A 57,671-nucleotide genomic window follows, 5' to 3' on the forward strand; every position below is an offset into this window, starting at 1 on the left:
GCGACGGAGGTCGCGACGGGGTTCGTGCGGTCGAGGGTCGTGAATCTTCCGTTATGGAGGATCAGATCCGGTTGGGTGTCGGTCGTGCTCATCAATATGTCCTCGATGCAATCAGAAACCGAGCCAGTGACGGACCGGTGCGACGGCCGCCACGCCGATCAGCATGCCGGCCAGACCGATCAGCGCGATCAGCGGCGGTGCGGGCGAGCGCACCTTGATCACGCTGTACACGACGCCGATCAACACGCCGGCGCCCAATGAAGCCAGATACGATTCCATACGCCCTTCCCGACTGAATTAGAATGTGCCGCATTGCCGCCCGGGCGCCGTGCGTCGGCAGCCCGAATCGTTTCCGCCCGTTCGCTTCACTTCGCCGCCACGCTCTCCAGCCATGCAACATCTTCCCGATCTCGAAGCCTGGGCCATCTTCGCGCGCGTCGCCGAGACCGGTTCGTTCGCCAAGGCGGCCGACCTGCTCGGCATCTCGCAACCGACCGTGTCGAAAGCGATCGCACGCCTCGAAAAGCGCCTCGGCGCGATGCTGCTGTACCGCACGTCGCGCAAGCTGTCGCTCACGCCGACCGGCGAACTGCTGCGCGATCGCGCGATCCGCCTGCTCGCCGACGCCGAGATGATCGAGGACGAGGCCTCCGCGCACGCGCTCGAACCGCACGGCCTCGTGCGCGTGAACGCGCCGATGTCGTTCGGGCTGCACCATCTGGCGCCGGTGCTGCCCGCGTTTCTCGAACGCTACCCGCGCGTCGACATCGATCTCGTGCTGTCCGACCAGTTCGTCGACATCGTGTCGGGCGGCTTCGACGTCGCGATCCGGATCGCCGAGCTGAACGATTCCTCGCTGCGGGCGCGTCGTCTGTGCGCGGTGCGCCGGCCGCTCGTCGCATCGCCTGCGTATCTCGATCGGCATGGCCGGCCGACCCATCCGAGCGAACTCGACCGGCACGTGTGCCTGACCTACACGAACATCCCGACGCCCGACTACTGGCGCTTTCGCCACACCGCGTCGAACGACGAAATCGGCATCCCCGTGCGCGGCCGCATCCGCACCAACAACGCCGACGTCATCGGCCCCGCGCTTCTTGCCGGCCACGGTCTCGCGCTGCAGCCGACGTTCCTGGTGTGGGACGCACTGCAAAGCGGCGAGCTCGAGGAAGTCATGCCCGACTGGAAAATCGCCGACATCAACGTCAATCTCGTCACGCCGCCCGGCATGCTGCGTGCCGCGCGCGTAACGGCGCTGCTCGAGTTCCTCGTCGAACATCTGTCGCACGCGCCGTGGGCACTGCCGCCCGTCTGAACGGGCGGCCCGTGCCCGTTACTTCGCCGGGACGGCCGGAATCGACTCGTGCGGCGTCGCGGTGCGCTGCGCGGCCTTGTGAACCATCGTGTACGCGTAGTCGACGCCCATGCCGTACGCGCCCGAATGCTCCTTCGCGACCGCCATCACGGCGTCGTAGGTGTCGCGGCGCGCCCAGTCGCGCTGCCACTCGAGCGCGACCTGCTGCCAGGTGACGGGCACGACGCCGGCCTGGATCATCCGCTGCATCGCAAAGTCGTGCGCGTCCTTCGACGTGCCGCCCGACGCGTCGGCCACCATGTAGATTTCGTAATCGCCTTCGAGCATCGCGCTGAGCGCGAACGTCGTATTGCAGACTTCCGTCCACAGGCCCGACACGATGACCTTCCTGCGGCCGTTCGCGGCCAGCGCATCGCGGACCTTCTGGTCGTCCCACGAGTTCATCGACGTGCGTTCGAGCGTCTTCTGGTTCGGGAACACGTCGAGCAGCTCGGGATAGGTGTAGCCCGAGAAGCTGTCGCTTTCGACGGTGGTGATCGTGGTGGGGATGTTGAATGCCTTCGCGGCCTTGGCCAGCCCGACGACGTTGTTCTTCAACGTCTGGCGATCGATCGACTGCACGCCGAACGCCATCTGCGGCTGCTGGTCGATGAAGATCAACTGGCTGTTCTGGGGGGTGAGGACTTCAAGCTTCGGGTTGCTCATGGCGCGAATCATCCTTTGGACAGGAAACGTTTGAGGCTTGCCTCGACCGGAAACCGGGAGGAGCCGACTGTGCGTTACCCCGGAACGGCGTCTTCCGGTTGCAGCCATTTAATCGGAAAAGTCGCGGCTCGAACATCCAAGAAATGGAATCGATCGAATTCCGAAAGAGAGGGCTCTCGAAGGGCCATCCGCCCTTTTGTTCCACACGTAAACCCGATACGCTTCCAGCACGTTGAAGGCACGCCCTTCGCCCCCCGATCAGCCTATCACGAGAGGTTTTCACCATGAAGCCGTATTTTCTGTCGCTGTTCGCAGGCATCCTCGCCGGCGTCATCTACGGCGCGCTCGGCGTGAATTCGCCGGCACCGCCGATCATCGCGCTCCTCGGCCTGCTCGGCATGCTGGCCGGCGAACAGATCCTGCCGCTCGCGCGCCGGATGCTGTCCGGCTACCGGCTGAATACCGCGTGGCGCGACGCGCAATGCAGCCAGCACATGTTCGGCACGCTGCCGGGCGGCGCCGCGAACGACCGCAAGCCGTCGTGATGCACGGCTCATGAACAACGTCGAACTGTTTCATTACCTGCTGCTGTTGATCTGCGGCGCGGGCGCGCTCACGTGGCTCGCGGAGCGGATCTCGATTCCACCGGCCGTCGTGCTGCTGCTCGGCGGCTGCGTGGTGGCCGTCGCCGGCAAGCGCGTGCCCGACATGGACCCGGCGCTGCTGCTTGCGGCCGTGCTGCCGCCGCTGCTGATGTCGAGCGGGTTCTATACGGCATGGAAGGAATTCCGGCACGAGCTCGGGTCGATCGCGTCGCTCGCGCTCGGCGCGGTGGCGTTCACGACGATTGCGGTCGCGCTTGCCGTGCATGCGGTCAATCCGGCGCTGCCGTGGGCCGCGTGCTTCACGCTCGGCGCGATCGTGTCGCCGCCCGACGCGGTCGCCGCGAAGGCGATCCTGCAGCGCCATCCGCTGCCCGCCCGGCTCGTCGCGGTGCTCGAAGGCGAAAGCCTCGTCAACGATGCGTCGGGCCTGCTGCTGTATCAGATGGCCGTGTCGGCCGCGCTCGCCGTCACGATCACGACCGCGAGCGCCACCGGCCTGTTCTTCTCGCTCACGCTGATCGGCATCGCAGTCGGTCTCGCATGCGGTCATGCGATGTGCTGGGTGCTGCAGCGCCTGCGCGAGCCGATGCTCGGCATCGTCGTGACCTTCGCGATGGCGTGGGGCAGCTACGGGATCGCGGAAGCCGTGCACGGCTCGGGCGTGCTGTCGGTCGTGACGTGCGGCCTCGTGCTCGGCGTGCGCCAGCATCGCGTGTTCGACGCCGACATGCGGATCAAGGCGAAGGCGACCTGGGAAGCGATCGTGTTCGTGCTCGACGCGCTCGTGTTCATCCTGATCGGCCTCGCGCTGCACGCGATCCTCGCGCGCGTGAACCACGAAGGCGCAGTGCTGATGGCCGGCCTGCGCGTCGCGCTGCCGGCGACGGCCGCCGCGATCGCCGCGCGCGTCGTGTGGGTGTTCGTCGCGATGTGGCTGCCGGGCCGCCTGCGCGCGCCGCGCGCGTCGTGTGGGTGTTCGTCGCGATGTGGCTGCCGGGCCGCCTGCGCGCGCCGCGCGCGGGCCACGCGCCGTGGTCGTGGCGCGAGGCCGTCGTGCTCGGCTGGTCCGGCATGCGCGGCGTCGTGAGCCTCGCGGCCGCGATCGCGCTGCCGAACGACTTCCCCGGCCGCGACCTGATCCTGTTCAGCACGTTCCTGCTGATCATCGCGACGCTGGTCGTGCAAGGCGGCACGCTCGCGCCGCTGATCCGCGTGCTGAAGCTGCGCCCGGCCGCGCGCCACACGATGTCCGAGCATGCGGTGCGCGCCTACACATTCGGTGCGGCGCTCGCCGAACTCGATGCTCGCGAACAGCGCGGCTCGGGCCTCGAACGCGCATCGCTCGACCGGCTGCTGACCGAATACCGCAGCCGCGTCGCGTTCAACGAACGCGCGCACCGCGACGGCGCCGAACCGGCCGACGTGCGCGCGCGGATGCTGCGCGTCGAGCTGGAACTGGTCGGCGTGTCGCGCGACGCGCTGCTCGGCCTGCATCGCGACGGCCGGGTCGACGACGCGGTGTTGCACCGCATAGAATCCGAGCTGGATTTCGAGGAACTGCGGCTGCAGCGCCTGCTCGAACCGTAACGCCTCGCGTGCCCGGCCATGCCCGGCCGGCCCGTCTCCCCTTTCCCCACATGGAATTGCAATGAGCGAACTGTCCGTCGAAGCGAGCATCGGCTCCGTCGATTACCTGGTCCATTTCACCGACGGCGTGCATCAGTGGCGCGCCGACGAACCGGCGTCGCTCGGCGGCGGCGACACCGCACCGACGCCCGTCGCGCTGCTGCTATCGAGCCTCGGCGCCTGCACCGCGATCACGCTGAAGATGTACGCGCAACGCAAGGGCTGGCCGCTCGCCGAAGTCCACGTGAAGCTCGCGCACGAATCGGGCAGCGCGGGCAGCACGATCATGCGCCGCATCACGCTCGACGGCGACCTGACCGACGAGCAGCGCGAGCGCCTGCTGCAGATCGCGAACGCGTGTCCGGTGCACAAGATCCTCACGCACCCGATCGCGATCGATACGACCATCGCCTGACTCACCGACACCGAGAAACCCGCCATGTCCGCATCGATCAAGACCTTGCTCACGCCGCGCGAGAGCGACATCGGCAACCTCGTCGTGCGCCGCGTGCTGCCCGCGCGCGCCGCGCGCCTCGTCGGGCCGTTCATCTTCTTCGACGAAATGGGGCCGGCCGTGCTGCCGGCTGGCAGCGGGATCGACGTGTTGCCGCATCCGCACATCGGCCTCGCGACGGTCACCTACCTGTTCGACGGCACGCTGATGCATCACGACAGCCTCGGCTTCCGGCAGAAGATCGTGCCCGGCGACGTGAACTGGATGACGGCCGGGCGCGGCATCGTCCATTCGGAGCGCTCGCCCGACGAGGACCGCCCGCATGAACAGCCCGTGCACGGGATCCAGACCTGGGTCGCGCTGCCGGTCGAGCACGAGGACACCGCGCCCGCGTTCGCGCATCACGCGGCCGACACGCTGCCGTCGTTCACGCGCGACGGTGCGAGCGTGCGCGTGATCGCGGGCACCGCATTCGGGCTCACGTCGCCGGTCGCCGTGTTCTCGCCGACGCTCTACGCGTATGCGGAATTCGCCGCGGGCGCGCAACTCGCGCTCGATGCGGAACACGACGAGCGCGGCGTGTATCTCGTCGACGGCGACCTCACGATCGACGGCACGCCGCTCGCACCGACGACGATGGCCGTGCTCGAACCCGGCGCGAACGTTGCGCTCGCCAGCGGGAACGGCGCGCGCGTGATGCTGCTCGGCGGTGCGCACCTGCCGGGCGAGCGGTTCATCGAATGGAATTTCGTGTCGAGCGAGCGCGCGAAGATCGAGGCGGCCCGCGACGCGTGGGCCGCGCAGACCTTCGGCAAGGTGCCGGGCGAGGAAAACGAGTGGACGCGCCAGCCGGCGCGCCGCGCGCAGTAAGCCGGCAGCAATCGGCATCATCGATGCAACGCGGCCGGCATTTCACGCCGGCCGCGTTGCGTTTACCGCTTCAATCCCATCAGCTTCGCGAGCACCGGCCAGCGGTCCAGCGATTCGACGAACGCGCGCCGCGCCTGCTCGTCGACGTAGCGTGCCGGATCCAGCGCGGGCAAGTGCCGCGCGAGGCCGAGCACGTCGTTCGGTTGCGACAGGCGATCGTCGTCGCCTTCGCCGATGTTTACTGTTCGTCGATCCATACGCCGTCCGGAGTCTTGACCGCATAGCCGGCGCTCGTCTGCACCGTCACCGTGCCTTCGTTCTCGCCGACCATCCGCGTGCGCGGCAGGTCGGCCGCATATTGTGCAAGCGTCACGCCCGGCTTGAACGGGCTGTTCGACACGAGGTTCGACAGCAGCTGCGCGAGCGCGAGAAAGCTCGTCGGCTGGTCGATCACCGTCGTCGTGCCGTGATTGCCGGTGAAGCCGACGAGCCGCACGCCGACCGGCCCGTGGACGATGCGCGGCGTCGGAATCTCGCGCAGGCCCGCGACCTGGTTCTTGTCGCCGCGCAGCGCGGCGCCGTGCTCGGGCACGAACACGATCACCGCGCGCCGGCCCGACTGCGCGATCAGGTCGGCGAGCCGGTCGAAGTCGTTCATCAGCCTGGTCGCGCGCTGCGGATACGAATCGATGCTGGTCAGCCCACTCCCCACCACGCGGTTGCCGTCGTGCAGGCTGATCGTGTTGTAGTACAGCGCGACCGGGCCCGGCACCGACGCGCGCTGCGCGTACCAGCTCGCGAGCGTGCCGTAATCGTCCTTGATCGCCGAGCCGTCGAACGCATGCATCGCGACCGGAGCGGCGGCATTCGAGATCATCGGCGCGTCGGGCACGCCGATATTGTCGTGAATGACCTGGAGGAAATTGTCGAAGTGGCCGTCGTGGTTCAGCAGCGACTGCACCGTGTAGCCGGCGGACGCGAGTTGCGAGAACAGGTGGCACTGCTGCGGCGCCGGCTTGTACAGGTCCGCATGCGCTTCCTGCCCGCAGCTCGCGCGCAGCACGCGGATCGCGGCCGGCCCGCTGTAGCTCGCGGCCGTGCTGAAGTTGTTGAACAGGTAGTCGAAGTGATTCAGCATCGGGTGGTTGCGCACCTTCGCGGCATCGAGGTCGTCCCACGACAGCGAGCAGACGTGCAGCACGATCACGTCGAACTGCGCGGCCGGGTCGTTGCCGAGATGACCGAACGCGACCTGGCGCTGCGATTCCTGCGCGCGGAACGTCGCGAGCGCCGCGTTGTGATCCTCGGGCTGGCCGGCGCGCGCGCCCGTCGCGTCGACCTGCTGCGGCAGCGGCGCGACGACGCGCGCCATCAGCCCGTTGCCGGCCTGCCACAGCGGCATCACGATCAGCACGGCGAGCACGAAGGTCGCGACACGCACCCAGCGATTGACGACGAAATAGACGATCAGCACGCCCGCGACCGTCAGCACCAGCACGGGCGGCAACAGGCGCGGCAGCAACTCCATCCAGTAATCGAGGCGGAACGTGCCGACCTCGCGCGCCGCTTCGGCGAGGCGCGCGAGCGGCGGCGCATGCATTTCGCGCGCGAGCAGCGGCACCGCGATCGCGATCGCGACGAGCTGCCGCACGATGCGCCACGCGCGGCGCCGGATCGGCGCGCTCACCGCGAGCGCCAGCGCGAACGCGAGGTTCGCGAGCCACAGCGGCTGCAGGTGGCCGGTCGCGAACAGCGCGAACTTCAGGATGAAATACAGATTCCAGAACGTCATTTGAACCACTCCGTGATGGCCGCCGCGTCAGTCGCGCGCCCGATCGAGCTTCGGCGCCAGCATCGACTGCACGCCGCGCGCCGCGCCCTTCCACATTCGTACGTAACCGTCCAGGCCCACGCGCAGCACTTCCTTCAGCCCGCGCAGCGGCGTGTCCGCGCGCGCGCTGGCGTGCCAGTCGAGCCACGCGTCCGCGCGGCCGAACGTGCACTGCACGAGCTGGCGCTCCTGCTCGAGCGTCAGCGCCTCGAAGCTCACGCCGACGTGCGTCGGCGTCACGCGGCTCACGCGCACCGGGAACGGGAACGGCCGGTCGCCACGCGTCACGCACACCGTCAGCGTGTCGCCGACCGCGAGCGGCAGGCCCGGCACCGCTTCGAGGCCGAGGCCGCCGGTCGAGTAGTCGCTGGTGAAGCAAGCCGCCGTCGACCCGTCGGCGAGCAGCAGCGTCGCCGGCACGCGCATCGCGATCCGGTGCGTGACGCGCACCTGTTTGGTCTCGCGCGCGACGGCCAGCGCGGCGCCGAGCATCGCGAGGTTGTAGACGGTCCAGCCGAGCGTGATCAGGATCGTCGACGCCTCGTCGCCCTGATCGGCCGCGAGCCGCCACACGCCGGCCGCGATCGCGAGCACGTTCAGCGCGAACAGCACGAGGTACGGCTTCGACGTCGACCAGTCGACGTAGCCTTCGTCGATCTTGCCGCCCTTGTCGGTCACGTTGAACTTGCCGTGCTTCGGGCTGAAGAACGCGACGGTGGTCGGCAGCGCGATGTACCACGCGAGCACCGATTCATAGACCTCGGCCCAGAACGAATGGCGATAACGCCCCTGCATCCGCGAGTTCGCGACGTTCGCGAGCACCAGGTACGGGATCACGTAGCTCGCGAGCGCGATCGACGACGCATTGATGAAGTACAGGTGGAAGAACAGGTAGGCGAGCGGGATCGTCAGGAACACGAGCCGCGGGATCCCGTAGAAGAAATGCAGCATCGCATTGCCGTAGCAGATCCGCTGAATGAAGCCGAGTCCGCGCCCGAGGAACGGGTTGTCGATGCGGAAGATCTGCGCCATCCCGCGCGCCCAGCGCGTGCGCTGCTTCACGTGGCCCGCGAGGCTCTCGGTCGCGAGGCCGGCCGCCTGCACGGTCGGCAGGTAGGCCGACGTGTAGCCGCGGCGATGCAGCTTGAGCGCGGTGTGCGCGTCCTCGGTCACGGTCTCGACGGCGACGCCGCCCACCTCCTCCAGCGCGCTGCGCTTGAGCACCGCGCACGATCCGCAGAAGAACGTCGCGTTCCACAGGTCGTTGCCCGACTGCACGAGTCCGTAGAACAGGTTGCCCTCGTTCGGGATCTCGCGGAACGTGCCGAGGTTGCGCTCGAACGGATCGGGCGAGAAGAAATGGTGCGGCGTCTGCACCAGCGCGCATTTCGGATCGCGCAGGAACACGCCCATCGTCGTCTGCAGGAACGAGCGCGTCGGCACGTGATCGCAGTCGAAGATCGCGATGTATTCGCCGTGCGTCTTCGGCAGCGCGCGGTTGATGTTGCCGGCCTTCGCGTGGCGATTGTCGTCGCGCGTCAGGTAGCCGATCCCCGCTTCCCGCGCGAACGCCTCGAACTCGGGGCGGCGGCCGTCGTCGAGCAGGTACACGCGCAGCTTGGCCGACGGCCAGTCGATGCTCTGCGACGCGAACACGGTCGGCTTCACGACCGACAGCGGCTCGTTGTAGGTCGGGATATAGATGTCGACGCTCGGCCAGCTGTCGGGATCGTCGGGCAACGGCACGATCGGCCGGTCGAGCGGCCATGCGGTCTGTATGAAGCCGAGCAGCAGGATCATCCACGTGTAGGCTTCGGCACCGTACAGCAGGTAGCCGGCGAACGCCTCGACGGGGCTGCGGAAATCGAGCGTCTGGGTCGTGCGCCACCACACGTAGCGAACCGTGGCGAGCAGCGCGAGCGACGCGAGCGCGAGCGTCGGCAGATGGCCCGGCAGGCGGCGCAGCGCCAGCGCCAGCACCGCGACGATCGCGAAGAACGCGAACTGCGCGCCGGGCATCAGCGGCGACATCCCGGCCGCGGCCCACATCAGCGCACCGGCGATCAGCAGCAGCGGAGCGAGCCAGCGGTGCCGGCCGACGCCGTGCGCGCGCGCGTCGAGCCAGCCGCCCCAGCGCGCCCACGGCAGGCGCCCGAGCAGCGCGTCGAGGCGGGCGCCGAGCGCGCGCGCCGCGACGTAGACCGGCACGACGAACGTGTCGAACCATGCGAGCGGATCGCGCGCGGGCCGCTCGTCGGCCGCGCGCGGCGCGCGCACGATCGCGCGCCACAACCATTCGCGCGGGCTCAGCGGCTGCAGCACGCCCCACTCCTGCGCGAGCCACAGGAAGGCAACGCGCGCCCGGCGGCGCACGGGATCGGGCCGGCCGGGCGGCGGTGCATGGAAGAACAGCCGCACGAGCCAGTCGAGCAGCGTGCGCTGGGCCGGCAGCCCGATCCCGCGCGCGCACCAGTCGGTCGCGCGCCGGGCCGCGGCGCGCCAGCGCGACGCGAACGCGGCCTTCATCGCCGCGCTCCCGTGCGGCCGGCCGCGGCCGCCGCGAGCCACGCGTCGACCCAGTTCGCGACGCCGTTCAGGTCGTGCGACGCCTGCGAATACGGCGCGTCGTCGAAGATCCAGGTGCCGCGCGCGAGCGTCTCGGGCACGGCCGCATCGACGTGAATCCGCTGTTCGAGCATCGACGCCGGCCCCGCGACCGCGCGCAGCATCGCGAGCGCATCGCGCTGCATGTCGCGCGCCGGGTTCAGCCGGTTCACGACGATCTGCAGGTCGCCGCCGCCGGCCCGCAGCGCGTCGAGGCGCGCGGCGACCGTCGCGCACGCGGCCGGTTCGGGCGGCACGACGACGAGCGTCAGGTCGGCGCGGCGAATCGCCTGCTCGGCCTGCGGCGACGGGTAGCGCGCGGTGTCGACCAGCACGACGCCGTCCGCCGGCAGCGCGATCTCGTCGAGCGCGCGCGACAGCCAGGCCGGATCGGCCGCGAGCCGCGCATCGCAGGCGGCGGCGCCCGCTGCGTCGACCTGGCCATACGGCACGAACAGCACGCCGTCGGCATTGCGCCACGTATGCGCGTGCCATGGCGCGGCGTCGCCGGCGTCACCGAGCAGGCTGTGCGCGAGCCCGTGCTCGGCCAGCGTGTCGAGACCGAGCGTCGCGCCCATCAGGTTCTGCGCGTCGAACTCGACCGCGACGACCGGCCGGCCGCGGCGCGCGAGCAGCACCGCGAGCGCGCCGGCGAGCGTCGTGCGGCCCGCGCCGCCGGTGGTCGACGTGACGGCGATCGTCTTCATGGCGCGGCCTCGTCGGTACGGCCGGCCTCGGGCAGCAGGCGCCCGCGCAGCGCGACCGGCACGAGTTCGCACGGCACCGCGTCGCGCCGGTGCAGCCCGCGCGGCGCATGAAAACCGCGGCCGAGGCCCAGGTGCTGCGCGACGACCCACACCGGCACCGCGATCGCGATGCCGACGACGAATCCGATGACGAGTTCGGCGATCATGCGCCCTCCGGCTTGCGCAGCGGCATCGCGCTGCGGATGGCGCCGCGCGTGCGCGCGACGGGAAATTCGGCGGACGGTGCCGGCGTATCTGCGCCCGGCGTGGCGTCGCCGGCGTGCGGCGCCGCATCGGCATGCGCGTCGACCGTCCCGGCCGCTGCGACGTCGGCGTCCGGTTCGGCGCGCGGCGCGACATCCTCCGCGCGTTCGATCGGCGCGCGCGCCGCGCCGGCCGGCTTCGCCGTCGCGAACAGGTCGCTGTAGTCGGCGATCGGCGCGCGCCGGTTCTCGGTCTTCAGCGCATCGAGCTCGGTGTCGATGCTGCCCTGTCCGAGACACACGACGCGATCGGACAGCGTGTCGACCGGCACGTCGAAGATCCGCGTCAGCGCGTCGTCGGCATCGGCCGGCTCGCACGCGAACAGGAACACGTACAGGTGTCCGGCATCGGCGGTCACGACGTCGCCCGCGCGGCGCGGCCGGCAGTGCCGCAGCGCATCGACGTGCGACACGCCGGGCAGCAGCGCGATCTTCGCGAGCGTATGCGGCAACGCGAGCACGGCGCCGCGATCGAGCACCGCGCGAATCCGCAGACAGAAGGCGCCGACCGGCAGGTAGCCCAGCACCGAATCGCCGAGCGCGGCCGCGAGCGCCGCACGATAGTCGGCCGCGACGGGCCGCGCATAGAGCTGCCCGCGCAGTGCGTTCACGGCCGCGTGCACCCGCGACACCGGCAGGTCGCGCGCGACGACGCGATTCGCGCCGACGCTCAGCACCAGCATCTCGAACTGCTGGCGCAGCACCTCGCCGCGCTCGACGACGGCGATCTTCAGTGCGCCGCCGGATTGCCGGCGCAGCGTGTGAACGGCCGCGCACAGCGCCTCGAGCTGCGCGTGCGTGCGGAACGCCAGAACCGCGGTCGCGGCCTGCGCATGCGCACAGGCGGCGACGACCGCCGCGTTGTCGTCGACGATTTCCCAGCCGGCGGGTACGCGGCTCGTTTCGTCGAGCACCGCGCGGCTGACGACGACGCGATCCTCGTCGGTCGCGAGCTTCATCCGGCGCGACGGCTCGGCGGCGGCGCCGTCGACGATCGCGGCGAGCCGGCCGCTCGGCGCGAAACGCAGCGGCCGCACTTCACCGGCCGCGAGCGTGTCGCCGGCACGCCAGAAATCGACGACCCACAGCAGCTCGCCGTGCGTGCGCTGCAGCTGCGCGACGCCCGAGCACACCGCGTGAAAGCCGCTGCGCGGCGCGCGATTCGCATCGCGCACGAGCGGCGGATCGTCGGTATCGAGGTCGGCGCCGGTGCGCACGATCTCCGGATCGACCAGCAGCACCAGCGCGATCCGGTGCGTGCGGCACCAGTCGGCGAGCGCGTGTGCCTCTTCCGCGAGTGCCGCCGGATCGCCCCAGCTGAACCAGCGCTGCGCGCCTTCGATGAAATACAGCGAGCGCGCGCGAAAGCCGTAGCGCTTCATCGCGCGCAAGCCACCCGTGAGCCGTGCGAACGGACCGGGCGCCGCACGGCGCGGCGCAGCGGGTTCGCGCGCGGCATCGCCGTCGGCCGGCTCGTGCGCGGGCGGCATCGCCAGCACGTTCAGGTTGCGCGGCCAGCCGGCCGGCTGCGCGCCGCCCGCGAAACCGCGCGACGCCATCTGCGCGGCGACGCGCGCCGCGTCGCGCGCCAGCACGACCGTCACGTCGCGCGTGCGCGACTGCCGCGCGCTTTCCCACACCAGCGCGTCGCACGCCGGCGTGCCGGCAGCGGCATAGATCGCGTACAGGCCGCCCGCTTCCAGCTGCGTCCACGTATCGGGCAGGCCGTCGATCGCGAGCCGGCTCAGCGGGCCGGCGCGGCCACCGGCCGGCCCGGTGCGCAGCAGCGCGCGCAGGCGGCCCAGCAGGCCGGCGGCGCCGAGCGCGGGACGGGTTGCATCGATTTCCGTATTCACGCGCTTCCCCCCGGGTCTGCTTGCATATGGAACGCACACGCGTTGCCACGAGAACGGCCGCTCGCGAGGCGTGGGACGCCGCGAATACTGGCCGTATTCGCAAGGAGCGCAACGCGGCGAGCGGCCGTTCTCGTGGCAACCCCAAACCCAAAAGTCGTTCCAGGGGAACGCCCGAAATCGCCCGCATGGCGGCGTCGCTCGTCGCTTGTTTGGCTCGGCCAAACGGCGCTCCTCACTTCTTGCCCTGCAGGCGATTTCGGGCATTCGCATGTACGTTCCATATGCAAGCAGCCCCTAGTAATCCGAATAAAGCCGCACCGGCGTCGGCGTGACGAGCCAGCTGCGCTCCGCGCGTGCGTCGAACGCATAGCGCAGGTACACGAGCGCCGAACTCGGCGCATAGTCGTGCGACCGGTCGACGTGCAGTTGCGCGCCCACGCTCAGGTGCGGATTCACGCGATATTCGACGATGCCGTTCACGCCATACGAGAACGACACGCCGCGCGTCGAACTGCCCGCGTAGACGAGCCCCGCCGCCTCCTGCGCGGCGCGCTGGTTCGCGAAGGTCGGGTAGAACAGCGAATCCTTTTCGTAGCTGTTCGAGATCCCGGCCGTGACGGTCAGGTCCCACGACAGCGCGTCGCGCCGCCCGGCCCACTCGATCGGCACGCCGAGCGACAGGTAGCGCTGCGGGCTGTAGTAACCGCCCTGCCCGTACGTGTAGTAACGCAGGTTCTGCGCGTAGTGCCACGCGTTGCCGACGAGCCCCGTGCTCACCTTCATCGTCGCGCGTTCGTACACGGGCACCGTGAAGCCGGAGCGCAGCGTGACTTCCGCGTTGCGCTCGACGTTGCGGCCGGACAGCACGCCCGCGCCGAGTTCGGCGAACAGGTTCACGCGCCCGACGTCGACCGCCGCGCGCAGGTTCACGCCATCGCGACGCACACCGCCCCATACGGCCCCGGTCCACGGATCGCGCATCCCCGCATACGACAGCACGCTGCTCGTCTCCGGCCGGCGCGACGCGTTCACGGTGAAGCTCGCCGGCCCCGCGTCGAAGCGGTAGCGTACGCCGCCGACCAGGTAATGCACCGGGAAGCCGAGCGGCGACGTGCCGAGGTCGACGCGCCATGCGTCCGTGCGATAGCCGGCGCCGAGCGCGACGCCCGTCATCGGCTGATGCAGGTCGCCGGGCGGATGCGCGATCGACGCGGCGGCCGACGGATTCGCGGCGAACGGCGCGGGCAGCCCGATCGGCGTGTTGAGCGCCGCGTAGGTCCCGAACGTCTTCAGCGAATACGCGTTCGGGTCGCTCGTATCGAGCGTGCCGGCGTCCAGATGCACGGTGTCGAGCTGCAGGAACGCATGCCCGTCGTAGCGCACCGGCATCTGCACGTAGATCGGCACCTGCTGCGCGCGGTACGCGGAAATCCCTTCGTCGCCCGATTTGTACGCGGGCAGCCAGCCGATCTCGATCTCGGGATCGCGCCGCTGCGCAAGATCCGCGAACGCGGCCTGCGCGGGCGTGCGACCGTCGCGGCCAGGGCTCACGCCGCTCGTGCGCTCCTGCGACAGCGACAGCCGGTACAGCGATGCGGCATCGTCGTAGCGGCCCTGCGCCTCGGCCACGCGCCCCGCCGCGACCGTCACGTCGGCACGCGCCGGGTACGCGGCCTGCAGCGGGTCGATCACCTGCGCGGCTTCGTCGGGGCGGCGCAGCGCGTTCAGCCGGCGCACGACCGACAGCCGCGTATCGACGTCGTCGTCCGGCGTGCGCGCGAGCACGGCCTGCACGCGTGCGAGCGCGGCCGCGCGGTGGCCGCTGTCCTCGTCGATGCGCGCGAGCGCGAGCTGCGTATCGGCATCGTCCGGCGTGCGCGCGACGACCGGCGCGAGCGCGTCGCGTGCCGCGTCGTAACGGCCCTGCGCGCGTTCGAGGTCGGCCAGTTCGAGTGCGTAGCGCTTGTCCGCGCGGCCGGCCGGGCTCGCCCGGTCGAGCAGCGCGCGGGCGCGCGCATAGTCCCGTTGCGCGATCGCGTCGTCCGTCTGCCGCAGCACGAGCCGCAGCGACTGGTCCTCGATCCGCGCGGTCTGTGCCGGCGTCAGCGCCGGCTCGCGGCGCAGCGCGTCGAGCCACGCGGCGAGCGCGTCGTCGCGCCCCGCGCTGCCGAGCAGGTCGCCGTAGCGCAGCCGCACGTCGGGATCGGCCTCGCCCGGATGCGCGGCGATCCAGTCGCGCAACGGCGCGAGGCCGCGCTCGGGTTCGCCCGCGTCGATCCACTGCGCGCCGACCGCGGCCAGCATGTCGGGATCGTCCGGCGCGCTCGCCTGCGCATGGGCGAGCGACGCGGCGAAGGCCGCACGATCGCCACGGCCGAGCGCGCCGCGCGCGCCGGCCAGCGAACCTTCCGCGTCGAGCTTGCGTGCGAGCGCGCGCATGCCGTCCGAGCGTCGCGCATCGTCGACGCCCGCGAGCGCGGCCTGTGCGCCCGCGATGTCGTCGAGCGAGTTGCGATACAGCGCGGTCGCATAGCGCATCTCGGGCGTGTCGCTTTGCGCGAGCCCGTCGTCCATCACCGTGCGGCCGAGCTGCGGCAGCCCCATGTCGCGATACAGCCGCGCAAGCGCGAAGCGCGTCCACGGCGCATCGGGCGCCGCGCGCACCGCCGCTTCGTAGCGTTGTGCGGCCGGCCCGCGTTCGCCCTTGTCCGCCAGCGCGCGCGCCTCGCTCGCGAGCAGGTCGGCGCGCAGCCCGTCGAGCGCGTGACGATCGTCGCGGCCCGTCACGCGGCTCTGCAGCGCGTCGAGCAGCGGGCCGATGCGATCCGCGCGGCCGGTGTTCTCGTACAGCGTCGCCGTGCCGCGCACCGCCGACAGGTTCGGCGAACGTGCGGCCAGCAGTTCGCGCAGCAACGGCTCCGCGCGCGCCCAGTCGCGCTGCGCGAGCAGCGCATCGGCAAGCTGAAGCTTCGCGTCCGGGCTGTCGGGCTGCATCGCGAGCGCGGCGCGCGCCGCGCGCTCGGCATCCTGCGGCCGTCCGGCCGACGCCGCCGCGCGCCCTTGCGCGATCAGCCCCCAGAACTGCGCGGTGCGCGCGAGGCTCTGCCACTTGCCGCGCTGGTCGGTCGACAGCGCCGCGGCGCGCGTGAACAGCGCGCGCGCTTCGTCGTGCCGGCCTTCGCGCAGGCGCAGCAGGCCGAGCCCGCCGACCGCATCGGCATCACCCGCGCGCGCCTGCGCGGCGCGCGCAAGCAGCGGATCGGCGCCGCTCAGATCGCCGCGCGCGAGCGCCTGCAAGCCACGCTGTTGCGCGATGTAGCCCGGATCGCGCTCGAGCAGCCGCTGCGCGTCGCGCTGCCGGTCGAGTGCGGCGGCGCGATCGCGGAATTCGGTGTCGTCCGGGACGAGCGCGAGATAGGCACGCAACGCGTCGAGATAGGCGGGATCGGTGCCGGCGGACTGCAGCACGCGCCGCCACACGGCCATCGCTTCCGTATGGTCGGCGTCGGGCCGCTTCGCGAGCGACCACGCGATGCGATTCGCCTCCGCACGTGTGTCGTCGCGCTGGTTCAGGAGCCGCGCGAGCGCCAGCGCCGCGTTCGAATCCTGCGGGTCGGCCGTGACCGCGCGGCGCAGCGCGGCGACCGCCGGTTCGCGGCCGCCCGGCGCGTTCGCGACGATCTGGTAATACTCGGCGCCCAGCGCACCGGACGGCGCGCCGTTCGGAAACAGCGCGACGATCCGGCGGGCCGCCTCGTCGGCGCGGCCGCTGCGTGCAAGCAGGCGGATCTGCGCCATCTCGCCGCGGCCGCTCGTCGCGACGCGGTATTCGTCGGCCGCGCGGCGCGTGTCGGGCGCCGCCGGCGCGCGCGCCTGCAGGCGCGCCAGCGTGGCCTGCGCGCCTTGCGCGTCGCCGAGCCGCAGCAGCACGCGCACCTGCTCCGCGAGCAGTTCGGAATCGTCCGGCGCGATCAGGAGCCCCTTGCGCAGTGCGTCGCGCGCGAGGTCGTCGCGATGCTTGGCGCCCCACATGCGGGCGGTCGCGAGCTGACGCCGCGCGTCGGGCGACGTGGCCGAGGCCGAGGCCGGCGCCGACACGGCATTCGGCGCGACGGGTTTCGTCGCCGCGACGGCGACGGTGGCCGGCGCCGCCGCGGAGACCGACGACGCGAGCCACGCAAGCCCCGCGACACGCCGCGCGCCGTGCTTCATCGGGCCACGCATGAACGGCCCTCCCAGCGTGCATCGAGCGACCCGTCCGCGCCGAACCGGTAACGGCCCTCGCGCCAGCCGAGGCCGAACAGCGTCAGCACGCTCGTGTAATAGCCGGGTGCCGACTGGCGCGCGAGCGCGTCGACACGGGCCGCCTGCGCATCGGCGAGCGCATGCTGGCCGCGCGCGTCGAGGAACGGCACGGCCGCCGCCGAGAAGCCGCCGTTGCCGTCGTTCGGCCCCGCGACGCCGGTCGTCGTATCGACCTTCTCCGGCGGCGCGCCATGCGCGGCGATGTAATCGGCGAACGGTGCGAAGCGCGCGAGCAGCGGCGCGGCGAGCGGATCGGCGCGATCGAGCATGCCGGCCCACAAATACACGCGTATCGCGTTGTACGCGCTTTCCGCGTGGGTCTGCGGATCGGGCGCGAAGCCGGCGCCGGCGCGATACAACGCCCAGTCCGGCGCAAAGCCTTTGGGCGCGGTGTCGAGCAGCACGCGGCCGGTGCTGGCCGCGAGCGCGGCCCAGCGGCGATCGTCCGGCAGCCGCGCGGCGAGCCCGCGGATCACCTGCGGCGGCGAATAGCTCGGGTTCACGCGCCATCGGCCGTCGGCCAGCCTGAATCCGGTCGGCCCGGGCAGCAGCGTGAGGCCGAGGCCCGGCACGCTGGCCGTCTCGTCGTCGAGCACGCGCTTCGCGAGCAGCGCGCCGCGCGCCGTATAGCTGCGCTCGTGCCACAGCCGTCCGGCTTCGACGAGCGTGTACGCGATCCACAGGTCGGCATCGGACGCCGCGTTCGCGTCGAGCACGCGCCACGCGCCGTCCGGCGCGCGGCCCCACAGCCACGCCGGCAGACGGGCGCTCAGGTCGCCCTGCGCGAGGTTGTTCTCGGTCCATGCGAGGATCGTGTCGAACGTGCGCCGGTCGTTCGCGACGAGCGCGAAGAACAGTCCATACGCCTGCCCCTCCGATACCGTGCGCGAATCCGTCGAGCCGACGTCGATCACCCGGCCGTCGGCCGACACGAAATCGCGCTTGAACGCGTCCCAGCGCGGCCACGCCGCGCCGCACCGCACGTCGGCCGCGCCGCCTTGCGCGGCCTGCGCGCGCCCGGCGGCGCCGGGCGCCGCGCACACGGCCGCGACGGCCAGCACGAGCGTCGTGCCGACCCGCCGCGCCGGCTGCGCTGCCCGTCGCCGTGCAAATGCCCACGCCATCCGTTACATCCCCCGTCGGCGCGCGGCGATTCTCTGCAGCACGCTGAACACGCCGAGCGCGAGCAGCAGCCCCGCGACGACGCCGACCACGCCGAGCACCACCGGGTGCCGCGCCGCTTGCGTCCAGACGCGCGCGTACCACGGCACGAAGCCGACCACGTACGGCTCGCCGACGCGCAGGCTGTCGACCTGCCCCGGCCGCACCAGCGCGAGGTCGCCCTGCAGCTGCGACACGAGGCCCGGCTTCTCGAACACGTCGAGCAGATCGGCCAGACGCGTCTGGTCGGTCGCCGTCAGCGCCACGACGCTGCGGCCATGGCTGCCCGGCAGCTCGAACCCGGCCAGCGCCGCGAGCGAGCCCGTCTGTTCGATATGCGCGCCGCCGTCGGCCATGCCGACGCCGTTGCGCCAGCGCTCCTTCACCGAGAACGCGACACGCGTCGCGCCCGTGCCGGCCTGCTGGTCGATCGACAGCGGCAACGCCGCGCGCCAGTGCGACAGCAGCGGCGACGCGGGCGAGCCGTCGATCACGAGCAGGTCCTTGCGGCCCGCGAGCGCGGCGACGTCGCCGGGCCGCGCGACCTGCACGCGCAGCGCCGGGAAGCCGGTCCACTGCCCCATGTGGCCGAGCATCGTCAGGTAGGCTTCCAGCTCCTGCGGCGACGGCCGGTCCGGCATCACGACCGCCGTCTGCGACAGGTCGGCGAAGCGCGTGAACGGGAAACCGCTGTTCGCGAAGAACGCGAGGTTCGGCAGTTGCGCGTAATGGACGAAGTGCGAGAAGTCGATCGTCGAATCCGGATCGATCGCCGCGCGCTGCGGCTCGGTCGCGGTGCTCGAGCAGAGCCCCGTCCTCTGCGAATCGAGCGTGAAGCGGAACTGCAGCTGGTTGCCGCTGCCGACGCGGAACGCCGGAATGTCGACATCGCTCGTCACGCGCCCTTCCGGCACCGACAGCAGCGGCAGCTGCATGCGCCCGCGCGCGTCTTCCGCATGGGTCGGCCCGAGCCGGTACGACTTCACGAGCTGTTCGTTGATCTCGACGGCGAGCGTCGAGTTGTCCTGCACGGTCGGCGCGGTGTAGCGATAGCGCAGCGTGATCGGCACGCCCGAGCCGTTCCACGAATGCAGATCGGCCGGCACGCGCAGGTTCAGCCGGATCGCGTCGGGCGACGTGCCGCGCACTTCGAGTTCGCGCGGATCCGACACCAATTCTCGGAACGTGATCGGCCGGTTCACCGGCAGCCAGCGCGGTGCGTCGTACGGCTTGCGCGGCGCGCCGAGATCCACGTGCGCGACCGTCGCCGCCGGGCCCGACAGCGCCGCGCGGCCGAGCACGAGCGCCGCGACCGCGTCGTCGACCTCGGCAGCCGTGCGGCCCGTCACGACCAGCAGCTTGCGGCCCGGCGCGGCCGGGTTGTCGGCGACGGCGAGCAGCGGGCCGTTGACCGACGGCAGTGCGAGGCCGGCCGGCAAGGTCGCGGCCGTGCCGACCACCACCGCCTGGTCGTCGGCCGGGAGCGTCGCCGCAACCGGGAAGCGCGCCTGCCGGTAGTCGGCCAGCGCGCCGAACCACGACGCGAGCACGCCGGCGCTGCGCAGCGTCGCCGAGTCGGGCGACGCCGGCAGCACGAACGGCAGCCGCAGGAGCCCGTTGTCGCGCCGGTCGAAGAACGGCGCGGGCAGCAGCGCGAGATCGTTCGGCAGGCGCACCGGCGACTCATCGAGGATCAGTTCGCTCGTCGGGCTCACGTCGGCCCACAGCGCCGAGCTCGACGGGTCCTCGCAGTGGTCGAGCGTGTAATGCGCGATCAGGCGCAGGCCGATCTGGTTGAAATCGGAGAAGTAGCGCGGATCGATCGGGATGTCCTGCGTGACCGTGCGGCCCGCGCGGGTCGCGTCGAACGGGACGGTCGCGACCACCTCGCCGTTCATCGAGACCTTCAGGTGCGACATCGGGAAGACCAGCGCCGGCGAATACGCGTAGGTCAGGCGCAGCCGCGCGCCGGTGACCACGCGGTCGAGCCGCACGCCCGCATTGATCGTGCGCGCGTCGTCGGCGCCGCGCAGGTGGACCGGGTCGAACGCGCCGAGCGACGCGAACGGCAGGTGCACGGTCGTCGCGGGCTGGCCGGCGGCGCTCAGCGCGGCCGCGCCGCTGGCGGGCGCCGTCACGGCCGGACTGCCGGCGGACGCCGAAGCGGCCGCGGCCGGCATGTGCGCGGCCGACAGCGCGGCCGCATGGAACGCGCCGAACGTGGCGAGCGACAGGACGAACAGCGACGCGGCCGGCTTCATGCGCGGCCCCGCTTCGTCAAGATCGTCCGGTCATCAAGCGCGCCGCAACCGACGCGCGCAAAGCAGCTATGCCCGTGAGTGCACATCCCCACTGCTTCCCCTCAAAGTCTGGCCTGAATGCATTTATCGAAACGACGCGGCGAATCATTTTGCTGCCGATTCGTCGGACAGCGCGCACCGGGCACCGGCGCTCGCACATTCGTCACACTATCTCAAAATCAAGACAAAACTCGCCCTGATTCGTGCTGACGAAGCGAAAAACAACTCAATCCGGTCGGAAATGCTGCGCGTCGCGATGGAATGGCAAGAGTTACACCGTTGCTGCCGGCCGGACCGCCCGGCATACTGCCGGCGCTGCTGAACCGGCGGTCCGGCGCCCCGGGAAACCGGCCGGATGCCGGCGGCGGCCCGTTGCGGGCCGCCCGGAACGCGCTGCCGCGTGAGCGGCGCGTATGCTACCGCAAGCCCGGGCCGCGTGCTTGGCTTTCTTCATGGAAAACTGACTTGGATCAAATCGTCGACACCGCTACCCCGTCCTCCGACACGCTGCTGCGCATCATCGCCGCGCAGACCGAGATCGCGAAACTCGGCCTCGACCTCGGCAGCGTGATGGCTTACGTGACCGAGCAGGTGCCGCAGCTCACGGGCGCGAGCGGCGCGGCGGTCGAATTCGCCGAAGGCGACGACATGGTGTACCGCGCCGCGTCGGGCTCCGCCGCCGGGATGCTCGGGCTGCGGCTGCGCCGCTCGGGCAGCCTGTCCGGCCTGTGCGTGACGCGCGGCGAACTGCTGCACTGCAAGGATTCGGAATCCGACCCGCGCGTCGACCGCGATGCGTGCCGCCGGGTCGGGCTGCGCTCGATGCTGGTGATGCCGCTCACCCACGCGGACACGACGGTCGGCGTGCTGAAGGTGATGTCGCCGGACATCGACGGTTTTTCGGCCGCCGATGCCGGGACGCTGCGGCTCACGGCCGACCTGATCGCCGCCGCGATGTTCCACGCGGCGCGCAACGAGGCCAACGAGTTGTACCTGCGCGCGACGCACGACGCGCTCACCGGCCTGCCGAACCGCGCGCTGTTCTACGATCGCCTGCGCCAGTCGATGCATACGGCGCTGCGCGCGAACGGCCGGCTCGGCATCCTGAACATCGACATGGACGGGCTCAAGCCGATCAACGACGGCTACGGCCACCGCGCGGGCGACGCCGCGCTGCGCGAGATCGCCGCGCGGATGCAGCGCGCCGTGCGGCGCTCGGATACGGTCGCGCGCGTGGGCGGCGACGAGTTCGCGGTGATCCTGCCGAACATCGGCAGCCGCGACGACGTCGATGCGCAACGCGCACGGCTCGCCCGGCAGGTCGGCGAGCCGTTCGAATTCGAAGGACATCCGCTGCGGCTCGGCGTCAGTGTCGGCGTCGCGATGCTGCCTGACGACGGCACCGACATGAACGCGCTGATCGAACGTGCGGACCAGGCGATGTACGCGGTGAAGCGCACGCGGACGCAGCGTGCGGCGCACGCGTAACCCGCCTGACCGGCCCGGGCCGCGGCCGTCCGGGCCGGTTACGGATGGTTAGCCGACCCGCACCGCCGCGATTGCAAAACCGACCACGATCCACTGCACGATCGCGACCAGCATACCGGCACGGCACAACCCGACCGCACCGCGCACACGCGCGTCGAGCGCGCGTCCGGCCTTGCCTGCGTCAATCCAGCCGAGGTCGGCAAGCGCGCGATCGAGCGCGGCCAGCCCGTCGTCGGCCGACGCATCGCCCGATGCCGTGCGCGCGAGCGCGGCGAACAGCCGCTGGTCGATCTCGATGCGCACCGCGTACCACAGCGCGGCAATCCCCGACCCGGTGCTGATCACGGCCAGCAACACACGCGCGATCGTCGCCGGCGGCCAGCCCGCCGCGATCCACCAGCCCGCGCCGGCCGCGGCCAGCGCGGCCGCGATCGCCCACGCGCCGGCGTCGAGCGCCCCGCGCGCGGCGGCGATCCGGAACGGTGCGGACGGGTCGCGCATCACGCCGCTCCCGTCACGCGGCGACGGTCGATCCAGTCCTGCAGCACGGCCGCGCCGTCGTCCGACCATACCGCGCGCGGCCGCATCGCCCGTACCGCGGCAAGCGCGTCGCGCGCGTCGCCGAGCCCCCGCCGCGCGGCGAGCCAGGCAGCCGCGCACAGCACGCTGCGCCCGTAGCCGAGCGCACAGCAGATCAGCACGTCGCGCCCGTCGGCGTGCAGGCGTTCGAGCGCCGCGACGGCCGCCGCGAGCTGCGCCGCGGTGGGCGCGACGAGGTCGAGCTGCGGCACCGACGCATACGCGAGCGACGCGTCGGCCGCGGCCCAGCGCGGCATCTCGGCCGTCAGGTCGACGAGCGCGGTGAAGCCGTGGCGTCGCAGGTCGCGCGTGGTCGGCGTGCGGCCGATCGACACGCGCTCGTCGATCCGCGCCGGCGCCGGATGCCGGAACGTCCACACCCGCGAGTTGACGAACGCGCCGGCGATCGTCGGTGCGAGCAGCCAGCGGATGAACACCGGGAAACGGCCCGCGTCGTCCTTCTGGAACGCACCGGGCGCGCCGCGCCGGTAGATCCACGCGACGCACGCCAGCGCCAGCGCGGCCCACCCGGCCGCCAACGCCCAGCCCGGCGCGCGCGACACGCAGCCAAGCGCCACCAGCGCGACCAGCGCCGCGCCGAACGCATAGCGCCGGGCGAGCGCGCGGCCGCCGGCGGACGGCGAGCCGGTCGCGCCCGGCAGTCGCCCCGCGGCGTCACGCAACGGAAACAGGAACAGCGCCAGACAGCCGACGGCCGCACCGGTCGGCACGTCGATCGCATGATGCTGATAGGTTGTCAGCACCGATACGCCGATCGCCGCGAACCACGGATGCAGCACGAGCCGAGCGACCGCGCCGCGCAACTGCTTCGCATAGACGGCCCACAGCACGACGAGCAGGCCGATGTGCAGCGACGGCGCCTGGTTGAACGGCTTGTCGAACCCCATCAGCAGCGTGAACAGCGCGCCGGCCACGCCGCCCGCGTCGGGCCGCTCGAAGCCGAAGCGCAGCGGCCACGCGACGAAGCACGCGACCGACACCAGCTGCACGGTCAACAGCCGCTTCACGTGATCGAGCAGATCGTCGCGGCGGGTCCAGAAGAAGAACGACAGCGCGTACAGCAGGTCGATCGACCAATACGGCACGATGGTCCATGGCACGAACGGAATCGCATGTTCCCAGCCGAACGCGAAGGTCGGCACCACGGCCCGGCGCGCGGCGAGCCAGTTCGCGAAACCGTACGAGGAAAAGAACACCGCGCCCATCGCCGCGAGCCAGCCGACGCACAGCGCGAACGACGCGTCGTGCGCGCCGGCCGCCGACTCGGCGAGACCGTCTCCCGCGCCCGCGCCGCCGCCGAGCGCGCTCATGACGCGTCGACCCGCTGCGCGAGACTGACCGTGAAGATGCCCATCTCGTCGATGCGCTGGTCGAGCTTGCGAAAGCCCGCGCGCGCGACGAGTTCGTCCATCTCGGCCTGCGAGCGGCGGCGCATCACCCAGGTCGCGTCGCCGCGATGATTGTTCAGCGCGCGTGCGATGAATTCGAGCTGCGGATGCCACGGCTGCCCGGTATAGACGAGATAGCCGCCGGGCGGCACCGCCTGCGCGAGCCCGCGCAGCGAACGTTCGATCAGCGCGTTTTCGCCGAACAGTTCATACAGCCCCGACACGATCGCCAGCGTCGGACGCGGCTCGAGCGTCGCGAGCGACGCCTCGTCGAACGCGTCGCCGCGCTCGAAGCGCGCGATCGGCTCGAGACCGCGCTGCGCGATCAGCACACGCCCGGCCTCGACGTTCGGCGGGCTGTAGTCGCGCAGCGTGATGTCGTCGGGCGCCGCGCCGTCGCGTTCGGCGGCCGTCGCGATCGCGTCGAGCACGTAGCGGCCGTGCCCGGCCGCGATGTCGACGATCCGCACCGGTTCGCCGTGGCCGCGCAGCCGGCCGATCGCCGCACCGATCAGTTCCTGCAGATGCACCTTGCGCTGACGGATGCCGACCCAACCCGGCGAATCGAGATAGGTGCGGTCGATCAGTGCGCCGACGCCGAGCCGGCCCTGCGCGCGGTTGCGGTACACGTAGTCGAGCGTCGAACCCGAATCGAAGCCGAGCCGCAGCCCGAGCGCGATGCCGTCCGACAGCGCGCCGCCGGCCTTCAGACCCGCCCGCGTGATCGCCCAGTACGCCCGTGCGAACGGGTTCGCGGGCGGGCGGCCGAGCGCCGCGTATTCGTCGTGGAATGCGCCGCGCCGGTCGGCGTCGGCCAGCGACACGCGCGGGCTCGGCGTATCGAACTCGCGCAGCACGAACGCGCGCAGCGGTGCGAGCGCCCGTGCGCGGTCGCGCTCGCCGAGCGTGTCGTGATAGAAGCCGGGCAGCACGATGCGCTCCTTGCGCGCGGCGCCGAGCCGCTCGAAGAAGCGGTCCTGCGGGCCGCGATGCACGACCCAGTCGGCGCCCGAGATCAGCAGCTGTGTCGGCACGGTGATCGCGGCCGCATCGGCGACGATCCGCTTCGCGGTGTCGTGCAGGTCGAGCAGCATGTTCACGGCGATCGGCCGCGTGATCAGCGGATCGGCCGCATAGCTGGCGATGCGTTCGGGATCGTGCGTGAGGAATTTCGGTTTCACGTAGCTGTTCACGTAGAACAGCCCGCGCAGCTTGTGCATCAGCCGCAGCCCCGGCCGCGCGAACGGTACGTAAAGCTTGATGTGGAACGCCGGCGACGCGACCACGAGGCAGCGGATCGGCGGCGCGTAGTCGTGTACCCAGGTGGCGGCGAGCACCGCGCCGACGCTCTGGCCGACCACGGCCATGTCCTCGATCGCGATGCCGTGCGTGTCGCGGATATGCTCGACGAAGGTTTGCAAGTCGCGCACCGACGCGGCCGCGCTCGGGCTGTAGCCGCGCGCGCCGGGCGAGCGGCCGTGTCCGCGCGCATCCCACGCGAAGAACGCGAAGTCCGGCAGGTCGAGCTCGTCGACGAGGTGCGCGACGCGCGCCGAATGTTCGTGGCCGCGATGCAGCAGCACGATCGCGCCGCGGCAGCGCGGGCCCGTCGCGGGCCAGTGGCGATAGAACAGCGTTTCGCCGTCGTGCGTGATGAAGTCGGCCTCGCGGGCCGTGCGTGCGTTCATGCGATCTCTCTCGTTTCGTTATTCGAATCATGCGGCGCCGCCCTCCGGCGCCGGTCCCACTACGGCCGTCAGCCGCCCGCTTCGGCGATCCCGGCCTGCACGCGCCGCACCACCGTCACGATCGACAGCACGATCAGCACGCGCCACAGCCATGCGGCGACGCTGCCGACCGGCAGACCGAAGCCGATCCACAGCGCGAACGCACCGAGCGCGAGCGCGCGGTCGCTCTTGCCGAACGGGCCGTCGTAGCGGCGCGTCGCGCCGGCGAGCGGGCCGATCAGCCCCGCGCATTCGACGATGACCGCCGTCAGCGCGAACAGCCAGACGTCCGCCGCGGCGAACGCCGAAATCGCGAGGAACGGCAGCACGAGCGCGACGTCGGACACGACGTCGCCAAGCTCGTTCAGGTACGCGCCGAGCGTGCTCTTCTGCCCGTGCTCGCGGGCGAGCATGCCGTCGATCGCGTTGAGCGCCATCCGCACGAACAGCCAGATCGGAATCAGCAGGAACAGCACGCGGGCGAACACGCCAAGCCCCGCGAGCGCGCCGACGACGATCGAACCGCCGGCCGCGAACAGCGTGACCTGGTTGGCGGTGACGCCGCGTTCGGCAAGCGAATCCGCGAACGGACGCAGACGATTCTGGAATTTCGGTTTGAGTGCGTAGAGGCTCATCGTTTTATTGATTCTTCACGTTCGGACACGTTTGCCGCTGCCCTGCCCCGGGCAGCACGCCCGTCGGCGTCGGCTTTCGACAGGTGGTCGTCATCGTCGCCGAGCGGCCCCGACGCGTCAAGCCGCGCGCCGTACCGGCCGCGCCGGGCAATCTGGTGTTTTCGACGGAAACTCGCGATAATCCGCTGGCCCACGAGCGCAGCAATTCATTCGAACTGTGACCGGGCGCTCGTGCAACAGCCGATTATCACGCCGTCGAACGGCGAATTCGCCGCGACGCAACACCCGCCGGCGCATCGTCCGATTATCGCGGCCCTGCGACAGGCAGCCACGAATTTGAAAAAACTTGAACAATGGCCGTCCGGCGCGCATCCTGCCGCGCCGGCATTCCGGGATTCCGCCCGCCGCCCATGCGCGGCCGCGCGGGCATGCATGCAGGAGGCGCCGCGCCGATGAACATCCTGAACGTCTGGCAGCGCGATTTCCTGCTGTCGATCGTGCGGCTCGTCGCCGGTGCGTATCCGGTCTGGCATCAGGCGCCGCCTTCCCCGACGCAGAAGATCTACTTCTCGAACCATACGAGCCACATCGACACGCTCGCGATCCTCGCCGCGCTGCCGCGCGACGTGCGCGCGGTCGTGCGGCCCGTCGCCGCGCGCGACTACTGGGACAGCAGCAACGTGAAGCGCCACATCGCGCAGAAGCTGCTGAACGTCGTGCTGATCGACCGTCACCGCGAAAGCGGCGGCGACCCGTTGGACCCGGTGCGCGACGCACTGCGGCAAGGCCACTCGATCATCATCTTTCCGGAAGGCACGCGCGGCGCCGAAGTCTTGCCGCAGCCGTTCAAGAGCGGCCTGTTCCATCTCGCGACCGAGTTTCCGGAGGTCGCGCTCGCGCCGGTCTATCTCGAGAACCTGCAGCGCATCATGCCGAAGGGCGCGATCTGGCCCGTGCCGCTGATCTGCAAGGTGCACTTCGGCGCGAACGATGCGCTCGGTGCCGGCGAAGACAAGCCGACCTTCCTCGCCCGCATGCGCGACGCGATCGTCGCGCTCGCGCCGCCGCAGCGGCCGGCCGGCTGAACGCGGCGCCCTCCTCTCCCTTTTCCGGACCTCTCCATGCGAACTCTCTTCTGGGAACTGGTCGCCGGCGTCACCGGCGTGCTGGTGCTCGCGACCGTGATCGGCGCGATCCTCGGCGCGCGCAGCGGCGGCACCAGCGCAACCATCGTCAACCTGAACCAGCGCATCCGCGCGTGGTGGGCGATGATCGCGATCATGGTCATCGCGATCAGCCTCGGCAACAACGTCACGTATCTGGTGTTCGCGCTGCTGTCGTACCTGACGCTGCGCGAATTCATCACGCTCACGCCGACGACCCCAAGCGACCACACGACGCTCTTCATCGCGTTCTTCATCGCGATTCCGGTGCAGTACCTGCTGCTCGGGATCAACTGGTACGGGATGTATTCGATCTTCGTGCCGGTGCACCTGTTCTTCGCGATGTCGCTGGTGTCGGCGCTCACGCAGGACACGCGCGAATTCCTGAGCCGCAACGCGAAGATCAACTGGGCGCTGATGGTCTGCGTGTACGGGTTGAGCCATGCGCCGGCCGTGCTGATCCTCGACATCCCGCGCTACGCCGGGCAGAACGCGCTGCTGCTGTTCTTCTTCCTGTTCGTCGTGCAGATCAGCGACGTGCTGCAGTACGTGGTCGGCAAGCTGTGCGGGCGCCGCAAGATCGCGCCGCGCCTGTCGCCGTCGAAGACGGTCGAGGGCTTCGTCGGCGGCGGTCTGCTCGCGACGCTGTGCGGCGCGTCGCTGTATCGCGTAACGCCGTTCAGCTTCGGCGCGGCGTTCGGGATCTCGCTCGCGATCGTGATCGCGGGCTTCGTCGGCGGCCTGGTGCTGTCGGCCGTGAAGCGCTCGCTCGGCACCAAGGACTGGGGCTCGATGATCGCGGGCCACGGCGGGATGCTCGATCGCGTCGATTCGATCTGCTTCGCGGCGCCGGTGTTCTTCCACCTCGTACGCTACGTGTACGTGTAATACCGGGACGGCGGGACGGCGCGACGCCGTCCGGTCCCGATTACCGCACGCTCGATCTGACGCACAACGCCGTCGACGACGGCGGCTCGACAGATCCTGGTTGTCGATTCGCCGAACCCGCAAATCGTCACGCCGGGTCGGGCAAGTCGATCGCCAGCAACGCCGAGCTGACCGACTTGCCGTGCGCGTCGAGCGCGAGCGACCGCGTGACGCCGCCGCCGAGCGCATCGCGCAGCACGAAGTTGAACGCGGCAAGCGCCGGCAGCTCGTAGCGCACCACATCGCCGTGCACGATGCCCGCAAGCCATGCCTTCACCGCCGGCGCATCGAGATGCGCGCGCAGGTGTTCGTAGTGACGCGGATCGCGGCAGATGACCGACACGTTCAGCGTATTGCCCTTGTCGCCGGTGCGCGCATGCGCCAGTTCACGCAGTTGCATCATGCCTCCACGAATGAAAACGACGGCGTTACGTCCGCGCGCGGCAGCAGCACCGACTGCACCGCGATCACCTCGCGCGTCGACTTGAACGCGCCGCCGCCGCCGGCCGGGCCGTTCGTATAAAGCGTCTCGACTTCGTTGCCGATCCGCGCGGCCTCGGCGGCGCTCGCCGCACGGCCGGCCACGCGCACGCGGACTTCGGCCGGCTCGCCGCGCACGGCAGGCGTCGCGTCGCCGTACAGCGAATTCACGCCGATCAGGTCGAAGCGCAGTTCGGTCGCGGCCACGCCGGTCAGCGCGAGCCGCTCGCGGACGATGTCGAGCGCGAGCCGCGCGCGCGCCAGCGCGCCCGGCCCACCGTACGAGATCTGCCCTTCGCCGATATGACCGTCGACGTACGCGACCGACACCTTCAGCGTGTCGGTGCGCGCGCTGCCGCGCCCGCCCGTCACGCGCACGCGGTCCGGCGCCTCCTCCGCGACGGCCACGCGCGTGAAATCCGCGACGACGTCGGGCTGCAGGTAGCGCGCCGGGTCGTGAATCTCGTACAGCAGCTGCTCCTTGCAGGTCGCCGCGCTCACGCGGCCGCCCGCGTGCGGCACCTTGGTGATCACGACCGAGCCGTCGGCCGCGACCTCGCCGATCGGGAATCCGAGCCGCGCGAGATTCGGCACGTCCTTGTAGCCGGGGTCGGCGAAATAGCCGCCCGTCACCTGCCCCGCGCATTCGAGCAGATGGCCGACGACCGTCGCGGCCCCGAGCGTGTCCCAGTCGTCCATTCGCCAGCCGAACGCGTGGATCAGCGGCGCGGCGAACAGCGACGGATCGGCGACGCGCCCGGTCAGCACGACGTCCGCGCCGGCCGCGAGCGCGTCGACGATCGGCGCGGCGCCGAGATACGCGTTCGCGGACACGATGCGGTCGCGATACGCGGCGACCTCGTCGCCCGACTCCTCGAAACGGAACGCGCCGCGCAGCACGACGTCGAGCACGTCGTCGCCTTCGACCGCCGCGACCTTCAGCCCCGCGAGGCCGAGCGACTGCGCGATCCGCGCGGTGCGCCGCGCGGCCGCGCGCGGGTTCGCCGCGCCCATGTTCGACACGATCCGCACGCCCCTGGCCGCGGCCACCGGCAGCACGGCATGCATGCGCGCGTCGAGCAGCGGATCGTAGCCGAGCGACGGATCCTTGCGCCGTGCCTGCTGCGCGATCGCGATCGTGCGCTCGGCCAGGCATTCGAAGACGAGATAGTCGAGCTGCCCGTGCTCGGCCAGTTCGATCGCGGGCTCGATCCGGTCGCCCGAATAGCCGGCGCCCGCGCCGATGCGTACGCGCCGTTCGTGTGATGGCTTTGCTGTCATGTCGATACCGTGGTCCGGCGCTCGCGCGCCGGGAAAAATCAGAAAACGCCCAGCACGACGCACGCGATCGTCATCACGATCGAGGCGCCGAACAGCAGCGGGAACGTGAATTTCTGGTGCTCGGCCAGCTCGATCCCGCACAGGCCGACGACGAGGAACGTCGCGGGCGTCAGCGGGCTGACCGGAAACCCGGTCGTCATCTGGCCGAGCAGCGCGGCCTGCCCCACGTGCACGGCAGGCACGCCGAGCTGGCCGGCCACTTCCGCGATCACCGGCAGCACGCCGAAGTAGAACGAATCGGGATCGAACAGCATGCTGAGCGGCATCGACGCGAGGCCGAGCGCGACCGGGATGTGGCCGGCCATCGACGGCGGCACGAAGCCGACCGCCGCCTGCGCCATCGCCTTCAGCATCCCGCTGCCCTGCATGATGCCGGTGAACACGCCGGCCGCGAGCAGGATGCCGGCCATCATCAGCGCCGCGCGCGCATGCGCGTCGATGCGCTTTCTCTGCATGTCGACGTCCGGGTAGTTCACCATCAGCGCGACGCACAGGCCCACCATGAACATGATCGCCGGCGGGATCTTCTCGCCCATCACGACCATCGTGCCGAGCACGACGAGCGTCAGCACCAGGTTGAACCAGAACAGATGCGGCCGGCGCAGCGCCTGCTCGTCGGGCGTCAGCTCGCGTGTCGGCAGCGGAATCGACGCATCGTCGCGCGACAGGCCGAGCCGCTTCTCCTCGCGCCGCCCGAGCCAGTACGCGACGCCGAACACGAACACCAGCCCGATCGCCTGCACCGGAATCAGCGGATTGAACAGCGCCGACACCGGCAGGTGCAGCGACGCCGACGCGCGGATCATCGGCCCCGTCCACGGCAGGAAGTTGATCCCCGCCGCCATCGACACGGCGGCGGCCAGCACGCGCCGGTCCATCTTCAGGCGGTCGTACAGCGGCAGCACCGCGGGAATCGTCACGAGAAAGCAGACCGCGCCCGAGCCGTCGAGATGGATCAGCAGCGCGAGCAGCGTCGTGCCCATCACGATCCGCGTGGGCCGCGTGCCGACCGCGCGCAGGATGCGGTCGATGATCGGATCGAGCATGCCGGCATCGGTGATCGTCCCGAAATAGAGGATCGCGAATACGAACATCCCGACCACGGGCGCGAGGCCCTTCAGCCCGTCGATCACGAATTTGCTGGTATGCAGCCCGAAGCCGCCGATGAGCGACGCCGCGATCGGCACGATGATCAGCGCCACGAGCGGCGACATGCGTCTGGACAGAATCGCGGCCAGCAGCACGACGATCGTGCCCAGCCCGAGTAACGGCAGCATCGGTGTCTCCTACCTTGTCTTTTATTGGAGACGAGCGTAAGGTCGGCGCAGCGATAGCACAATTGAAATGATTTGATCGCAGCAATCACGAACCGTTATGGATCTGAACCTTCGCGACATTCGCGCGTTCGTCACCGTCGCGCACGCCGGCAACTTCACGCGCGCCGCCGCGCGGCTGCATCTGTCGCAGCCGGCGCTGACCGTGCAGATCCGGCGGCTCGAGGAAATCGTCGGCGCGCGGCTGTTCGACCGCAACAGCCGCAGCGTCGCGCTCACGCAGACCGGGCGCGAACTGCTGCCGCTGCTGCAGCGCTCGCTCGACGACATGGAGCGCGTGCTGCGCGATGCGCGTGCGCTCGGCGAAGGCGCGAGCGGCACAGTGCGGCTCGCGTGCCTGCCGACGTTTGCGTCGAGCATGCTGCCGGAACTGATCCAGTCGTTCCGGCGCGACGTGCCGCGCGCGGCCTTCGACATTCGCGACGGCGTCGCGAGCCTCGTCACCGCGCTGGTGCGCAACGAGGAAGCCGATCTCGGGCTGACCGGCGGCGATGCGTTCGACGCGTCGCTGGACGTGCTGTACGCGGGCGCCGACCGGCTCGTCGCCGTGTGCCCGAAGGATCATCCGCTCGCGCGCAAGCGGCGCGTGCGCACCGCGGATGTCGCCGCCGTGCCGCTCGTGCTGACCGCGCAGGGCACGAGCGTGCGCAGCGTCGTCGATGCCGCGCTGGAGGCAGCCGGCTGCACGCCCGACATCGCGTGCGAACCGACCTACATGATGACGGCCGTCGCGATGGTGCGCGGCGGCCTCGGCGTGACGATCCTGCCGGCGACCGCGCGCGAGGTGCGCGCCGAGCCCGACCTCGTCGCGAAGCCGATCGACGACCCCGCGTTCGTGCGGCCGATCGCGCTCGTCGCGAAGCGCGGGCGCACGCTGTCGCGCGTTGCGCAGGCGTTCGCCGACGCGATGCTGCCGGAATTGAAAAAGCGCGCGTGAGCCGCGCGCCCTCGACGACGGCCGGCCGCCGGCCGAACGCTTATTGCGGGTCCGGCTGGCCCGGATCGACGTGCAGCGATTCGCCGATCGCATAGAAGTTGCCGCCCGCGATGTAGTGCAGGCTGCGCAGCGCCGGATCGGCCGATTCGAAATACCAGTGGCCGTCGCGAAACACGCGTGTGTCGGACCACGCGCCGACCACCTCGCCGATGAACAGGTCGTAGGTCTGCTGGTTGTGCGGCTCGGGAATCAGCTTGCATGCGAGCCAGCCCGAACAGCCGGCGACGAACGGCAGGTCGTGGCCTTCGACGTCGAACAGCGCGACGCCCGCCTCGCGCAGCTTGTCCGGCCGCTCCGCGAGACTGTGGCTGCCGACCGCATGCGTGAGCTGCAACTGCGCGGCCGTCGGCACCTGGATGACGAAGGCGCCGCTGCGCTCGACGAGCTCGCGCGTCTTGGCCGACTTGTCGAGCACGACCGTCAGCTTCGGCGGCAGGAAGTCGAGCGCGCAGGCCCACGCGGCGGCCATCACGTTGTCGACGCCGTCGTGACGGGCCGACACGAGCACGGTCGGGCCGTGGTTGAGAAGACGGTAGGCTTTCTTCAGCTCCACCGGAGCGATGTGACTGTCCATGCGGGTTCCCTGATGAGCGGCACGGCGCGTGCCGGCCGAAGGCCGCATTCTCGCACCCTGAGCCAATCGCCGCAGACGGCGAACGCGAGCGCCCAATAACACACCGGGCCCGCATCGCGCGCTTCAATTCATTAAATAATCAATTGATGAATCGACGACGAATGCGTCGCCATCGAAATTCGCCTGAAAATCGTGCGGAATTATCACGAATCCGGCAATACGCCGATCGCTCCATCCTGAAATTCAAATCGATTGATGCACGATTCTCAATAATGCGAATCTCTCAATGGACCTTGCCGCAGCATGCACCTGTCTGCTTTAGGTCACATCGGAGAATTTCGTTTTTGCCGTTCGTCGGCGGCTCGGTAGTCTCCTGCCAATCCGCTTCAAGAAAGCAAGTCAATCGCCAGGAGATGAAATGAAACGCACGACCTTCTCGCTGATTTCGCTCGCATCGTTCGCGGCAATGCCCGCCGCGCATGCGCAGTCGAGCGTCACGCTGTATGGCGTGATCGACACGTCGATCACGTACGTGAATCACGCGCAGGGCAAGGACAATGCCTGGATGCTCGGCAACAGCAGCGCGGGCAATCTCGCCGGCAGCCGCTGGGGCGTGAAGGGTACCGAGGATCTCGGCGGCGGGCTGAAGGCGCTGTTCCAGCTCGAGAACGGCTTCGACCCGAGCAGCGGCCGGCAGGGCCAGGGCGGCCGCCTGTTCGGCCGGCAGGCGTTCGTCGGCCTGACGAGCGACCGCTACGGCACGCTCACGTTCGGCCGCCAGTACGATCCGCTCGTCGACCTCGTGCAGGGCATCACCGCCGACAACTATCTCGGCAGCGTGTTCGCGACACCGGGCGACGTCGACAACTACGACAACAGCTTCCGCGTCGACAACGCGGTGAAGTACACGTCGGCCGTGTATTCGGGCCTGCAGTTCTCGGCGATGTACTCGTTCGGCGGCATTGCCGGCAGCACCGGCGCCGCGCAGTCGTATTCGGCCGCCGTGTCGTACAACAACGGCCCGTTCAGCGTCGCGGGCGGCTATTTCCACGCGACCAACAGCCCCGCGTCGAACGGGCTGCGCAACGGCTGGACCAGCTCGTCGGACGGCACCTTCGACGGCCCGATCAACACCGGCTATGCGAGCGCGCACTCGATCGGCATCGCCCGCATCGCGGGCCAGTACGTCGCCGGCCCGTTCACGTTCGGCCTCGGCTACAGCAACGCGCAGTACCGCCGCGACGCAAGCTCGGTGTTCAACTCGAACGAGCACTACAACACCGGCCAGGGCTTCGTGAACTACCAGGCGACCAATGCGCTGCTCGTCGGCGTCGGCTACAGCTATACGCGCTCGGGCGGCGATACGTCGGCGACCTATCACCAGGTGTCGGCCGGCGCGGACTACAACCTGTCGAAGCGCACCGACGTGTACCTGACCGCCGCGTATCAGCACGCGAGCGGCCGGACGGGCGACGGCAACGGCGGGTCGATGGCCGCGCAGGCGTCGATCGGTTCGTACGGCTATGCCGGCACGAGCTCGCAGACGATGGTCAACCTCGGCCTGCGTCACCGCTTCTGATCGACGACGGCCGGCCGCGCGCGGCATGGCGCGGCCGGACGCTCGGTACCGGATTCGGGAATCGGGGATTCATCGACACGGCGGCTGCGGCCGCCGTCGTCGTTTCCACGGCCCGCGCACCGCCGGATGCGCCGCGCGTCATTCCGTTTCGCCGTGCCATTCACGGCCGCCTTCGCGGCGCATCTGACGCGCCGCGTCAGTATTGCGACCGCACCCGCCTGCCGGCAGGCGGGAGATTGCAGTCTTTTTTACCGATTCCGTCCTGTCGCGAGTCGATGCGGCGACAACGACAATGCGCGACACATGCGCCGGCAAATGCAAAGGAAAGTTTGACGCGAGCCATTTGACTGCGCGCTATGGCACACTTCGCGTCTGCGTAATTTTCCTTGCACCGGGCGGTCGGATTCCGCCCCATCCTGCCATGCCGCGTCAGACTGCCCGTTCGATGAACCACGCCACGCCGAAGATCGCCGCGACGATCGCGCTGTCGTGCGCGCTGCACGGATTCGCGCGGGCCGACTGCCTCGACGACGCGGCCACGTTCCAGAAGGTGAGCGTGAGCCTGCTGCGCGGCATCGCGCAGGTCGAATCGGGAATGAACCCGAACGCCGTCAACACCAACACGAACGGCACCGTCGACATCGGGCTGATGCAGATCAACAGCACCTGGCTGCCGACGCTCGCGCGCGAAGGCATCTCGCGCGAAAGCCTGTTCGACGCGTGCACCAACGCGTACGTCGGCGCGTGGATCCTGTCGCAGAACATCCGCCAGCTCGGCGCCAACTGGAACGCGATCGGCGCGTACAACTCCGCGTCGCCCGACAAGCGCCTCGCGTATGCGCGCAAGGTCTATGATGCAATCCGGACCATGCCGGATTCGCCGGATACTCCCATGCCCATCCTGCCACCCTCTTTCACGCCGCCGCAGCAGGTGCAGGCGTACAACCCGTTCGCAAGCCTGAGCGTGTCGGCGCCGCCGGCCGCGCGTGCCCGCACGCTCGCGCCGGCCGCCCCGCCGCCGCAGCCGCAAGGCGGCCCCGCCGGCCCGGCCGGCACGTACAACTTCGGCTGGACGGTCACGGGTGCCGACCAGGCCAAGCCGACCCAGGTGTTCGACGACGGCGCGCGAATCTACGTGCAATTCAGCGACATGAAGCACGTGCCGGCGATCTTCACCGAGACGTCGTCGGGCCGCGTGCTGATGTCGTGGGAGCTGCAGTTCCCGTATGCCGTTCTGACGCGTCCCGCGCAAACGTTAATCTTCCAGCTCGGGCCGTTCGAGGCGCGCGCGCAGCGCGGCGCGGCGGGGGCGATCTCGCAGGCAGGCACGGGGACGGCAGCGGGCACGCAGCGTTCGGGCGCGGCGGCAACGGCCGCCACGTCGCCGACGGCGAAGCACGCTGCCGATGCGTCGGCCAAGCGCACCGCGTCGTCCGATGCACTTTGGTATATCGATACGGCATCGACGTCGGGTTCGCCAGCGACCTCGAGTACGGCAAATACCTCGACGACATCGACCACGTCGCAAACGCCCGCGACCTGGCCCACCGCAGTGACGTCGAACACGCCGCCCCCCGTCGCGACACCTCAGGCGCCGGCCGCGACGAAGCCGGCTGCGCGCGTCAGCACCGACGCGCTCTGGTATCTCTCGAAGTAACGCACGCGCCGGCCCGCCGCGTCACCCGCGCCGCACCCAGATCACCTTGCCGTCGCGAATGCCGAGGTCGCGGCGCTCCTGGCGATAGTCCATCGTGCCCGGCAACGACTGGCCGTCGCGCTCGAGCACGCGCCACAGGCAGCCGTCGAGCAGCGTGGCCGCCTCGGTCTCGGTCTTGCCGATCAGCGCATCGTCCGGTGCGGCGTCCGCCTTGCATGCGTTCACGGCGCCCGACGGAGCCGGGTTCATCACCGCGCCGCCGGCGGTGGCGTTGGGGTGTTTCGTGTTCATGTCCGCACATCCTGCAAAGGTTGCGCTCGCAACGAGTGCCACGAGCATCGCGATCGATTTCTTCATCGGTTTCTCCCTGAAGTGCCCCGGCCGTTCATGCGACGCATGACGTGAGCCGCCGGGCATTGCGTGCGTCATCGACTCCGCGCGCGGCACGAGCCGCATCCCGGCGGATGCGGGCCGGCGAACGGCGGCACTGCGCGACGCGGTCAAGCCACTTCGCCTTGCCTGTGTCGCGGGCCCGGCGTCGCGCCGGACCCGCGTGCATGTTACCGCACGCGATCCGCAGCAACCGTGACCGCGGCGCCGGCATCCCGCATGCGCGACGCGGGCCGGCGTCCCGTTCAGAACTTGTACGTCGCGCCGGCCATCCCGTAGTAATTGCTGCGCGTCTGCACGATCGGGCTGTCGCCATAACGCCCGAGCAGGCGCGTGAAGCCGCCGGTCGCACGCACCGACCAGTGCCGCGACACGTCCCAGTTCCACGCGAGCGACAGCGTCGCGCTGTCGACCCCGCCGCTCGTCGAATACGGCCTGAACCCGCTCGCCAGCGACTGCGCGTCGGTCACGCCGTAGAACGTCTGCATGTAGCGTCCCGTGCCGGCGTGCACGCTGCCCGTCGCGACGAACGAATGCCGTCCGGTCTCGAACAAGGGCACCGCGAGATCGACATGGCCGGACAAGCCGCGCGACGTATGCGTGACAGGCGCGTCGACCGCGATACTCAGTTCGCCGCCATCCAGCAGCTTCACGCCGGCGCGCAAGCCGACGAGCACCGATCCCGGAACCCGGCCCATACCCTTCAGGTGGTCCGAGCCCGGCAGGCCGAAGCGGTTTTCGTCGGCACGGCCCGCGTCGTAGCCCACCGCCGCCGATACGAACGCGCCGTGCGGCAGGTTCAGGCGATAGCCGGCGCCGGCGCTGGTGTCGATGAAGAAGCCATTGCCGAACATCGCGGAAAACGACGGTCCGACGACCGCGCGATACTGGTTACTCCCCTGGTAGCGCGGTGCGAAGCCGCCACCGAGCGATATCGCGTACTGGTTTTCGGCGTGAGCCATGGCGGCAAGCGTGAGACCGGCAAGCGGCATGCAATAGCGCAAGGAGCGGAGGGATGGGCGCACGATATCTGGACAAGAGTGAAGGAGCTCGAAGTCTAGGTTCGGCCGTTCGGCACGACTGTCCGGAATCTGCGGAAAATGTGTGCTCAATTGTGTTCGAGTGTTCCCGATTGTCGTGCGTCGCACCGAGCCTTCGGAACGGCGGATAGAATTCGCGTGGCGCGCGCCGTGCCGCCTGCAGCGCGACGGACGACGCGTGCATTTCGAGGAGACCCATGAACGACAATCCGCTCAAACATCGCGTGCTGCTGATCGAGGATGACGACCGCCTCGCGCGTCTCGTGCGCGAATACCTCGACGGCTACGAGTTCGAGGTGACGGTCGTGCGCCGAGGCGATCTCGCGGTCGCCGCGGTACGCGAACACCGGCCCGCGCTCGTGATACTCGACCTGATGCTGCCGCATCTCGACGGGATGGAAGTCTGCCGGCGCATGCGCGCGTTCACCAACGTTCCCGTGCTGATCCTTACCGCGCGCGCCGACGTCTACGACCAGGTCGCCGGTCTCGAAATCGGCGCCGACGACTACGTGACGAAGCCGATCGAGCCGCGTGTGCTCGTGGCGCGTGCCCGCGCACTGTTGCGTCGCGCGCAGCCCGCGGCATCGGCCCCGCACGCCGACATGCCGGCGCACGAGCTCGTGTTCGGCGAACTGGCGATTTCACCGCCGAACCGCACCGTCACGTGGCGCGGCGAACTCGTCGACCTGAAAACCACCGAGTTCAATCTGCTGCTGATCCTCGCCCGCTCGGCCGGCACGGTGCTCAGTCGCGACGCAATCCTGAAGCAGCTGCGCGGGATCGAATTCGACGGAATCGACCGCTCGGTCGACTCGGGCATCTCGAAGCTGCGTCGACGCTTCGAGGACGCTTCGTCGGAGCCGCAACGGATCAAGACGATCTGGGGCCGCGGCTACCTCTTCAGCCCTTCTGCGTGGGATGACTGAATGCTGCGCTCGTTGATCAAGCTCTACCTCATCGTGATCCTGTGCTGTGCCGCAGCGATCGTATTCATTCAATGGTCGTTCAACCGAATTTTCTACGAACGGGTTGCACAGGCGCAGCGCAACGCGCTGACCACTTACGCGTTCGTGCTGAATGACTACCTCGAACGTCATCCGGGCGGGAAGCGCTCGCTCGCGCTGCGCGAACTCGCGCAGCACGGCAACGAGCGATTCGGTTTCGTGACGATGGCCTACGCCCGTGCCCAACTGAGCGGCGCGCCGCTGCGCGATCTGGACGCCGGCCGGATTGCGATCAGTTACGACCGCAGGAACTACTACATGCCGCTCGCTGACGGCTCGGTCCTGCACGCCCGCCCCATCGCACCGGCCGACCTCGACATCCAGATCTACGCATACGGGATGACCGCACTCGCGGCACTGTTCGCCGTCGCGCTGTGGATCTCGTATCACTGGCGAGACCTGCGCAAGCTGCAGGCCGCCGCGCATGCGTTCGGCGCGGGCAACCTGTCGACTCGCGTGAAGCTGTCCGGGCGATCGAACATCTACGAGCTGTCGCAGCAGTTCAACGACATGGCCGAGCGGATCGAGGCGTCGATCAAGCAGCAGCGCGAAATGATGCACGGCATCTCTCACGAGCTGAAAACGCCGCTCGCCCGCCTCGAATTCGGCCTCGCGCTGCTCGCCGACTCCGACGACAGCGGCCGGATGCGCGAACGCCGCGACGAACTGCGACGCGACGTGCGCGAACTCGACGATCTCGTGACCGAACTGCTGACGATCGGGCGGCTCGAACAAGGCGCAAGCGAGCTCGCGCCGATGGAGGTCGTCGTCGATGCGCTGATCGACAGCGTGGCCGGCAACGTCGCGAACGACGTCGCCGACCGCGGCCTCACGCTCGGCGTGTCGACGACCGGCGCCCCTGCCACGCACGTGTGCGATCCGAAGCTCGTCGCACGCGCGCTGCTGAACCTGATCCGCAACGGCGCACGTTACGCGTCGCGCACGGTCCTGCTGTCCGCGACGCACGATGCGACCGGCGCGCTGGTGCTGAGCGTCGACGACGACGGCCCCGGCATTCCGGTCGCCGAACGCGCGCGCGTGTTCGAACCGTTCCAGCGGCTCGACTCGAGCCGCGACCGGCAGACCGGCGGGTTCGGGCTCGGGCTTGCGATCGTGCGACGCGTCGCGCTCGTGCACGGCGGCGACGTGCGGCTCGAGGATTCGCCGCTCGGCGGCGCACGCTTCGTGATTTCGCTGCCGCCGCGGGCGTTGCCGGACTTCCTCGGCGACGCACCGGAGAGCACGGCACGCGGCCAGGCCCACCCCGCATCGTCGAGTTCACTGCGTTGATGAATGCGGGCGGGGCGTCGCCGCCCCCCTCACCCGCCGGCCCTGAACGCCGGCAGCTGCTGCCCGAGCCGTGCGCCCATTTCCGCGCCGAGCGCCTGCAGCGCATTGAACGGACGGATCATCACTTCGAATTCGACGATCCTTCCGTCGGCGTCGAAGCGGATCATGTCGATCCCCTTCAGCCGCTTGTCGCCGACCGTCGCGCTGAATTCCAGCACGACGCTCGTGCCGTCGTCGTCGGCGAACGCGCGGTGATATTCGAAGTTCTCGAGAATCGTGAGCACCGTGCGCAGCGCGAGCAACAGCGCGGGCGCCGGCCCGTACGGCTTGAACGCCATCGGCGAACGGAACACGGCGTCCGGATGGACGATCGTGTCGAGCTCGCTGAAATCCTTGCGGGCGAGCATCGCGTGCCACGCAGCAAGCGAGGTCGCGACGGCGGGTTGCAGATTCGACAGGGGTTGCATGGTCAGCGACTCCGGTAACGTCACACGAAAGAACCTTGATCGAAGGCGGCGCCCGGTCGGGCCGCCGCCGCGTGAATCGGCACCGGCATAATCACGCGTCCGGCAGGATCACGACCTTGCCCTTGACCTGCCGGTTCGCCATGCGCGCAATTGCGTCGGCCGCACCCGCGAGCGGCACGCGCTCGGTGATCGCGGGCCGCACCTTGCCGGCCGCGAACCATTGCGCGAGCTGGCGCATGTTCGCCGCGTGCTGCGCGGGGTCGCGCCGCACCGCGTCGCCCCAGAACACGCCCAGGATGTCGCGTTCCTTGAGCAGTGCAAGGTTCAGCGCGATCTTCGGAATTTCGCCGGCGGCGAAACCGACCACGAGGAACCGGCCGCGCCAGGCGGTCGCGCGCAGCGCGGCTTCGCTGTACGCGCCGCCGACCGGATCGTAGACGACGTCCGCGCCGCGTCCGCCGGTCAGTTCGTCGACGCGGCGCCGCAGGTCCTCGGTCGCATAGTCGATCGTATCGTCGGCGCCGGCTTCGCGGCACAGCGCCAGCTTGTCCGCGCTCGACGCGGCCGCGATCACGCGCGCCCCCAGCGCCTTCGCGATCTCGATCGCGGCGAGCCCGACACCGCCGGCCGCGCCCAGCACCAGCAGCGTCTCGCCCTGCTGCAGGCGCGCGCGCTGCTGCAGCGCATGCAGCGACGTGCCGTAGGCCAGCACGAGCGCCGCGCCCTGCTCGAACGTCATCCCCGGCGGCAGCGCGGCGATCTGGTGCACGTCGGCCACGCACTGCTCGGCGAAGCCGCCGTGGCCGGTGAACGCGACCACCTCGTCGCCCGGCCGCCAGGCGCTCACGCCGTCGCCGACCGCGTCGATCACGCCGGCGAATTCGGCGCCGGGCGAGAACGGCAATGCCGGCTTCACCTGATACAGGCCCTGGACGGTCAGCGCATCGGGGAAATTGAGCGACGCCGCCTTCACGCGGATCCGCACCTGACCGGCTGCCGGTTCGGGAATCGCGACGTCCTCGATACGCAAGCGGTCGATCGGGCCGAATGCGGTACACAACAGGGCTTTCATGCTCTCCATCCTCCTTGCGCGACATCGCCGCGCATCGATACGGCAGCGGGACGCGCCCGCGAGCGGCGCGAACAGGTCGGCAACAAATGCTGGCGGGAAATTTAGCACGGTCGTTCGGAAGCGACAATGGCGGGGCGCCCCGACGGCGAACCGGGGCGATGGCGGCAGGCGAAGGTGAAGATGGGGTCGATACCGGCACGCGACGCGCCCGGCTCACGCGTGCGGCGGCTAACCCGCGTCGTCGTCGGCCAGCGTGCCGAGCGGCACGAAAACGTAACCCTTCCCGCGCACGGTGCGGATATAGCGATAATCGCCGACCGCCTGCTCGACCAGGCTGCGCAGCCGGAAGATCAGCACGTCGAGCCCGCGCTCGGAGCGTCCGGCCACGCTCAGTCCCAGCAGCGCGAGAATCTCCGCGCGCGACAGGACGCGCATCGGCTGCGAGATGAACAGTTCGAGCAGCGCGAATTCACTCGCACGCAACCCGAGGTCGGCTCCCGCGCGCGTCGCGCGCCGCGTGACGAAATTCACCTCGATGTCGCCGAATGCATAGGATTCGGGTTTCCCGCGCCCGCGTCCCGGCTCCGGGCGGCTCGACGCGTACCGACGGATCGCGCTGCGCACGCGTGCGATCAGTTCCATCGGCTCGAACGGCTCGACGACATAGTCGTCCGCGCCGAGCTCGAGCGCGACGACCTTGTCGACCACTTGCGCATCGCGGCTGATCACGATCACCGGCATGTCGTGACCGGCGCGCCGCAGCGCACCGAGCGCCATGTGCGACGTCGTGGCCGGCCGTTCGACCCGCAATACGATCAGGGTGGGCGGTGCCGCGGTCACCTGCCCCGGCAGCAGCGACACGTCGTCGAGCGCCGACGTATCGATCTGGCAGCCGCGCAGGAGCGCGCGAATCATGTCGCGCATCCGCGGATCGGGCTCTACGACGAGAACTTGGGTGGTCATCGACTATCGTCCGGCACGACGGCCCGCTTGGCGCATCGCGACATCACGTCGACCTGCCGTCCGACCGGAACGCCCCGGCACGGTTCGTTCGAACCCGCGAGGGTATGGCGCCGGCGACTACACATGCATGCAGCAATCGAGACTCGTCAGGAAATAGCTCAGGCTCTTGCGGATCGACGTCTCGACGTCCCGCACGTCGCGAGCCGCGGGCGACTGCCCGAGCAGCGTCGCGACGATATCCAGCGCTTCCCACGGATGCCGGTCGTCGTAATCGGCATGCAGCTTGAGCCAGCGCATCGCGCGATGCCGCACGGCCGGATCGAACTGCTGTTCGTACGGCGATGCGCACAGCAACGCACTCCACTCGCCGGTCACGCCTTCGATCGCATAGTTGGTCGCGGCGATGCTCGGCGCGAGCGCGTCGGTGCTGCCGCTCTTCCAGCACCAGTGGCTCAGCGCGAATCCGGCGAGCGGCGCGTCGCCGCGCAGCAGCATGTCGATCGTGACCCCCGATTCCGCGGCCCAGTTGGCCCAGTGATCGACGTGATTCTGCTCGACGCGGATATTGCGGATCAGATAGCGCCGCGCCTTCTCGTCGCCGCGCGACCGAAAGGCGGCGGTCTTCAGCAGGTTCATCGCCATGTATTCCGGAAACTGGCTGACCACCGCCCAGCCGGTCACGAAGAATGCGCGCAGTTGCGACGCGCGCAGCGTCCCGCCGCTCATCGCCGCGAACACCGGATGCGCGCGGACGCGCGCCTTCAGCTCGTCGGTCGCGCCGACCACGTCGCGCAGCCAGGCCGGATAGCTCGCCAGGTCCATCAGGTCGCCGGTCAGTTCAAATGGAGCACTCATGCGTTGGTTCCTCGCTTGTTCAATGGAATCCCCCTTCCTGCCAGGGCGCGGGGCGGCTGAAGTAATAGCCCTGGCAATAGTCGACGCCCAGCGCGCGAAGCATTTCGGCCGTCGCCGTGTCCTCGACATGCTCGGCGACGGTGCGGTACTGCATCACGTGCGCGATGTCGTTGATCGCGGACGCGATGCCGCGCTTGATGCTGTCGGACGTCATGGTCGACACGAGGCCGCCGTCGATCTTCAGGTAATCGACCGGCAACTGGCGCAGATACGAAAACGACGACATGCCGGCGCCGAAGTCGTCGAGCGCGAAGCGGCAACCGAGGTCGCGCAGCTCGCACATGAAACGCGACGCGACCTCCAGGTTGCGGACCGCGCTCGTCTCGGTGATTTCGAAACACAGCAGCGACGGATCGAGCCCCGACGCCGACAGCTCGGCGATCACGAACTCCACGAAGCGCTCGTCGGTGATCGACATCGCCGACAGGTTCACGTTGTATTCGACGTACTGGCGCTGTTCGAGCCGCGCGAGGCGACGGATCACGGTGCGCACGACCCAGCGGTCGATCATCGTCATGTGGCCGTAGCGCTCGGCGGCCGGCAGGAAGACCGGCGAGATCAGCTTGCCGTCGGCGTCCGGGATGCGCAGCAGGATCTCCGCGCGCTCCTGCGCGCCGAGCGCCGGCTGGATCGGCACGATACGTTGCGCATACAACTGGAACGAATTCGTTTCGAGCGCCGTCTTCACGCGCCGGCTCCACTGCATGTGATACGCCTGGCGGCCCGAGTTCATGTCGCGCGCATCCGCGACGTGCACGCGGTTGCGGCCGCGATCCTTCGCGACGTAGCACGCGATGTCGGCCATCTGCATCGCCTTCTCGACGCTCTCGGGCCGGCAGGCGAGATCGAGCACGCCGATGCTCACGCTGATCTTGAACGGCTCGCCTTCCCACTGGAACGTGAAGTCCTCGAGACATGCCCGGATGCGCTCCGCCTTGCCGCCGTCCGGCGGGCCGTTGCGGGCGGCCGGCAGCAGGATGCCGAATTCGTCGCCGCCCAGCCGGCCGAACACGTCGTCGTCGTCGAGACAGCGCGCGAACACCGCCGTCGCGTCGCGCAGCAGCGCATCGCCGGCCGCGTGCCCGCACACGTCGTTGACTTCCTTGAAGCCGTCGAGGTCGAGCACCAGCAACACCCCGCCACCGCGCTGCGCCAGCGCGTCGCCCAGGCGCCGCTCGAACGCCGTGCGGTTGATGAGGCCGGTCAGCGCATCGTGCGACGCCTGCCAGGTCAGCTTCTCGATCAACTGGTATTCGCGCGTCATGTCGCGCAGGATCAGCACGTAGCCGACGCAGCGGCCGGCGGCGTTGTCCATCTTCGACAGCGACGCGCGCACCGACACCGCCGAGCCGCACACGCGGATCAGATCGAGATCGCGGGTGAAGGTATGGTCGCCGCTGTTGCTGAGCGACGCGAGCAGCTTGATCGACATGCCGGTCGACGTGTCGATCAGGTCCAGCACGTCGTTGATCGGCTTGCCGACGCACAGCCGCGACGACGCGCCGAGCAGCTGCTCGGCCGCCGGATTGACGGTCTCGATGCTGCGCGTGAGGCCGATCGTGACGATCGCATCGGCGACCGAGCGCAGCGCGGCTTCGGCGAACGCCTGGCTGCGGTCGAGTTCGGTCTGCATCGACACCTGCTGGCGTTGCGCGCGGCTCGCCCATCGCACCGACAGCAGGATGATCAGCAGCGACGCCACGACGTACGACAGGAACAATTGAATGACGGCCGAGCGGAATTCGGCGCTCAGCTCGGCGGAGAAGCGCTTCGGCAGTGGTTCGATGTGCGAATTGAGATCCCAGATCGCGCGGTTCAGGCGGCTCGTGCGCCGGACGTCGTCCGCGTGCACGGACTCGCGCAGTGCGTTGGCGATCGCGCGCAGGTCGACCAGTTGCCGGTCCGCGTCCTCCCAGTATTGCAACGCGGCGTTCAGGCGTGCGAAGCTGCTCAGGATCGGATAAAACCACACCACCGCCGCCGCATCGACGGGATTGATCCCCGCCTCGATCAGCGCCCGGCGCGCCACGCCGTGGTCCGGCGGCACGCTCGTCATCGCGCGGCGCGCGACGCCCAGGAACGCGAGGGTTCGGTCGACCGTCCGGTAATCGTCGAACAATTTCTCGTCGCCGGTCTGCCCGTAGCGGCTCAGCAGGATGATTTCGTCCTTCTGCGCCTTCGACCAGCTGCTTTCGCCACCGACGTACACGCGCAACGACATGATCACGATCAGGCTGACGGCGACGAACCCGGCCAGCGCGCCGATCACGACGACGATCGGCAGAATGCCGAGCGCCGGACTCCATGGCCACACGTGAAACGAGCTGCGCTGACTCTGGAGCTTCGAAATGTTTTCCATACCTGAATGACTGCTTTTCTGATTCTTCTCGATACACCGGCCTGCCGCGTCGATGCGCGTCCTGCGTTCAGGACTCCCCCCTTCCATGCTCGCGACGCGCTGGCGCTCATGCAGGCGCGCCGGCACGACGCGCCGGCGACTAGGTCGTCCGGATACGTCGCGACAACCCGGCACCCGCATCCGTACCCGCATCGATCGCGAGGATGCGGCGCGTTTCGTCGCGGATGACCCGATGGCAGTCGCAGCCCTGCCGTTCGAGACCGCCGAGATCCGTCAGCACGACGGCACCGCGATGCTGATGGATCAGGCCGAGTTCGTGGAGCTGCCGCGTGGTATCGGTGACGGTCTCGCGACGCACGCCCAGCATCTGGCCCAGCATGCCGTGCGTGACCGGGATCTCGATGCTGCGCGAGCGCTCGTAGGCGATCAGCAGCCAGCGGCTCAGTTGATGACGCATCACGTGATGGCGGCTGCAGAACATGACCTGCGACGCCTGGGACAGCACCAGCTGCATCCGCACGAAGACCTGCCGCCGGATCGCCGCCGATGCGTCGCACGCGTCGGCGAAACGGTGCGCATACAGCCGATACGCGAACCCGCCGCGATAGACGACGACGCGGCGCTGCATCGCGCTGCCGATGACGTCGTCGCACACGAGGCCTTCGCGGCCGATTTCCGTCACGCCGAGCGTCGTCTTGCCGCCCGCCGTGTATTGCAGGGAAAATCCCGCGGTCACCGGAAAATAGACGGCCTCCAGATCGTCGCCGGCATCGCACAGCACCTGGCCGGTCTTGAGATTCGAAAGCATCAAATGAGGCGCCAATTCCGAACGGCTGATTCCGTCGAGCGCAGACAGGAAATGATTGGCACCAAGTGCATGCGGCAACTCGATGACGTTGTTGGCCTGATCTCTCACGGCGCACCTCGTACGTTGTATCCCTGCCCCTCGGCCACCGAACCTTTCTGCTGTTTTCACCGCACCGGTTTAACGGTTTTTTCCGCCTTATCATCGCGGTGACATTGAGCAAAAAGGTATCACGCAGCCCAGCCGTACGCGACACTCCGCTTTCGTTACATGAAGTAATTTGACAGTTCGGTTCGCCATCCGAAGATACTTGCACCGTCAATCGAAAATCCACGATTTAAACTTGTTGCATATAAGGCGGATTGTTCGATGGATTATCGGAAATGACGGGAGAATGCCAATACGGGGTAATGCGATTTACTCCGAAAATTAAAATCATTCTCGAATCGAAAAGAATGCGGGAAACGTGGGCTACCGCACACTTTCCGCTCGACATGTTTGGAAGCCGTGGTGGCGCGCACTCGGAAACCGGTGCTAACGCGCCGATGCCGCTGCCCTGCCCGCGTCGAGCGACGCGGCCCGCGATGCATCCGACGGATCCGGGAAATTGCGCTGCCGCAATTGGGCGATCTGCGCATCGCGCACGTCGGGCGCAAGCTGCTGCGCGTCGAGCCGGTCGCGTTCGGCCGCATAGTCGCGATAGCGTGCCCGCCACGCGTCGTCGTCCTGCTGCATCCGCACGACGCGCGCGGCGACATTGGCACCGAGCTGCGCGCGCAGCGCATCGGGCGTCGCGCGCTGGCCGTCGAGCCTCGCAACCGTTGCAATCGCGTCGCGCTGTCGCGCCGCGCGCTCGCGTGCGTCGCGCTCGCCGGGCGGCAGCGCCTGGTCGAGCGCGGCGAGGCGCGCGCGCTTTTGCGCATCGCCGAGCGTCGGATCGCGCGCGATCCTGATCCGGTCGAGGTCGTCGCCCTGCCGCCGGACATCCGCGTCGAAGAACGGCGTGCTCCAGTCGCCGAGCCAGTGGCGCGCGAGTGCCGCGCGCCGCTCGAGCTCGCCCGCGATCGCGTCCGGATCGAGACCGGCGCCGGCCTGCATCGCGCCCGGATGCGTATCGAACGCGGCGAGGCACGCGCGATAGCGCGGCCACACGTCGAGCGCGTCGCGGCGGGCCGCCGCACCGATCGGTTGCGCGTCGATCTCGCGCGCGACCAGCGCATCGAGCGCCATGGGCGTCAGGTCATGCTGCGCAAGCAAAAAGTAATCGAAGAATTCCCGCACGGCGCGCACTTTCGCGAGGTGCCCGTCCGGCGCGACCGGCAGACTCGGTGCACGCGAGCCTGCAAGCGATGCAGGCAACGCGACATCGGATGCGGCAAGCATCGGCTGCGCCGCCGCACCGCGCGGCGCGGCACGACCGGGCGGCGGCGCAGCCGCGACGGCCGGCGACGCAGCCTGACGGCCGAACACGTGCCACGCGGCAGCCACGGCGATCGCCCCGGTCGCGCCGTACAACACGGCGCGGGACAGCGCGGTCCGGACGTTCATCGCTCAGACGCCCCGCAGCTTCAGCCGGTTCGCCTGCACGCGCAGCGCGGCGACCGGGTCTTCCGCATACGCGCCGCGAATGCCGAGCAACTGATTGATCGCGTCGAAGTGATTCCAGCGATAGCGCGTCGAGATCACCGTGCCGAACAGCGAACTGCAGGTCGACGTGAAACCGTCGTTCGGGCCCGCACCGGCCAGCGCCATGATGTTGCCGGCCGTCAGGAACACGAGCGTCGACGGATCCAGCACGTTCGCCGGATCGATGACCGGAATCACGCTGGTGTCGACCGCGCCGGTCACGATGCCGAGCAGCGACACCGGCTGATACGCGGCCCCGCTCCACGAGTACAGCAGATGCACGTTGCCGCCGATCGTCTCGACCGGTGCGCCGGTACCGCATGCGCCGGCGCCGAGCCCCGGGCTCGGAAACAGCTGGTTGAACCGCGCGGCATAGGTCGTGCTCAGTGCGTCGAGCGCGGCGATGGCGTCCTGATTGGTGTTGTGCGTGTTGCTGGTGAGGATCCCGAACAGGTTCAGCAACGCGCCGAACACCGGCGTCGACAAGCCGGTCGGGTCCAGCTTCAGCGCGCCCAGCACGAAGTCGGCGAACTGCGAGCCGCGATGCGGCGTCGCGATCGTCGTGACCGACGCGACGAGCGCGGGTGCGACCGACGCCACGTAGCGCGACGTCAACCCGCCCTGGCTGTGGCCGATCAGGTTCACCTTGACCGCACCCGTCACCGCGAGCACTTGCTTCACGTAGGCCAGCAACTGCTCGCCGCGCCCGTTCGGGCCGAGGTCGCTCTGGAAGCCGGAGAGGTCGGCGACGTAGACGGTCGCGCCATGCCGCTGAAGATCGGCCTGGATGCCGTACCAGTACGGCAGGATGCCGAAATAATCGTCCGTTCCAGTCAGCCCGTGCACGAGGATGATCGGATAACGGGTCGCCGCGTAGTCGTCGACCGCCGTCTGCGCACCGGCCTGCGCCGGACCCAGCACGACGCACGCGAGCAGCACGATGCGGGCGATGAACCGTGCGCGCGCGCGCGACACGCATCGCGCCGCCACGGCGCGCAGGACCGTCGCGACGCCCCGCACGGCGATATCGGCGCGACGACGCGGCGCGATACGCCGGTTGATGTCGATGTCATGCATTCTCACTCTCCCATGCGGCATGCGCGGCCACGCGCCGCTGCCACGCGATGAACAGCGGCGCGCCGACGACTTCGAGCGCCGTGAAGCCGACGAACGGCGGCCACGGCAACCCGAGCGCCGCGAGCGACATCAGCCGCCCGACACCGCCGAGAAAAATCATCATCCACAGCGTCGCGAACAGCCGTCCCTGCCGCTCGATCCGCGGGATCGCCGAAAACGCCGCGAGCCCGAGCCCGAACCACACGCCCGCATAGAAACGCAGGTTGCCGTCCAGCGTCGCGTCGGCCGGCAGCGCGATGCCGAGCGACGCGTACAGCGGATCGCGAATGCCCATCATCCCGAGCACGCCGGTGATCGTCGGAACCAGCGCAAGCACGGCGGTCGCCGCCTGAAGCGCGCGTTTGCTCATTCGAATTCTCCTTGCGTCATCGATAAAAAATGCCCAGCACCTGAATGCTCGTCGACTCCGGCATCGCACCGAAGCGGCTCCACGACGGCCCGCCCTGATGCAGCCACTGCAGCGCGACGTCGAACCGGTCGAAGCGCCGCCGCAGTTCGAGCCAGTATTGCCGGCCGCCGCCGAGATCGGCCTGCACGAAGCCCGACAGGTCGAGGCGCCGCACGCCGACGTTGTGCCATGCCGCCATCACGAACACGCCGTGACGGGTCTGCAATTCCTGTGCGGCGATCGACGTCTGCACCGCGCTGCCCCATGCCATCGGATTCGCGCGCTGCAACGACCGCCATTGCGCCGCGTCCGCGCCACCGCCGTTGCTCTGGAATTCGGCGGTCAGCGAAAGATCGACCGGCAGCGTCCACGTCGCGCCCACCGACGAACTGCTGCGGAACGCGCGATCGTCGGCCGCGCCGGCGGCACGCGCGATCAGCGAGCGCCGGTAGCCGCCCGTCCATTCGACGTATGCGACCACCGAGTTGCCGAGCAGCACGCTCAGATTCTGGCCGAACTGCGGCGCCTGCCCGCTTTCGCCGTAGACAATCCATTGCGGCTGGATCGCCGCGCTGAGCCGCTGGCTTGCGACGAGCATCCAGCGATCGACGCCGTTGGTGCGCTGCAGGTCGGACGCCGCGGCCGGGTCGCCCGGCACGCTGCGGCGCTCGAGCCGCGGCGACAGCAGCGCCGCGAGCGAGCCCGTGTCCCACACCCGCTGTGCGCGCAGCCCGACCGTGCCGAGCCGGTTCGTGTGCCGGCTGTCCGGATCGGGCGGCACGTCGAGGCTCACCGCGCCGGCACGGAAGAAGTCGGTCGGGTTGTAGCCGATCGCCACGCCGAGCCGCTCGTTCACGCGGCCCGCGTCGACGACGAACGCCGGCGACGCGCGCCAGCTCGCATACGCTTCCTTCACGAGCGTCACGTCGCGCGACGACGTGCGCGACGTGCCGAGCGGATCGAACCGGTCGAAGCGCATCGAGAAATGCGCGGCGAACGACGGCGTCAGCCACTGCCCGTACTCGAACTCGATCGACAGCTGGTTGCGGCCGGCCTCGCCGCCGTCGCGATAGCGGCTCGCACGCAGCGCGTCCTGCACGTTCAGCTTCCACGGCTTCGCGGTGTCGGGCGGCGTCGCGGCCGGCTGGTCCGCCAGCGCGAGCGCCGCGGCATCGGCTTCGTCGACGCCGGCCGTGCCTCCCGTCCCGCCCGCATCCGCCGCGTGCACGCACGCCGGCAGCAACGCGAACGCAACCGCCGCGATCCGGCCTCGGCGTCGCACCGTCATTGCGCCTGGAAGCGGGACAGGTAGTCGCGCTGCAGCCATGCATCGGGAATGTCGCGCCACGCGTAGTCGGAAAAGCGCATGACCGTGACCCAGTTGCTGTCGAGCCCGTCGATGATGACGGTCTCGGTCGGCCGCTCGACGCCGAGCTGCATCGTGTAGCGGCGATAGAACGCGGTCTTCAGCAGGCGGTCGCTTTCCGAATAGAAGCGCGCCTTCAGCGGCCGGTTGTTCGCCGCGTCGATCCAGATCTCGATGCGGCGATACGTGAGCCCGTCGCCGTGGCCGGCGAGCGCGAGGCGGTACGCGCGGCGCGTCTGCCGATCGCCGTCGACGATGTCCTCCACGCCCTTCAGCTCGGCCGCATAGTCGTGCGCGAGATTGACCGTCACGACGTCGCCGTTCGCGGCCTGGCCGAGCAGCCGCTGGTCCGGCGAGATCCGCACGCTCGCCTGGTTCGCCGGGTCGTAGAACCACAAGTCGTTGCCGTTCTTCAGCATCAGCTTGCCCGTGTCGCGCGCCGGCGCGACGAAGCGCACCAGCGTGCGGAACGCGCCGCCCGGCGCGTCCGGCTTCGAATGGATCGACAGCGTATTGCCGTCGACCTGCTTGCCAGAGCGGTACTCGACGAGCGTCGCGGTCAGCACGAACGATCTCTCCGGCGTGCGGATCGCGTCGCTCGCCGCGAGCAGCTTCTGCGGATCGGGCGTCGGCTGCGCGTGCGCGACGCCGGTCAGGAACGAAAGACTCAGACAGCATGAAACGAACAGGCGACGCACGAGCGCTCTCCCGAAAGTGAAGTGAACGAAAAACGCGGCATCCGGGCGACATCACACATGGCGCAGCGCATCGACGATCGACAGCCGTGCCGCGTGCCGCGACGGCAGCCACGCGGACAGCCCGGCCACGCACGCGAGCCCGACGAACGTGACGGCGATGGTTCGCCACTCGCCCCACACGCGCACCGTCAACGCGACGGCGTCGATTCGCGCGGGCGGTGTCCACGCGAGCCCGCTGCGATTGACGATCGCGGCGATCGCGAGCGCGACCAGCACGCCGAGCGACGCGCCGGCCACGCCGAGCAGCGCGCCCTCGCAGACGAACAGCCGCTGGATGCCGCCGCGCCGCATGCCCATCGCGCGCAGCGTGCCGATCTCGACGGTGCGCTCGATGATCGCGGTGCTCATCGTGTTGCTGATCACGAACAGCACGATCGCGCTGATCAGCACGAACACGAAGCCGAAGATCACCGAGAACATCCGGTTGGTCTGGTCGTAGAACGGGTTCAGCGTCGCGAAATCGACGACGTCGAGCGGCTGGCCGTCGAAGCCGCCGTGCAGCAACTGCTCGATGCGCGCCCGCGCCGCGGGCAGATCGGCCGTGCGCGCGAGCTGGATCTCGATCGCGGTCGCACGCGGCGCGGCGCCGCCGTAGACGAGCCGCTGCGCCTGCGGCAGGCGCACCGCGAGATATGCGTCGTCGAGCTCCTTCACGCCCTGCTGGTCGGCCTTCACGACCGAGAAGCGGCCGACGTTCGGCGCACCGCCCGCGCTCGCGGTCAGCACTTCGACATGAGTCGCGCCGTCGGCGGCCGGCCGCGTGCCGGCCTCGGCCTGCGCGAGCGCCAGCACGTCGGGAGGCGCGCTCGCGGCCGGACCGTCCGTGGCCGGCTCGGCGGGGCCCGGTGGCGCATCATGGCAATCCGGCACGCGCAGCGGTGCGCACAGGTGCAGCACGCGCGCGACGCCAAGGCCGACGATCGCCGCGTCGTCGGCGCTGCCGCGCAACGCGAACGCACGCGGCCGCAGCGGGAACCCGTACGCGTTCCATTGCTGCATCCGGTACTGGTCGTCCGGAATCGCGCCGAAGCCCATCACGGTGCGCGACACGCCGGCCGCGAAGTTGCCGGCGATCCCGCCGAACTGCAGCGTCGGCGTGACGACCTGAAGCAGCGGCGCGAGTTGCGGATCGCGCCGCAGTCGTTCGATCAGCGCCGGGTAATCGCGAATCCCGTATGCAGCCGGGTCGCCCGTGCCGTACAGGAAATAGCCCTGACGCTGGATCTGCAGGTGGCCGCTGCGCTGCACGAAGTCGGTCTGCAGGCCGAGCGTGATGTCGCGGCTGAAGCCGCCGAACAGCAGGATCGCGCTGACGCCGACGATCATCGCGAGCAACGTGGTGAGCGAGCGCCGGCGGTTGCGCTGCAGATTGCGCAGCGCGAGCATCAGCGTATGGGTCATCGGCACACCTCCTGTGTCGCCGTGTCGCCGCCGGCCCGTTCGTGGCCGACGATGCGGCCGTCGAAAATCCGGATCACCTCGTCGGCCACCTTCACCACGTGCGGATCGTGCGACGACACGATGAACGACACGTCGCGCTCGCGCTGGATCGTGCGCATCAGTTCGATGATCGCGTGCCCGGTCGCGCTGTCGAGGTTCGCGGTGGGTTCGTCCGCGAGGACCATCGCGGGCTCGGCCGCGAGCGCGCGCGCGATCGCGACGCGCTGGCGCTGGCCGCCCGACAGCTGGCTCGGCCGGTGCCGCGCCTTGTCGGCCAGGCCGACCGCGTCGAGCAGGTCGCGCACCCGCGCGGCGCGGCGCGCCGGCGCCCAGCCTGCCATCAGCAGCGGATACTCGACGTTCTCGTAGGCGGACAGCACCGGCAGCAGGTTGAAGGTCTGGAACACGTGGCCGACATGGCGCGCGCGAAAATCGGACAGCGCATCGTCGGACAGCGACGCCGTGTCGTGACCGGCGATCGTCACGCGCCCGCTGTCGGGGCGGTCGATGCAACCGATCAGGTTCAGCAGCGTCGTCTTGCCGCTGCCCGACGGGCCGCTCAGCACGGTGAAGCGGCCCGCGTCGAGCGTCGCCGACACGTCGGCGAGACCGGTCACGCGCACGCTGTCGAGCCGGTACGTCTTCGACAGGTGTTCGACATGCACGAGGCTCACGACGCACCTCCCGCGCGCACCGCATGCACCGGCGCCGCCTTCGACGCATCCGCGCCGGCGCCGCCGGACACGGCCGGCAACGCGCGTATCAGCCGCCGCAACTGCAGCCGGTACGCGAAATGCTCGACCTCGATCACGTGCCGCGGCGTGCGATGGAATGCGATGCCGCCGCTCCAGTCCGAGCGGCCGCGCCGGATCAGCCGGTCGATGCGTGCGGCCTTGCGCGGCGCCGTGTCGCGCGCATGCAGATAGCGGGCGAGCAATTGCGCCTGATAGTCCATCAGCGGCCAGTTGCCGGTCGACGTCTGGAACAGCCCGATGAAGAACAGGTCGCGATGCTGCGCGTCGAACAGGTTCAGATACAGCGACGGTTGCTGCTTGCGCCATTGCAGGTGCGCCTGGTCGATGAACGGGAAGCTCGGTTGGTAGCCGGTCGCATACACGATCACGTCGATCGGCTCCTCGCTGCCGTCGACGAACGCAACGCGATCGCCCTTCAGTTCGCGCACGTCCGGCCGCGCGTCGAGATCGCCGTGACCGAGGTGATAGAACAGCGTCGAGTTGATGATGAAATGCGACTCGAACAGCTTGTGGTCGGGCTTGCGCAGCCCGTAGTGTTCCGGCTGTCCGGCCGTCGTCAGGCGCAGCAGCCGTTCGCCGAAAAAGCGCCGCGCCCAGAGCGGCATGCGCAGCCGAAGCGGCCACTCCGCCCACTCGTCCGCCGGCATCCCGAACAGGAATTTCGGCCAGTAGTAGTAGCCGCGTCGCGTGCTGTGGAATACCGCGCTCGCATGATGCGACGCCTCGACCGCGATGTCGCAGCCGGAATTGCCGGCGCCGACCACGAGCACGCGCTTGCCGTCGAAGATCTCCGGTGTGCGGTACTGCGACGAATGAAGCTGCAGCCCGTCGAAATGCCCCGGATAGTCCGGCAGTTGCGGATGCGACAGATGCCCGTTGCAGACGATCACGCCGCGATAGGTCCGCACTTCGCCGCGATCGAGCTCGACGCGCCACTGCGTGCCGCCCTGCACCGGCGCGATCTCGAGCACCGAACGGCCGAATTCGATCCGGTCGTACACGCCGAAGCGCCGCGCGTACGCGCGCAGATACGCGAGCGCCTGGTCGCCGCGCGCGTAGGTCGGATAGTCGTCGGGGATCGGAAAGTCGGTGTATTCGGAAAACCGCTTCGAGCTGATCATGTGGATCGAGCGATACACCGCGCCGCTCGGCCGTCCGTAGTACCAGTTGCCGCCGACGTCGTCCTCGCGCTCGATCACGTCGAAGCCGATGCCGGCCGCGAGCAGGTTCTTCGCGGCGGTGATGCCCGCCGCGCCCGCGCCGATGATGCAGTACCGCGCGCCGTCGTTGCGCTCCGTCATGGTGAGCCTCCTCTTCCCGTTCAAATGGCCGACGCCGCCGCGGCCTGCATGTCGGTCGCGCCGGCAAGCCGTGCGCCGTACAGGTCGGCGATCGATGCGCCCGCGCGATCGGCGATCGCGAAGCGATCGTTCGGATAACGCAGCAACATGTCGGCATCGCCGGCATGCGCGGCGCCGAACACGATGCGGCCGATGCGCCATGCGCGCGGCCGCTCGCCGTCGGCGGGCCACGCGCCGAGCAGCACGCGCAACACGTTCTCCAGGTGATTGACCGGCAGCCACAGCTGCGGACACGGCACGCGTCCCTCATCCCCCTGCACGCCCCATAGCGCGGCGGGGTCGGCGGCCTTCGCCTGGGCGATGCCGCCGCTCCATCGCGCCTCGGGCAACAGGTCGTCGCGCCAGCTCGCCCGTGCGGACCGCCGGATCGTGTCGTCTTCGGTTTCGCGCGGCAGCGGAACGGTCATGCCGCCGGGCGGATGATCGCGGTACACGAACGTCGCATCGAGCAGCACGCGGCCGGCGAGCGACGCGCAGCGCACCGTCACGTGCCAGCCGTCGTCCACCGCGCGGCCGCTCGCGTCGGTGTCGAGCGCGAGATCGCCGTGACCGTCGAGCGCATCGGCGAGCGCGTCGAGCGCGATCGTGATGTCGACGGCTTCGTGCAGGCACGCCCGCTCGCCGCCGGGCGGCGCGACCCAGTCGGCCGCGACGCGCGCGTGCTCGAGCAGCAGCGACGCCGGCACGGCCGCGCGGCCGTCGAAGCGGAAAGCATGCGTATAAGGTGCGCCCGCGGTGCGATAGCGCGTCGAGAAGCACGTGAACGGCCGGAAACGTCGTGGCTCACCCGCGTGATGCCGGCGCGTCGCGAGTTCGCCGAGGTTCGGCAAGCCGTCGACCGCGTCGAATCCGCGCAGCTGGATCGGCGTCAGCGCGCGGCCAACCGCCCCCATGTACATCGGTTCGCCGCTGCCGCGGGTCGCCGGCGTTGCCGGTGTCGCGAGTTCCGCGAGCCAGTGGCGCACGCCTTCGTCGATCCGCATCGGCGTCACGTAGCGCCGCGCAACGGCGAGGTTCGTGATCATCCCGACGCCGTCCCAGGTCGGCCACGCGATCGTCTTCACGACGCGCGCGCCGGCGTCGCGCCGCGCCCACCAGCCGAGCCGCGCCAGCGCCTCGTTCGCGGCCGCATAGTCGGTCTCGCCGGTCATTCCGCCCCAGCGGCCGGTCAGTGAGCCGACGTTGACGAAGCAGCCGATGTGCGGGAGCTCACGCACCGCCGCGTAGAGATTGAGGAAGCCGCGCACCTTCACGCGTACGGTGTCGATGAATTCATCGGCGCGCTTGCGCGGCAATCGCACCGGCTGGTCGATGCCCGCGTTGTGGATCACGCCGCGCAGCCGGTCGCCGAAGGTGTCGCACAGCGTCCGCACGGCTTGCGCGTCGGTCACGTCGCATACGCGGTAGTGCACCGGCAGGCCGAGCGCGGCCGCCGCATCGAGCGACGCCTTCAGTTCGCGGCGGCGTTCGAGCCGCTGCAGTGCATGCCGGATCGCCTTCGGCGACCGCTGCGGCGTCGCCTGGCGCAGTTGCTCGAGCCCGTAGCGCTTGAAGCCCGCGTCGTCGAGCGCAAGCCACGGCTCGTCGCCGGCGGGCAACGCATCGCGCCCGGTGACGATCACCGTGCAGCGATGGCGTTTCGCCAGCGCGCACGCGGCCAGGAAACCGATGCCGCGCGCACCGCCCGAAAACAGCACGACGTCGCCGGGCCCCCAATCGGGCGCCGCGTCGGCCGGCAGATCGTCGCGGCTCGCGACGAGCGTATGGCGGCGCCCGCCGCGGTGACCGACCTCGAAGCGTCCCCAGCGATAGAGTTCGCGCGCGATCAGCTGGTCGACGCGTCCCGTTTCGTCGGGCGCGACGTCGAGCACGCGCACGTTGCAGTTCGGCAATTCCTGGGGCAGCGTCTTCGCCAGGCCGGCCCACAATCCGCCGAGCGGCTGCACGAGCGTGTCATCGCCGTGACCCATCAGCCCGTCCTGCCACGTGAGCGCCAGATAGAAC

Annotated in this window: 49 protein-coding genes and 1 pseudogene (1 of these 50 running past the window's edge); 14 read left to right on the plus strand and 36 right to left on the minus strand. The window is 69.7% G+C overall.

The features are described 5' to 3' along the window. Positions 1–111: 111 nt before the first annotated feature. A complete protein-coding gene (locus WS45_RS14760) occupies positions 112–279 on the minus strand; it encodes a DUF1427 family protein (protein ID WP_059700603.1) in 168 nt (55 codons plus the stop codon). A 112-nt stretch (positions 280–391) separates the two neighbouring features. Between WS45_RS14760 and WS45_RS14765 the strand changes: the two genes are divergently transcribed. Next, positions 392–1,315, plus strand: a complete 924-nt coding sequence (locus WS45_RS14765) for a LysR family transcriptional regulator (protein ID WP_059691221.1) — start codon at positions 392–394, stop codon at positions 1,313–1,315. An 18-nt stretch (positions 1,316–1,333) separates the two neighbouring features. Here the strand turns inward: WS45_RS14765 and WS45_RS14770 are convergent, their stop codons facing one another. Continuing rightward, on the minus strand, positions 1,334–2,020 hold the full coding sequence (locus WS45_RS14770) for a hydrolase (protein ID WP_059700604.1): 687 nt from the start codon (positions 2,018–2,020) through the stop codon (positions 1,334–1,336). 284 nt (positions 2,021–2,304) lie between these two features. On the opposite strand from WS45_RS14770, the gene WS45_RS14775 reads away from it, so the two are divergent. The 4 genes and pseudogenes from WS45_RS14775 to WS45_RS14790 all read left to right on the plus strand — a co-directional run bounded on the left by WS45_RS14775 (position 2,305) and on the right by WS45_RS14790 (position 5,575). Further along, entirely contained in the window at positions 2,305–2,565 is a 261-nt protein-coding gene (locus tag WS45_RS14775; RefSeq protein ID WP_059523312.1) for a DUF1427 family protein, read from the plus strand. A 10-nt stretch (positions 2,566–2,575) separates the two neighbouring features. Continuing rightward, positions 2,576–4,212, plus strand: a pseudogene (locus WS45_RS14780) (cation:proton antiporter). Positions 4,213–4,273: 61 nt separating this feature from the next. Continuing rightward, complete coding sequence (locus WS45_RS14785; protein ID WP_059700605.1) at positions 4,274–4,666, plus strand: OsmC family protein; 393 nt, start codon at positions 4,274–4,276, stop codon at positions 4,664–4,666. A gap of 24 nt (positions 4,667–4,690) precedes the next feature. Further along, on the plus strand, positions 4,691–5,575 hold the full coding sequence (locus WS45_RS14790; RefSeq protein ID WP_059700606.1) for a pirin family protein: 885 nt from the start codon (positions 4,691–4,693) through the stop codon (positions 5,573–5,575). A gap of 62 nt (positions 5,576–5,637) precedes the next feature. On the opposite strand, the gene WS45_RS14795 is transcribed toward WS45_RS14790, so the two are convergent. From WS45_RS14795 to bcsB, 9 genes are all read right to left on the minus strand, one after another. Continuing rightward, positions 5,638–5,832: a hypothetical protein gene (locus WS45_RS14795; RefSeq protein WP_059691215.1), complete on the minus strand. Its 195-nt coding sequence runs from the start codon at positions 5,830–5,832 to the stop codon at positions 5,638–5,640. Then, positions 5,814–7,367, minus strand: a complete 1,554-nt coding sequence (bcsG, locus tag WS45_RS14800) for a cellulose biosynthesis protein BcsG (RefSeq protein ID WP_059700607.1) — start codon at positions 7,365–7,367, stop codon at positions 5,814–5,816. The genes WS45_RS14795 and bcsG overlap by 19 nt, the downstream gene beginning before the upstream one ends. A gap of 27 nt (positions 7,368–7,394) precedes the next feature. After that, complete coding sequence (gene bcsA, locus WS45_RS14805; RefSeq protein WP_059700640.1) at positions 7,395–9,932, minus strand: UDP-forming cellulose synthase catalytic subunit; 2,538 nt, start codon at positions 9,930–9,932, stop codon at positions 7,395–7,397. Further along, a complete protein-coding gene (bcsQ, locus tag WS45_RS14810) occupies positions 9,929–10,717 on the minus strand; it encodes a cellulose biosynthesis protein BcsQ (RefSeq protein WP_059523323.1) in 789 nt (262 codons plus the stop codon). The genes bcsA and bcsQ overlap by 4 nt, the downstream gene beginning before the upstream one ends. Further along, positions 10,714–10,923 carry a hypothetical protein gene (locus WS45_RS14815; RefSeq protein WP_059700608.1) on the minus strand — a complete coding sequence of 70 codons (210 nt, stop codon included), beginning with the start codon at positions 10,921–10,923 and terminating at the stop codon, positions 10,714–10,716. Before WS45_RS14815 ends, bcsQ begins: the two co-directional genes overlap by 4 nt. Continuing rightward, positions 10,920–12,875 carry a cellulose biosynthesis protein BcsE gene (gene bcsE / locus WS45_RS14820; protein WP_059700609.1) on the minus strand — a complete coding sequence of 652 codons (1,956 nt, stop codon included), beginning with the start codon at positions 12,873–12,875 and terminating at the stop codon, positions 10,920–10,922. Before bcsE ends, WS45_RS14815 begins: the two co-directional genes overlap by 4 nt. A gap of 294 nt (positions 12,876–13,169) precedes the next feature. Beyond that, entirely contained in the window at positions 13,170–17,099 is a 3,930-nt protein-coding gene (locus tag WS45_RS14825) for a cellulose synthase subunit BcsC-related outer membrane protein (protein ID WP_059700610.1), read from the minus strand. Beyond that, the gene (bcsZ, locus tag WS45_RS14830) at positions 17,084–18,304 is read right to left on the minus strand and encodes a cellulose synthase complex periplasmic endoglucanase BcsZ (protein ID WP_059700611.1); all 1,221 of its coding nucleotides are present in this window, start codon (positions 18,302–18,304) and stop codon (positions 17,084–17,086) included. The genes WS45_RS14825 and bcsZ overlap by 16 nt, the downstream gene beginning before the upstream one ends. A gap of 3 nt (positions 18,305–18,307) precedes the next feature. Beyond that, complete coding sequence (bcsB, locus tag WS45_RS14835; RefSeq protein WP_059700612.1) at positions 18,308–20,602, minus strand: cellulose biosynthesis cyclic di-GMP-binding regulatory protein BcsB; 2,295 nt, start codon at positions 20,600–20,602, stop codon at positions 18,308–18,310. Positions 20,603–21,106: 504 nt separating this feature from the next. Here bcsB and WS45_RS14840 point away from each other — a divergent pair. Continuing rightward, on the plus strand, positions 21,107–22,129 hold the full coding sequence (locus WS45_RS14840) for a sensor domain-containing diguanylate cyclase (RefSeq protein WP_059700613.1): 1,023 nt from the start codon (positions 21,107–21,109) through the stop codon (positions 22,127–22,129). Positions 22,130–22,177: 48 nt separating this feature from the next. Here WS45_RS14840 and WS45_RS14845 read toward each other — a convergent pair whose 3' ends face one another. The 4 genes from WS45_RS14845 to WS45_RS14860 all read right to left on the minus strand — a co-directional run bounded on the left by WS45_RS14845 (position 22,178) and on the right by WS45_RS14860 (position 26,479). After that, positions 22,178–22,630, minus strand: a complete 453-nt coding sequence (locus WS45_RS14845; RefSeq protein ID WP_059700614.1) for a hypothetical protein — start codon at positions 22,628–22,630, stop codon at positions 22,178–22,180. Continuing rightward, entirely contained in the window at positions 22,630–24,039 is a 1,410-nt protein-coding gene (locus tag WS45_RS14850; protein WP_059700615.1) for a phosphatase PAP2/dual specificity phosphatase family protein, read from the minus strand. The genes WS45_RS14845 and WS45_RS14850 overlap by 1 nt, the downstream gene beginning before the upstream one ends. Next, positions 24,036–25,805 (minus strand): bifunctional alpha/beta hydrolase/class I SAM-dependent methyltransferase, encoded by a 1,770-nt coding sequence (locus WS45_RS14855; protein ID WP_059700616.1) that lies wholly within the window; start codon positions 25,803–25,805, stop codon positions 24,036–24,038. The genes WS45_RS14850 and WS45_RS14855 overlap by 4 nt, the downstream gene beginning before the upstream one ends. Positions 25,806–25,873: 68 nt before the next feature. Next, a complete protein-coding gene (locus WS45_RS14860) occupies positions 25,874–26,479 on the minus strand; it encodes a CDP-alcohol phosphatidyltransferase family protein (protein ID WP_059691206.1) in 606 nt (201 codons plus the stop codon). A gap of 83 nt (positions 26,480–26,562) precedes the next feature. Here WS45_RS14860 and WS45_RS35020 point away from each other — a divergent pair, with 83 nt between their 5' ends. The 3 genes from WS45_RS35020 (at position 26,563) to WS45_RS14870 (ending at position 28,530) form a co-directional block, all read left to right on the plus strand. Beyond that, the gene (locus WS45_RS35020; protein ID WP_156437176.1) at positions 26,563–26,700 is read left to right on the plus strand and encodes a hypothetical protein; all 138 of its coding nucleotides are present in this window, start codon (positions 26,563–26,565) and stop codon (positions 26,698–26,700) included. Positions 26,701–26,931: 231 nt separating this feature from the next. After that, positions 26,932–27,564 carry a lysophospholipid acyltransferase family protein gene (locus tag WS45_RS14865; protein ID WP_059523822.1) on the plus strand — a complete coding sequence of 211 codons (633 nt, stop codon included), beginning with the start codon at positions 26,932–26,934 and terminating at the stop codon, positions 27,562–27,564. A 36-nt stretch (positions 27,565–27,600) separates the two neighbouring features. Beyond that, positions 27,601–28,530 (plus strand): phosphatidate cytidylyltransferase, encoded by a 930-nt coding sequence (locus WS45_RS14870; RefSeq protein WP_059700617.1) that lies wholly within the window; start codon positions 27,601–27,603, stop codon positions 28,528–28,530. 127 nt (positions 28,531–28,657) lie between these two features. On the opposite strand, the gene WS45_RS14875 is transcribed toward WS45_RS14870, so the two are convergent. Genes WS45_RS14875 through WS45_RS14885 form a run of 3 tightly spaced genes read right to left on the minus strand, consistent with a single transcriptional unit; the run spans position 28,658 to position 31,667 of the window. Continuing rightward, positions 28,658–28,969: an AtuA-related protein gene (locus WS45_RS14875; protein ID WP_059700641.1), complete on the minus strand. Its 312-nt coding sequence runs from the start codon at positions 28,967–28,969 to the stop codon at positions 28,658–28,660. Beyond that, positions 28,969–30,330, minus strand: coding sequence for an acyclic terpene utilization AtuA family protein (locus WS45_RS14880; RefSeq protein ID WP_059700618.1), 1,362 nt, complete (start codon positions 30,328–30,330; stop codon positions 28,969–28,971). The genes WS45_RS14875 and WS45_RS14880 overlap by 1 nt, the downstream gene beginning before the upstream one ends. Positions 30,331–30,368: 38 nt before the next feature. Beyond that, positions 30,369–31,667: a CitMHS family transporter gene (locus tag WS45_RS14885; protein ID WP_059523350.1), complete on the minus strand. Its 1,299-nt coding sequence runs from the start codon at positions 31,665–31,667 to the stop codon at positions 30,369–30,371. 97 nt (positions 31,668–31,764) lie between these two features. On the opposite strand from WS45_RS14885, the gene WS45_RS14890 reads away from it, so the two are divergent. Further along, positions 31,765–32,661 (plus strand): LysR family transcriptional regulator, encoded by an 897-nt coding sequence (locus WS45_RS14890; protein WP_059700619.1) that lies wholly within the window; start codon positions 31,765–31,767, stop codon positions 32,659–32,661. 40 nt (positions 32,662–32,701) lie between these two features. Here WS45_RS14890 and WS45_RS14895 read toward each other — a convergent pair whose 3' ends face one another. Continuing rightward, positions 32,702–33,295, minus strand: coding sequence for a flavin reductase family protein (locus WS45_RS14895; RefSeq protein ID WP_059700620.1), 594 nt, complete (start codon positions 33,293–33,295; stop codon positions 32,702–32,704). Positions 33,296–33,713: 418 nt separating this feature from the next. Here WS45_RS14895 and WS45_RS14900 point away from each other — a divergent pair, with 418 nt between their 5' ends. Continuing rightward, the gene (locus WS45_RS14900) at positions 33,714–34,874 is read left to right on the plus strand and encodes a porin (protein ID WP_059700621.1); all 1,161 of its coding nucleotides are present in this window, start codon (positions 33,714–33,716) and stop codon (positions 34,872–34,874) included. A 421-nt stretch (positions 34,875–35,295) separates the two neighbouring features. Continuing rightward, entirely contained in the window at positions 35,296–36,531 is a 1,236-nt protein-coding gene (locus WS45_RS14905; protein WP_059700622.1) for a transglycosylase SLT domain-containing protein, read from the plus strand. Between the two features lie 21 nt (positions 36,532–36,552). On the opposite strand, the gene WS45_RS14910 is transcribed toward WS45_RS14905, so the two are convergent. Then, positions 36,553–36,888 carry a hypothetical protein gene (locus tag WS45_RS14910; RefSeq protein WP_059691235.1) on the minus strand — a complete coding sequence of 112 codons (336 nt, stop codon included), beginning with the start codon at positions 36,886–36,888 and terminating at the stop codon, positions 36,553–36,555. A gap of 278 nt (positions 36,889–37,166) precedes the next feature. Further along, positions 37,167–37,913: a MipA/OmpV family protein gene (locus WS45_RS14915; RefSeq protein ID WP_059523361.1), complete on the minus strand. Its 747-nt coding sequence runs from the start codon at positions 37,911–37,913 to the stop codon at positions 37,167–37,169. Positions 37,914–38,158: 245 nt separating this feature from the next. Here WS45_RS14915 and WS45_RS14920 point away from each other — a divergent pair, with 245 nt between their 5' ends. Further along, the gene (locus WS45_RS14920; protein ID WP_059523362.1) at positions 38,159–38,887 is read left to right on the plus strand and encodes a response regulator; all 729 of its coding nucleotides are present in this window, start codon (positions 38,159–38,161) and stop codon (positions 38,885–38,887) included. Next, the gene (locus WS45_RS14925; RefSeq protein ID WP_059700623.1) at positions 38,888–40,255 is read left to right on the plus strand and encodes an ATP-binding protein; all 1,368 of its coding nucleotides are present in this window, start codon (positions 38,888–38,890) and stop codon (positions 40,253–40,255) included. It abuts the gene before it with no gap. A gap of 29 nt (positions 40,256–40,284) precedes the next feature. Here the strand turns inward: WS45_RS14925 and WS45_RS14930 are convergent, their stop codons facing one another. The 15 genes from WS45_RS14930 to WS45_RS15000 all read right to left on the minus strand — a co-directional run. Next, entirely contained in the window at positions 40,285–40,728 is a 444-nt protein-coding gene (locus WS45_RS14930; RefSeq protein ID WP_179950370.1) for a nuclear transport factor 2 family protein, read from the minus strand. 85 nt (positions 40,729–40,813) lie between these two features. Next, on the minus strand, positions 40,814–41,794 hold the full coding sequence (locus WS45_RS14935; protein ID WP_059700642.1) for an NADPH:quinone oxidoreductase family protein: 981 nt from the start codon (positions 41,792–41,794) through the stop codon (positions 40,814–40,816). A gap of 228 nt (positions 41,795–42,022) precedes the next feature. Beyond that, on the minus strand, positions 42,023–42,757 hold the full coding sequence (locus WS45_RS14940; RefSeq protein WP_059700625.1) for a winged helix-turn-helix domain-containing protein: 735 nt from the start codon (positions 42,755–42,757) through the stop codon (positions 42,023–42,025). 117 nt (positions 42,758–42,874) lie between these two features. Then, the gene (locus tag WS45_RS14945) at positions 42,875–43,612 is read right to left on the minus strand and encodes a TenA family transcriptional regulator (protein WP_059523369.1); all 738 of its coding nucleotides are present in this window, start codon (positions 43,610–43,612) and stop codon (positions 42,875–42,877) included. A 19-nt stretch (positions 43,613–43,631) separates the two neighbouring features. Then, a complete protein-coding gene (locus WS45_RS14950) occupies positions 43,632–46,031 on the minus strand; it encodes a putative bifunctional diguanylate cyclase/phosphodiesterase (protein WP_059700626.1) in 2,400 nt (799 codons plus the stop codon). A gap of 139 nt (positions 46,032–46,170) precedes the next feature. Continuing rightward, positions 46,171–46,947 carry a Crp/Fnr family transcriptional regulator gene (locus WS45_RS14955; protein WP_059691197.1) on the minus strand — a complete coding sequence of 259 codons (777 nt, stop codon included), beginning with the start codon at positions 46,945–46,947 and terminating at the stop codon, positions 46,171–46,173. Positions 46,948–47,370: 423 nt separating this feature from the next. After that, positions 47,371–48,384, minus strand: coding sequence for a lipase secretion chaperone (locus tag WS45_RS14960; RefSeq protein ID WP_059700627.1), 1,014 nt, complete (start codon positions 48,382–48,384; stop codon positions 47,371–47,373). Positions 48,385–48,387: 3 nt separating this feature from the next. Beyond that, on the minus strand, positions 48,388–49,539 hold the full coding sequence (locus WS45_RS14965) for an esterase/lipase family protein (protein WP_082721933.1): 1,152 nt from the start codon (positions 49,537–49,539) through the stop codon (positions 48,388–48,390). Continuing rightward, positions 49,532–49,948: a DUF4345 domain-containing protein gene (locus WS45_RS14970; RefSeq protein WP_059700628.1), complete on the minus strand. Its 417-nt coding sequence runs from the start codon at positions 49,946–49,948 to the stop codon at positions 49,532–49,534. The genes WS45_RS14965 and WS45_RS14970 overlap by 8 nt, the downstream gene beginning before the upstream one ends. A gap of 16 nt (positions 49,949–49,964) precedes the next feature. After that, positions 49,965–51,251: a hypothetical protein gene (locus WS45_RS14975; RefSeq protein WP_373559427.1), complete on the minus strand. Its 1,287-nt coding sequence runs from the start codon at positions 51,249–51,251 to the stop codon at positions 49,965–49,967. Between the two features lie 20 nt (positions 51,252–51,271). Next, entirely contained in the window at positions 51,272–52,051 is a 780-nt protein-coding gene (locus WS45_RS14980; protein ID WP_059700630.1) for an outer membrane lipoprotein-sorting protein, read from the minus strand. Positions 52,052–52,102: 51 nt separating this feature from the next. Next, complete coding sequence (locus WS45_RS14985; protein ID WP_059700644.1) at positions 52,103–53,512, minus strand: ABC transporter permease; 1,410 nt, start codon at positions 53,510–53,512, stop codon at positions 52,103–52,105. Then, positions 53,509–54,225 (minus strand): ABC transporter ATP-binding protein, encoded by a 717-nt coding sequence (locus WS45_RS14990; protein ID WP_059700631.1) that lies wholly within the window; start codon positions 54,223–54,225, stop codon positions 53,509–53,511. The genes WS45_RS14985 and WS45_RS14990 overlap by 4 nt, the downstream gene beginning before the upstream one ends. Beyond that, positions 54,222–55,607 carry a flavin-containing monooxygenase gene (locus WS45_RS14995; protein ID WP_059700632.1) on the minus strand — a complete coding sequence of 462 codons (1,386 nt, stop codon included), beginning with the start codon at positions 55,605–55,607 and terminating at the stop codon, positions 54,222–54,224. The genes WS45_RS14990 and WS45_RS14995 overlap by 4 nt, the downstream gene beginning before the upstream one ends. A 20-nt stretch (positions 55,608–55,627) precedes the next feature. Then, positions 55,628–57,671: the 3' portion of a cytochrome P450 gene (locus tag WS45_RS15000; protein ID WP_059700633.1), read on the minus strand. It continues 1,988 nt past the right edge of the window; 2,044 of the gene's 4,032 nt are visible here — the last part of the coding sequence; its start codon lies beyond the right edge, outside the window; the stop codon is at positions 55,628–55,630.

Origin of the sequence: Burkholderia sp. RF2-non_BP3 (assembly GCF_001522185.1) — a bacterium.
In the GTDB taxonomy this organism is placed as follows: domain Bacteria; phylum Pseudomonadota; class Gammaproteobacteria; order Burkholderiales; family Burkholderiaceae; genus Burkholderia; species Burkholderia diffusa.

Coding starts and splice junctions, on each gene's coding strand:
- WS45_RS14970 (WP_059700628.1), bottom strand. CDS start 49,948: ATGAGCAAACGCGCGCTTCAGGCGGCGACCGCCGTGCTTGCGCTGGTT.
- WS45_RS14905 (WP_059700622.1), top strand. CDS start 35,296: ATGCCGCGTCAGACTGCCCGTTCGATGAACCACGCCACGCCGAAGATC.
- WS45_RS14795 (WP_059691215.1), bottom strand. CDS start 5,832: ATGGATCGACGAACAGTAAACATCGGCGAAGGCGACGACGATCGCCTG.
- WS45_RS14775 (WP_059523312.1), top strand. CDS start 2,305: ATGAAGCCGTATTTTCTGTCGCTGTTCGCAGGCATCCTCGCCGGCGTC.
- WS45_RS14935 (WP_059700642.1), bottom strand. CDS start 41,794: ATGAAAGCCCTGTTGTGTACCGCATTCGGCCCGATCGACCGCTTGCGT.
- WS45_RS14925 (WP_059700623.1), top strand. CDS start 38,888: ATGCTGCGCTCGTTGATCAAGCTCTACCTCATCGTGATCCTGTGCTGT.
- WS45_RS14900 (WP_059700621.1), top strand. CDS start 33,714: ATGAAACGCACGACCTTCTCGCTGATTTCGCTCGCATCGTTCGCGGCA.
- WS45_RS14995 (WP_059700632.1), bottom strand. CDS start 55,607: ATGACGGAGCGCAACGACGGCGCGCGGTACTGCATCATCGGCGCGGGC.
- bcsZ (WP_059700611.1), bottom strand. CDS start 18,304: ATGGCGTGGGCATTTGCACGGCGACGGGCAGCGCAGCCGGCGCGGCGG.
- WS45_RS14960 (WP_059700627.1), bottom strand. CDS start 48,384: ATGAACGTCCGGACCGCGCTGTCCCGCGCCGTGTTGTACGGCGCGACC.
- bcsQ (WP_059523323.1), bottom strand. CDS start 10,717: ATGAAGACGATCGCCGTCACGTCGACCACCGGCGGCGCGGGCCGCACG.
- WS45_RS14875 (WP_059700641.1), bottom strand. CDS start 28,969: ATGCAACTGCGTGAACTGGCGCATGCGCGCACCGGCGACAAGGGCAAT.
- WS45_RS14950 (WP_059700626.1), bottom strand. CDS start 46,031: ATGGAAAACATTTCGAAGCTCCAGAGTCAGCGCAGCTCGTTTCACGTG.
- WS45_RS14870 (WP_059700617.1), top strand. CDS start 27,601: ATGCGAACTCTCTTCTGGGAACTGGTCGCCGGCGTCACCGGCGTGCTG.
- WS45_RS14965 (WP_082721933.1), bottom strand. CDS start 49,539: ATGCATGACATCGACATCAACCGGCGTATCGCGCCGCGTCGTCGCGCC.
- WS45_RS14885 (WP_059523350.1), bottom strand. CDS start 31,667: ATGCTGCCGTTACTCGGGCTGGGCACGATCGTCGTGCTGCTGGCCGCG.
- WS45_RS14985 (WP_059700644.1), bottom strand. CDS start 53,512: ATGACCCATACGCTGATGCTCGCGCTGCGCAATCTGCAGCGCAACCGC.
- WS45_RS14880 (WP_059700618.1), bottom strand. CDS start 30,330: ATGACAGCAAAGCCATCACACGAACGGCGCGTACGCATCGGCGCGGGC.
- bcsG (WP_059700607.1), bottom strand. CDS start 7,367: ATGACGTTCTGGAATCTGTATTTCATCCTGAAGTTCGCGCTGTTCGCG.
- WS45_RS14895 (WP_059700620.1), bottom strand. CDS start 33,295: ATGGACAGTCACATCGCTCCGGTGGAGCTGAAGAAAGCCTACCGTCTT.
- WS45_RS14845 (WP_059700614.1), bottom strand. CDS start 22,630: ATGCGCGACCCGTCCGCACCGTTCCGGATCGCCGCCGCGCGCGGGGCG.
- WS45_RS14945 (WP_059523369.1), bottom strand. CDS start 43,612: ATGAGTGCTCCATTTGAACTGACCGGCGACCTGATGGACCTGGCGAGC.
- WS45_RS14790 (WP_059700606.1), top strand. CDS start 4,691: ATGTCCGCATCGATCAAGACCTTGCTCACGCCGCGCGAGAGCGACATC.
- WS45_RS14940 (WP_059700625.1), bottom strand. CDS start 42,757: ATGACCACCCAAGTTCTCGTCGTAGAGCCCGATCCGCGGATGCGCGAC.
- WS45_RS14860 (WP_059691206.1), bottom strand. CDS start 26,479: ATGAGCCTCTACGCACTCAAACCGAAATTCCAGAATCGTCTGCGTCCG.
- bcsB (WP_059700612.1), bottom strand. CDS start 20,602: ATGAAGCCGGCCGCGTCGCTGTTCGTCCTGTCGCTCGCCACGTTCGGC.
- WS45_RS14855 (WP_059700616.1), bottom strand. CDS start 25,805: ATGAACGCACGCACGGCCCGCGAGGCCGACTTCATCACGCACGACGGC.
- WS45_RS14890 (WP_059700619.1), top strand. CDS start 31,765: ATGGATCTGAACCTTCGCGACATTCGCGCGTTCGTCACCGTCGCGCAC.
- WS45_RS14910 (WP_059691235.1), bottom strand. CDS start 36,888: ATGAAGAAATCGATCGCGATGCTCGTGGCACTCGTTGCGAGCGCAACC.
- WS45_RS14765 (WP_059691221.1), top strand. CDS start 392: ATGCAACATCTTCCCGATCTCGAAGCCTGGGCCATCTTCGCGCGCGTC.
- WS45_RS14825 (WP_059700610.1), bottom strand. CDS start 17,099: ATGCGTGGCCCGATGAAGCACGGCGCGCGGCGTGTCGCGGGGCTTGCG.
- WS45_RS14920 (WP_059523362.1), top strand. CDS start 38,159: ATGAACGACAATCCGCTCAAACATCGCGTGCTGCTGATCGAGGATGAC.
- WS45_RS14915 (WP_059523361.1), bottom strand. CDS start 37,913: ATGCCGCTTGCCGGTCTCACGCTTGCCGCCATGGCTCACGCCGAAAAC.
- WS45_RS14850 (WP_059700615.1), bottom strand. CDS start 24,039: ATGAGCGCGCTCGGCGGCGGCGCGGGCGCGGGAGACGGTCTCGCCGAG.
- WS45_RS14815 (WP_059700608.1), bottom strand. CDS start 10,923: ATGATCGCCGAACTCGTCATCGGATTCGTCGTCGGCATCGCGATCGCG.
- bcsA (WP_059700640.1), bottom strand. CDS start 9,932: ATGAAGGCCGCGTTCGCGTCGCGCTGGCGCGCCGCGGCCCGGCGCGCG.
- WS45_RS14770 (WP_059700604.1), bottom strand. CDS start 2,020: ATGAGCAACCCGAAGCTTGAAGTCCTCACCCCCCAGAACAGCCAGTTG.
- WS45_RS14785 (WP_059700605.1), top strand. CDS start 4,274: ATGAGCGAACTGTCCGTCGAAGCGAGCATCGGCTCCGTCGATTACCTG.
- WS45_RS14865 (WP_059523822.1), top strand. CDS start 26,932: ATGAACATCCTGAACGTCTGGCAGCGCGATTTCCTGCTGTCGATCGTG.
- WS45_RS14760 (WP_059700603.1), bottom strand. CDS start 279: ATGGAATCGTATCTGGCTTCATTGGGCGCCGGCGTGTTGATCGGCGTC.